The sequence below is a fragment of the Bhargavaea beijingensis genome (genome assembly GCF_900101985.1).
Lineage (GTDB): Bacteria > Bacillota > Bacilli > Bacillales_A > Planococcaceae > Bhargavaea > Bhargavaea beijingensis.
In genome coordinates, this window is sequence record NZ_FNAR01000002.1 from 228,930 (window position 1) to 286,600 (window position 57,671).

Genomic DNA, 57,671 nt, shown 5'->3' on the forward strand with positions numbered 1-57,671 from the left:
CGAAACCGGCCGCCGTTGTCTCCATTGGGAGAACAGCGGCGTTTTTTAGTTCAAAGAATTTCGTCGCTTCAATTAAAAAGGGACCCCGGCCACAGTACCGGAGTCACATGATTGCTGTCTTTTTTCACACTGAAGCTTCGCACTGATACTGGACCAGGCCCACTTCATTTGCATAGAGCGCAGCTTGTGTACGATCGCTGAGGTCCAACTTCGCGAGAATTTGGCTCATATGCTTTTTTACAGTGTTTTCGGTTATGAATAGTTTTTTGGCTATTTGCTTATTGGAATAACCTTTCCCCAAAATCCGCAATACTTCTTTTTCTTTCGAAGTTAATAGCTTCAACCGCTTACTGTGCGGGTGAGGCTTATGTTGACTATGCAGAATCATATCCATAATAGCGGGGTCGTAATACTTTCCGCCCCGATAAATGGTTTGTAAGGCATAAACGAATTCTTCAGGATACGCACCAAGGGAAATATATCCTTCTACTTTTGTATCCATGGTTAAGGGTGACAGGAACGGGACTGTCTCATTTAGAGGAATAAGAACGGCGAATTTGCAAGTCACCCCCAATTCTCTCACCTCAGCAATCAAATCAAATCCATTTTCTTTTCCCAACTGAATATGGACAATCACCAAGTCCGGTTTTTTCTTTTGAATGAGGTCCAATGCTTCTTGTTTGTTTTTCGCTTCTCCTTTTATATCCATCCGTTCTTGCAGGGATAGGATGGAACGAAGACCTTTCCTGACAAGAGTCTGATCATCCACTAATATAATTTTCATCAATTTCGTCCCCTTTACTCAGATAGATGAACGCCGGATGCAAGCGACAGGTAACGCATTTAAGGAAGAAAAAAATTAACTCTAAGATGAGTGAAGCACTCTATTTGATCTGGAGACTGTAAACGCTGCGGCAAGAAGTGCAGGGGCAAATAGACTATGTATGAATATATTAGCAAAAAGTGGTATAGATGGAATGGTCCAAATGTACCATAACCATTCGCCGTCAGAGGGGGTCAAAACTACCCGATAGAGGGGCGAGCAATCAGAATCCACTCTATATACTAGCAATAGTTCCATTCGTTGAATTTTGGAAACTCTGAGGGAGGAGGTTGGCGCGCTTCAAAAGTCATTTGAAAATGGAAGTTCGATGCGAATTACACAGTCATGGTGCGCCTCCGAGGGGAGAACAGCGGCGGCTTTTTTGGTAATGCCTCAAACTGTTACATAAGTCCTCGTTGAAGGAAAACGGTTAATCAAAATTTATTTCCGGTTTGGGTCATAATCCCTCTTAAGCTTTCATAAATATAGGTATGTAGGGCTTGTTTTGCTCTATCATCAAGTATTTTGCGAGTTGAACAACTACAGATAGCGAAAGGAGGAGGGGTCATGTCGAGACTCAAGGGGCTATCGGCTGTGCTGGCTGTGCTTTTAGTCCTGCAGCTGATGGTTCCGGTTTTCGGAAACGCACAGTCGGATGATGCCGGCCGGATCAAGATCGAGAAAACCTCCCAAACCGCGGAGTCGGTCCAATGGCAAGTGACCGTGAATGCGTCCGGCGCCGAACATGACGGCATCCGGGCGAAGATCACCTTCGGCGCAGGCCTGACACCGGCAGCAGTCGCCGGGATCCCGGCCGATCAGGTGTCCGACACGGGCGACGGCTACTCGGTCCAGCTGCCCGCGGGCAGCGGCGCCTCAGCCATCAAGGTAACGGCGAGCGTCACCGACTCCATCCCTGACTTCCATGAGATCAAAGCCGTCGCCGACTACCCGGATGGGACATTCCAGGCAGCCGACCGAGCCGCAACGATCAAACCTGAGGTCAAGGAAGAGGACAAGCCGGCTGAAAAGCAGGACACCAAAGCCGAGGAGACGGTAACAAAGGAAAACACCGAGCCGGCTGCGCAGTCCGAAAAAGAAGCGGAGCAACCGGCCGAAGAAACGAAGTCCCCTGCAAAGGAAGCCGCTCCGGCTGAGCAACCTGAGGAACAACCGGCCGGAAACGAAACCGCTCCTGAGCCATCTGCAGATCTTGAAGAGGCGGACCAAGCAGAAACACCGCCTAAAGAAGCAGAACCGAAAAAAGACGACTCCGCCCCTGAAAAAGCACCGGCAGGCAAGACAGAGTCGGACGTTATAGAAAAAGAAACCGTCTTTGGCACTGCGGCGCCGGTTGCCGTGGAGGCGGAAGTGATGGCGTCGTTGAATGTGCCTTCTCCGTATTACGCCCTTGATCCGAATGCCATAGTCGTCCCGACCACTCTGGAAGGGGTTTCGACCAACTCACATACGATGCCGCTTCTGATGTGGGTAAACGGCAACACGGTTTACGTGGCGGTCAGATCCACGCATGAACTTAACTATATGGAATTGGCAGGGGTCAAAACGACCGATTCCAACAAGCATGCGTCCATGCAATCAATTTTTATCGGTGGTGCAGAGAAAAAACCTGATGCAGGTATCCAAGGAAATACCAAAGATGCGCGGTGGACCGTATACAAGTTTAATAAGGATGCTCTTAATCTACTCGACAACGCCACCCATAAATTCTTCGTCGATGGAATCGGTAACGGCCATGACGTAGGCGGGCAACTGGTCGTCACCATCCCCAACACCACGGTAACCGGCAACAAAGTCTGGGTCGGCGGAACCGAGCGGCCTGCCATCACGCTGCAGCTGATCGCCCAAGCGCTAGGTGAGACAAAGCGGACCCTCGGAACAAAGGTCGTCAACGGGACGGAAACTCCGGCCTGGACGCATACATGGACATATGTCCCTAAGTACAATCCGGTCGGCAGTCCCTACACCTACACCCTAGACGAAGCATCCGTCCCGCCCAACTACACGAAAACGCTCGACGGCCTGACCGTGACGAACACGTACAATCCCGAGCAGCTGAAGATCAACGTCAACAAAGTCTGGATCGGGCCGGAGGACGGACCGGTCACCGTTCGGCTGATCGCCGACGGCAGGGACACCGGAAAAACCGTGACGCTTGATCGGGAGAAAAGCTGGGCGGGTTCGTTCACGGTGAACCGGTTGGATGACAAAACCGGCAAGCCGATCAGCTACACCGTAAAGGAAGTGCCGGTGCCCGGGTATTCCACTCAACTGACCGGATCCGTCAAAGACGGGTTCACGTTTACGAACACGCACGACGGGACGGTCGACATCAAGGTAAATAAAGTATGGATCGGCCCGGCGGCGGAGTCGGTGACGGTCAGCCTTCTGGCGGACGGCACGCCGACCGGGAAGACGCTCATTCTTAATGAAGGAAATGACTGGCGCGGCGCGTTCTCCGGCCTCCGGAAGTATGATGCGAAAACCGGAGCGGAGATCGCCTATAGCGTGGAAGAAGTCCGGGTACCGGACTATTCCCCGAAAGTGACCGGCTCACCGGAAACCGGCTTCACCCTCACCAATACGAATGACGCCACGACAAGCGTCGATGTCCGCAAAGAATGGGTCGGGCCTGAAGCCGGACCGGTCACGATCGAGCTTCTGGCGGACGGCGAGGCAACCGGGGAAACAGTCGTCCTGAGCGGGGAAAACAATTGGTCCGGCGCGTTCCGTGACCTCCGGATGTACGATGCCGAGACCGGTGAGGCGATCCGCTATACCGTGACGGAGTCCGAAGTGCCGGAGCGGTACGAAGTGTCCTACAGCACCGGTGAAAATGGCGAGTTCATCGTCACGAACACCGCGATCAGCGGCTCGCTCACCGTCACCAAGGTCGATGAGGCCGGTGACCCGCTCGCCGGAGCCGAATTCGAGCTCCGGAACCAGGACGGAACCGTCATCGGCACCGGAACGAGCGGGGCGGACGGCAAGATCATCTTTGAAAACCTCGACTGGGGCAACTATTTGCTTGTCGAAACGAAAGCGCCGGAAGGCTACCGGCTCCTGACGAAACCGATTGAGATCAAAATCGGCGCAGACCGATTGGATATCAAAGAGACGGTCGAAAACACCCCGACGGACTGGGAGCTTCCTGCCACCGGCGGCTTCGGCACCATTCCGTTCTACATGGCGGGCGTCATGATGATGGCAGCGGCGGTGTTCACGCTGCGGAAGAAAAAAGAGAATGTACGAGTGAGAGGAGAATGGAAATGAAACAACGAAAAAAATCGCTCCGACTCTGGTCGGCGCTGCTGCTGTTCATGGCGCTGCTGATTCCCCAGATGGCGTTTGCCTACACGACAACGGGGTCTGCGGACAACCCGAGCCTCACCATCCACAAATTCGAGCAAGAGCCGGGAACGGGTGCCGGTGATGAAGGGGACGGGAATCCCGGGCAAAATGCTGAGGGCACGCCTGTCGAAGGTGTCGAATTCACCCTGACCCAGACGCACAGTTATAATCCTGAAACCGATACATGGACAGAAAAGAGCGGCGCTGAAATCAAAGGCACGACAGGCGCTGACGGAACCGTCACCTTCACGAAGGCGAACGGCCTCGAGCTCGGCCGCTATGGAGTGAAGGAAACAAACGGCCCTGATCATATCGTCCTGAACACAGAAATCTTCTACGTCGACATCCCGATGACGAACAAGGAAGGGAATGCGCTCAACTACAACGTCCACATCTACCCGAAAAACGAAACGATCCGTTCCGGTGTAGAACTGAAGAAGGTGGATGAGAACGGGAAACCGCTGGCAGGCGTCACATTCAAGCTCTTTAATGAAGACGGTTCTCCGGCCGTGGACAACGAAAACAATGAAGTTCCCGCACTTACCACCGATAACAACGGCCTGATCAGCGTCTCGGGCCTGGCAGCAGGCAAGTACTATTTCCAGGAAACCGCCGTTCCGGATGGCTACGCGCTGAACACCACAAAAGTCGCGTTTGCCGTGAAGAAAGTCGGCGAAAAACAAGAAATCAAAGTGGTCTGGGACAACGTCGCCCGGTTTGCGGAAAATGGCACCGTCACCAACTACGTGATCCCGACGGTCGACAAGGACGCCAACGGCGAGAAGGAGCTCGACTTCGACCGCGACAAGGTGTACAGCTACAACATCACCATCAATACCCCTAAAGATATCGATCTGTACAAAGCGCTCGTCGTCACGGATGAACTCGACAGACGCCTGACGTATGCCGGTAACTGGAAAGTGACCGGAGCGCCTGAGGGTAGCTTCACGTTCACCCAGGACGGCCAGACACTCAAGTGGACTGCAGATCCGAAACAGCTGACCGGAGGCGGCAAAATCACCATCACCTTCGACGCAAAGATCAAGCCGGACGCCATCGCAGAAGACGGCATCCCGAACACCGTCAAGCTCGACTTCGACAACAGCTTTGGCTGGTCCACCATCGACGGGCCGGCAAAACCAGAAGAACCGGAAACACCGCCGGTCGTCACACCGACACAGGGTAACCTGAACGTGATCAAGATTGATGCGGCAGACGGCAAGAAACTGAAGGGAGCGGAATTCAAACTCACTTCCGATAAAGAAGGCAAAAACATCATCGATACTTCTGCGATGGGCGATGTCGTCAAGTGGAACGGAAACACTTACAACGGGCCGCTTGAGACCTTAAAGACACGTGCAGACGGAACGTTCGACATCACGGGACTCACGCCGGGCACTTACTATCTCCACGAGACAAAGGCACCGACGTACACGGATGGCGAAGGCAACCTGAAGTCCTATCGCCTCCTGACAACAGCGATCGAAATTAAGATAGTGGACGATGAGACAGCAAAAGCTGAGGTCAAAAACTCCAAGTCCGCCTGGGTCCTCCCGACAACCGGCGGTCTCGGAACCACACTCTTCACAGGGGTCGGCCTCATGCTCATGATGAGCGCATCCGTGCTCTTCATGCGCCGGCGCCAAACAGATACGACGAAAGACTAATAAAGAAGGGGAGAATTCACTTCTCCCCTGTTTGTTTTTATTGAAGGCCGGTCCACGGGTGGACGGGTGTTCAATGGAAATGAGCGTACGGGGATGGGGGAGCCGCATGAAGAGAAAGATGGTGCTGATCGTGATATTCCTGATCGGGCTGGGGGTGTTTGCCTATCCGATCGTCTCCAACCTGTTTTCCACGCAAGTCCACCAGTCCGTCATCCGCGAGTACGACAAGACGGTCAAAGGCATGACTGCGGAGAAGATCCGGCTGGAAAAGGAAAAGGCGGACCGGCACAACGAGGAACTGGCCGGAATGGATCACGAGTTCATCGATCCGTTTGCCGAAGGGGCAGGGTCCGGGGAAGAAGAAGAAAGCCGCAGCTACTACGATGCGCTGAACATCGGGCCGGCGATCGGATCGGTGGAGATTCCGAAAATCGATGCCGATCTGCCCATCTACCATGGCACGAGCGAGGAAGTGCTGTCACAGGGGGCCGGCCATCTCGAGCAATCGTCGCTTCCGACCGGCAAGCCCGGCACCCACAGTGTCCTCACGGCACACCGCGGGCTGCCGACCGCCAAGATGTTCCGCCATCTGGACAAGATGGAAGTCGGCGATACGTTTTACGTGAAGGTGCTCGATGACACGATGGCCTATGAAGTGCAGCATATCGAGGCGGTCCTTCCCGATGAAACCGGCTGGCTGCAGATGAAGGAAGGGGAAGAACTGGTCACGCTCCTGACGTGCGACCCGTATATGATCAACACCCACCGGCTGCTCGTCACCGGCAAGCGCGTTCCGTTTGAACCGGAAGACGAGGCAACGATCGCGGCGGAGGAAGAAAAGCGGCAGTGGGTTCCGTACGCACTTGCCGCGCTCGTTCTCGGCTTCATCATCTATCTGGTCAGAAAGAAGGTGGCGAAACGTGAAGAAGTATAAGGGGATCATCTTGCTGTTCGCTGCAGGGCTTGTGATCATGGCCTACCCGCACATCGCCCAGCTCGTCAACCGCGAACTGCAGCACCGCCAGGCGGAGGATTTCAGGACCGTCCTGGACGGCATGTCGGATTCGGACATCACCGAACTGATGAAGCGCGCACGGCGTTATAATGAAGACATCCATGAAGACCTCGACGGACTGCGCGACCCGTGGGGGGACCAGCAGGCCCTGATGGTTTCCTATAACGAAACGATGGGATTCGGAGACGAAGATGCATTCGGAGCACTTGAAATCCCGAAGCTCAATCTCCATACCCCGATTTACCTGGGCTCATCGGAAGCCGTGCTCAGCAAAGGGATCGGCCAGGTCGAAGGCTCCTCGCTGCCGCTCGGCGGCACGAGCACCCACACGGTCCTCGCCGGCCACCGCGGCATGTGGACCAAAACGATGTTCCGCCACCTCGACCAGCTCCGGCCCGGCGACCTCTTCTACGTCCATACGATCGACGGCAAACTCACCTACCGGGTCACTTCCCAGCAAGTGATCTACCCAGACGAAACCGACTCCCTCGAAATCCAGGAAGGCAAAGACCTCGCCACTCTCCTTACCTGCCACCCGTACCCGCAAAACTACCAGCGGCTGCTGGTGCATGCGGAGCGGGAGCGGTAAGGGAGGCGGGGGCGGGGGCGGAGGCGGAGGTAACCACTCATGGCGGCGGGGTAACCACTGGAGAGTGAATGGACATACCTAATTAGGATAAAGCCTAGGGAATTACAGGAAGATCTGCCTGAGCTGAGCGTGGGGTAATTGATTGCAAATAATTTAGCATCGGAACATCAAAAAAGCAGCTCTCTGTCAGAACAGAAAAGCTGCAGTTATTTGCCGTAGTATGAAGAGGATTCTGCCGTATGCGCATTCGGGTGACTTGGAAGCGCTCGTATTGCGTGGTAACCACTCACCCGTCGCAGGTAACCACTCACTGGAAAATCCGAGATTCATAGGTTTGCGGCGGTTTGACATCGGCCCGGAACCTCTTTATCATGACATTGCCACGAAGTCACGGTCACAGTGCCAGCCCGGATCCTCAAATAAGGTTCGGGGGCGCTCGAGAAGATAATTTGGAAGTTCGACTGAAGGAGTGAGTCTGATGGCTCAGAGCCAGCATGTGATTCCAATGGATGGAAAATGGGCGATCCAAGGTGAAGGCGAGCCGGAGCCGTTCTGTTTTGTGCAGACACAGGAAGAGGCGGTCAAAATCGCGGAGGACATCGCCATGCGTGAGGAATCGGAGATGCTGATCCATGATGAGGACGGCCAGGTTCTGGAGCGGAATAGATATGAGAAGGATACATTTGAGGAGGAATAGGGCTGTCAGGCGACAGCCCTTTTTTACTTTCTTGCGGTTTTCCGCGGCTTGGAGAACTTTTTCACTGCAAGCATCAGGAGGAACAGGAAGATGAAAATGACAATGTAGGAGGCGATCAGTGCCATGGCTGCGCTCACGGCGCCGTCCGCGAACATCTCCGAGAAATAAGAGGGGTTGTTCAGCACTTTGGTGATGCTTTTCAAGACAAAAATGGCTGCCGCCGCAATGAGTGCTTCCCTGAGTGTTTCTTTGATCATCTGCTTGCACCTGCTTTCGTATGGATAAAACTATTAAACACCATTTTTCCGAGGGATGGAAGACAGTCAGGTCATCACTCGCGTGCCGGGGGCAACCACTCACGCCCGAACTGCCAAATTTCAATTTTGGATAAATGCTCATCCTTTTGCCTGCAAGGGTTTCCTGTTTTTTTAGCCTCTGAATATTGGATTTTAAGGCGGAATTCGCTTTCAAAATTGAAAAATGCCGGTTCGTCAACCTGGCGCTTTGCCTGTTATGGTGATTCCGAAAGGGGGAATCACCATAAAAGTCATCCGCCGTTATCCGATTTACTTGTATGCGCTGGAGCGCGCTGTTGAGCGGGTCAAGATGCCGGAGCTGAATGAGGTGAGGGAGGAGCTGTACCGCCAGCAGGCGGGCTATTTCGGGGAGATTGCGTCGGACAAGTACGTGCGCCGGACGCGGATTCCGGGAGTGGTGTTCACCGATGTCCAGATTGAAGCGGCACCGGGCGAGTTCGTCCAGATCGACACGTTTATCCTGACACAGCGGGCGATCTGGCTGATCGAGGCAAAGAAATACAAGGGCGTGCTCCGGTATCTGCAAGCGCCTAAACGGATCGAGCGGACGGAGCGGGACGGGTCCGTAACCGCTTTTCCGTGCCCGGCCGTGCAGCTTGAAAGCCAGATCCATGCGCTGAAGGGGTGGCTTGGTGCGCGGGGAATCGACCTGCGGGTCTTTGGCACGGTCGCATTCGCTTCGACGAACCGGTGGGAAGGGCTGCCGGCGGAATCTCCGATCATCCTAGTCAGGGAGATTCCGGCTTACCTGGAAAGGGCGTACAGGGAACTCGACGACTGTCTGACTGCCGAGGCATTCGTGCAACTCGCCGCAAAACTCGGTCTCCAGGAGAACCTGCTCGCCTGGGAACCCGTCTGCAAGCGGCTCGGCATCAACCCGAACCGCTTGAAACGAGGGTTTCTCTGCCCGGTCTGCCACGACCCGCTCACCCGCGCCACCGAGCGCACCGGCCACTGCAAAAACTGCAACCGCGACCATAAGAAGGACTACGGCCAACTGATCCTCCACTGGCTCCTGCTGATCCACCCGACGCTCAACAACGCCCAATTTCGGGCATTCGCCAAATTAAAGACAAAACAAGCCGCCAGCCGAATCCTCAACCGGCATGAACTGCGCATTATCGGCGCTTCCACCGGGACCGCCTACACACTGAACCCCTATACCGATCTGGATGGACTGGAAATCAGGAAGGGAAAGCCGCGTAGGGAGACCGTGGAAGAGGTAACCACTCACTCCCGGTAGGTAACTACTCGCCCCGCCGCCGCCATGATTCGCCGGCTGCCATCCCTTTGGAAGCACTCGCGTCCCCGTTCGAAGCACTCCCCGCCGTTTTGGAAGCACTCGGGCACCCGGTTTCAAGAACAGGATGCCACACCCGCTAGCTGAGCCCCCGCACTGTGGAGGTAATCACTTGCTATCGGTAGGTAACCACTCACCCCGCCGCCGTCATCACTCACTGACTATCTGTCTTCAGGTATAACAGGTCACTCTATTGGCCAAGCTCTCTATATACAAGTATAGGGGAGGGGTCATGGTGGGACAGAACTTGTTGGAGATCACGGAGGCGCAGTTTTATTTTTTGGCGGTGGAGTGGATGGAGACGTACCGTTCCAAGCCGGTTGACAGGGAAGGGGCTCTCCGGGAGCGGTTCCAGAGCATGACGACTTCCGAACTGATCAAGCTGTATGGAAGTGCGGGGCCAGAATTGGTGAAGAATGCGGTCCGGGAAGAGCTTGGCCAACGAAACATCCATCTTTCAGAGTAGGCTTCCGGCCGCACCGGGGGTCTTTTTCTTTGCGGGGGAACCTCCCGCTCACCGGTCCCGTCCAATCAGTGACAACCTGTGCACTGCCAATTTTTTCACATTACATAGAGCCTTTTTCCTTCACATCGATTATAATGTTAACAATGTTTACACTTTACTATCAGAAAGACAGGGGAATGAGATATGGAAGAAAAGAAAAGACGGCGCCGGAAAAAACAGAAGCGCCGGATCTGGCCTTGGATTGTCGGGCCGATTGTTCTGATTCTGGCTGTGGTCGGTGTGTATGCGGCGGTGGTATATAAAGACTTCAAGGATACGCTGGATACGGTGCATGAGCCGATTGACCGTGAGGCGTCGGATAAGCGTGAGAAGCCGGTAAGCCTGAGTGATCAGGAGCCGTTTTCTGTACTCGTTCTTGGTGTCGATGAGCGGGAAGGGGACCGCGGCCGCTCCGATACGATGATCGTCCTCACTGTGAATCCGCAGGATAAGACGACGAAGATGGTCAGCATCCCGCGGGATACATACACGGAGATCGTCGGCAAGGGCACGAAGGACAAGCTGAACCATGCCTACGCATTCGGCGGCATCGAGATGGCGATGGACAGCATGGAGAACCTGCTCGATATCCCGATCGACTATGTGGTCCAAGTGAATATGGAAAGCTTCAAGGACATTGTTGACGCGGTCGGCGGCGTCACCGTGCAAAACAACCTCGCATTCTCATCCGGCCAGTACACCTTCCCGGAAGGCCAGGTTGAACTGAACGGGGAAGAGGCGCTTGCCTACGTTCGTATGCGGAAGCAGGATCCGAACGGCGACTTCGGCCGTCAGGACCGCCAGAAAGATGTCATCATGGGCGTCATCAAGAAAGGCGCTTCCGCCAACAGCCTCCTGAACTATCAGAGCATCTTCGGAGCGGTCGGCAAGAACATCCGCACGAACATGACGATGGATGAAATGCTCGGCCTGCAGGATTACCGCGGCGCCATCGGCCAGGTGGATCAGCTGTATGTGGAAAAAGGCCAGGGGCAGACGATCAATGGCGTCTGGTACTACATGATGAATGACGAAGAACTCAATGCGATTTCGTCTGAATTGAAACAGCATCTGGAAATCAAATAAACCAATGGACCGGCCCCACTATAGGGGGCCGGTCCGGTTTTTGGAAGGAGGGAGCGAATATGTCCAATACCCCGATTCCGGGAGACAGCCCCGAGCCAAAAACTCCCGATCGTCGCAAACGGAAACTGGCCATCGATCCATTCATCATCTTGCTGTTCGCCCTGATCATGCTCCAGACGTTCGGCATGTTCAGTTCGTCTTTCCTGATCAGTACAGTAATGCTCGGCGGGCTATTGTTTTTTGCTGAAGCCGATGGCGGAGGAAGCACCGGACCGGCCATTTGTTGCCCGGGCGGAAGTGCCGCTGATCCTGCTGTTTGCCTGGGGATATATCAGCACACTGATCGTGGCTGATCCGGAGTTTTCGCTGCAATATTATCTGAAGATCCTCTTCCCGACAGCGGCGATTTTGTTGGGTGTGCTTTACGCCCGCCGTCCGAAGCTGTTGCTGACCGCCGTTATGGCAATCCTCGCCGCAGCGGGCACAGCACATGCGCTGTACACGCTCGTCGGTTGGGCATTCGGTGACCGGACGGTAGAGGCTGGGCGCTGGCTGGCTGTGGAAGTCGGATCAATTGTGATGGATCAACGATATCTGGGACCGCGCCTAACCGGCCTGACGCACAATCCAAATACGCTCGGCATCTGGGTGTTCTTCGCCCTGCTGGCGCTGCTTTATCTGAAGCGGGAGCGGATCATCAGAACCTGGCTGTTTGTTCCTGTATTAATCCTGAATGCCGGAGTGTTACTCCTCACGGAGTCCAGAGGGTCGATGGTCGCGCTTGCCGCATCCGTCGTGTTTTATGTGGCAGTCACGAAAGGTGTTCCGCAAAAGCTAAAGCTTTCAAAAAAAGGATTGCTGATTTCCATCATCCCGCTAGGAGCTTTGTTGCTTGTCGGATGGTCGGCTGCGGAGCGGGTGTCAACCAGGATAGGCAGCGGACTGAACGGGCGGGAGATGGCATGGTCATACATTTTCCAGGTTGCACAGGAACACCCTGTGATTGGAACAGGTTTTGGAATGTCGGGCACAGTCCTGAAAGAGGCGGGCATCGGAATCGGACCGCATAGTTTCTATCTGAAGTTGCTTGCGGAAACCGGCTTTGTCGGACTCCATCTGTTTTTCTTGTTCCTCGGCATGATAGCTGTGCTTATCGTGTGGCGACTGAGGAGCAGGGTAGAGCCTGCGGCTGTGCTGTTCATAGCCGCATTCCTTGTTGCCCTGCTGACGCACCAAATGGTCGAGGATCAGTTGTTCCGGGTTCATCCGATCCACTATCTGTTCGTCTTCTTGACCGCCCTCCTCATCAGGGGGTTCGACACCAGAAAAACAGCAGAATGATTTTCTAAAAAAGAAGCTGCCGCCCGACAAAAGGGTGACAGCTTCTTTTGCATATCAAGATGCAATAAAGTACTCTTTCAGACTCTTAGCCCAAGCCTCTACACCTTTATCGGTCGGCTCATACTCATCATCCACATAGTCGAGAATCTCTTCAGAGTCCACGCCCGGCCACTGATTCCAGTGATCGATGAATGGGATGTCCTTTGCCTCTACAAACTCCCGAAGAGCATTGATTTGGGTCATGTAGTAATTGGGCTGATGAATCGGCTGGGGCGGTGTGATAAAGAAGGTGGCGTCTTTGACTTCCTCAACAACTCGGCCTCGCAATTCAAGGGCATCTTCCTGTTCGTCTTCAATGGTGACAAGTCCATTGTTATAAAGCGTAAACGGCTCGTAGATGACGAGGTCATAGCCTTTGCCCCAGTCAATTTCTCCGACCTCTTTGCTCAGGAAGGTGTCAGACGTTCCTCCGAATGTTTGGACATCGGTTTCAATCCAATCTCCGTACGCATCATCCAATGCATCCGCCAATTGGTTGGCGGGTGCTTCGAAGGAGCTGCTTCCGACGGCGAGCAACTGGACCGGCTCGCCGGCATCGAGACGGCTCATCAGCATCTCAACCGTGCTTTCCGGCAGGTTGGCTGTCAGACTTGAGAGTTCCTCCCCTGACGGAGCCGCCACTTTCTCTGCGGGTTTTTCGTTTTCAGGATCCGCAGCCTGGTCACCAGTTTTCTTTGCCGGCTGCTCTTGCTTGATCGGCCGGTTTGCCGGTTCGGCGGCCGCTTCTTCAACTTTTGCATTCCAGGACAGGTAGCTGACTGCGAGAACTAAGACACAGGCAACCAGCACCAGCACGGTGGCAGGTCCTTTCTTCATAAAAGCTGGATCCTCCTTTCGCCAATTTGTTAACAGAATGTAAAAATGCATGATTTCTCTCTCATTTTAGCAGATAGATGAAATTATTGTCACAATTTGTGGGGAGAGCGTGATATACTGAGGAAGTTATAGACAATTATTGAAAGAAAGATAAAGGGGCACAAGTGAGAATGGAAGAAACCATCAGTCTTCAGGACTTGTTTAAGACGCTGCGCAAGCGGCTCTGGCTGATTGTCATGAGCACGGTCATTGCAGCCACCATTGCCGGAGTCATCAGTTTCCTTGTGATGACGCCGATCTATCAGGCATCCACGCAGATTTTGGTCAATCAGACGGAGCGTCAATCCGAAGCGTTCACTGCGCAGGATATCCAGACCAACCTCCAATTAATTAATACATACAACGTCGTCATCAAAAGTCCGGCGATCCTGAACAAAGTGATCGAGGAACTCGGGCTGGATGAGACTGCCGGCTCACTGAACGAGAAAGTTACTGTCAACAGCGAACAGAACTCTCAAGTGGTGACGGTGACCATACAGGATCCGAACCAGAAACAGGCGGTCGAGATTGCGAACACAATTGCCACTGTTTTCGAACAGGAGATCCCACAGCTGATGAACGTGGATAACGTCAACATCTTGTCACCTGCCGTCATGCCGGCCAATCCGTCTCCGGTGAAACCGGATCCGATGCTTAACATGGCAATCGGAGCGGTTATCGGCCTTATGATTGGCATCGGCATTGCATTCCTATTGGAATATCTGGATACGACAGTGAAGACGGAAGATGACATCGAGGAACTGACAGGGCTGCCGGTGATCGGCATGATCAGTCCGATTCCGGATTCCGATGTAAACGTGGCAAATGTTGTCCGGACGAGGAGAAGGAGGGGTTAATCGATGGCAAGAAGAAAACAATCATCCAAAAAGCAATTGGAGCAGCGCGCGCGTAAACTCGTTGTCTCGGCGAACCCCCGGTCGGTCGTTTCCGAACAGTTCCGCACGCTCCGTTCAAACATCACGTTTTCTGCAGTCGACAAGGAACTAAAAACTATTTTGGTGACGTCTGCACTCCCGGGCGATGGGAAGTCGACGGTATCCGCGAACCTCGCCACTCTTTTTGCGCAGGACGGCAAGCGGGTGCTGTTCATTGACGCGGACATGCGAAAGCCGACCGTCCAATACACGTTTAGCCTGACCAATGCGGCCGGCCTGTCCAGTGTCCTTACCCAGCAGAGACTGGCGGGCGAGGTTATCAGGGAATCGGAGATCTCCCCGAACCTTCACATCCTCACAAGCGGGCCCATCCCTCCGAACCCGGCGGAACTGCTTGGCTCGCGGTCGATGACCGTTCTCATGAACGAGATGGCCCAGCAATACGATCTGATCGTTTTTGATGCGCCGCCGGTCCTCTCAGTGACGGATGCACAAATCCTGGCGAACAAAGTGGACGGAACACTTCTCGTCGTGAACACAGGCATTACAGAGAAAGAAAACGTAAAGAAAGCAAAGGAACTGCTGGGGAATGCTCAGGCCCGCATCCTCGGCGCAGTAATGAATAACTTCGAGATGGATAAAGATCAAAACTATTACCAGTATTACGGAACAGAAGAGTAAGAGGCCTGCCTCTTACTCTTTTGAACGTTCAGGAAAGGAAGTAAGCCCTATGATCGATATGCATACACATATTCTGTTCGGTGTTGACGATGGACCTGAAGAACTATCCGGATCTATGAAGATGCTACGCCAGGCGGCCGAAGAAGGCATTACCGAAATCATCGCAACTTCCCATGCGTGTCATCCGCAATTTCATGTTGACGCCAATCGTGTCTATAATGGCGTCGATCAGCTGCGTGAAGCGGCTGGAAAGGAAGGCCTGGGTATCCGGCTGCATGCGGGCCACGAGATCCGGCTGAACGCCAACCTTCCTGAACGCCTCGATGCCGGTGAGATTTTGACGCTTGCCGGCTCCAAGTTCGTCATGCTGGAGCTCCCGAGCCAGGGCGTTCCGGACTATACAGTCGGCATTATCCAAGATTTGATGAACCGCGGCCTCATCCCGGTTATCGCCCACCCGGAACGCAACAAAGCGATTGTCGAAAAACCGCAGCGCCTGTACCGACTTGTCAACCATGGTGCTCTCGCACAGGTAACGGCGGGTGCAGTGTGCGGCACATTCGGCTCGCGAATTAAAGATGCCGCACTCACGCTGATTGATTCCCACCTTGTCCATTTCTATGGATCGGACGCTCATAACACTGACAAACGAGGATTCCATTTTGATGAGGGACTCTCCTATCTGGAAAAAAAGGGCCGTGCTGACATGGTCGACATCATGCTGGAGAACAACGCGCGGATTTTGGAGAAGCGCGACCCGGTATTATTGGAACCGGAAGACCCGAAAGGCAAAAAAAAGTGGTTTATCTTCGGATAACGTGTAAATATATGGTTGTTTTATGTTCCAATTATATGCAAGTGGTAGTATAATAGTCACCGCTGGAATATTCTTGTGGATGTCAGAAAGGAGTTAGGTGTGTGACTCATCCAAAACGTCTAATGCTGTTAGGGTTCATCGACTCCTGCATTGTCTTTTTTTCAATTTATATCAGCTTCCTCATCCTGAATCCGAATATGAATGTGGTTCAGTCCAAGACGCTGCTGATCAGCGCACTAACCATCTTTATTGCCCATCATCTGACCGCCGCTTTCTATGGTCTTTACAAAAAAGCTTGGGCGTACGCTTCGGTCGGAGAATTGAAAGCAATTTTTAAGGCGGTAACCATTTCGATTGCGGCCATTGCGGTTGTTCAGTTTATTGGACTCGGCCAGGTTTATGTACGGGCACTTGCAATCACTTGGATGCTACATATGCTTCTGATCGGCGGTTCCCGTTTTATGTGGAGAGTATACCGCGATTCCATTACGAAACGCTTGAAGCTCGGCGGAAGACGCACGATGGTCGTCGGCGCCGGACAGGCCGGTACAATGGTCGTTCGTCAGATGAAGCAGAATCCTCAGAACGGCTTGATGCCAGTCCTGTTTGTTGATGATGACAAGACGAAGCAACACCTAGACATTTACGGGGTAAACGTTGCCGGCGGGGCAAAAGACATCCCCCGTCTCGTCAAAGCGCACAACATAGAGAACATCATCATCGCGATTCCATCCATGTCCAAGGCGGAGATGGCGGAGCTCACCAAAGTCTGTGTCGAGACAGGCGCCAGAACTCAAACGATTCCACGGATTGAAGACGTTATGACCGGCAAGGTTTCTGTCAATGACATCCGTGATGTAAAAATTGAAGATCTACTCGGGCGTGAAGAAGTGGCACTGGATATGAAAGCCATCGCGGACAAGCTCGAGAACAAAACGATTCTTGTCACGGGGGCAGGCGGATCCATCGGCTCTGAAATCTGTAGGCAGGTTATGAAGTTCAAGCCGGAAAAATTGCTGCTTCTTGGCCATGGCGAGAACTCAATCTATCTGATTGACCGCGAACTTCGTGGACTTAAGCAGTCCACAACTGAAATTGTTCCGATTATCGCAGATGTACAAGACCGGGAACGTATCTTTGATACAGTCGCCGAACACGCACCAGACGTGATCTATCACGCCGCGGCGCACAAACACGTTCCACTTATGGAAGCAAACCCATTTGAAGCTGTTAAAAACAACATCTTTGGTACGAAAAATGTGGCAGAAGCTGCAGATACATTCGGAGTGGGCCACTTCGTCCTTGTCTCAACAGACAAAGCAGTCAACCCACCGAATGTCATGGGCGCAACTAAGCGCTTTGCCGAGATGGTCGTCCAAAACTTAGCCAAGAACAGCAAAACGAAATTTGCAGCTGTCCGGTTCGGTAACGTTTTGGGTTCCCGGGGCTCTGTGGTCCCGCTCTTCAAAAAGCAGATTGCTGCAGGAGGACCAGTCACGGTTACAGACGAGCGTATGACCCGATACTTTATGACAATCCCGGAAGCATCCCGGCTTGTTATTCAGGCCGGCTCACTCGCCAATGGGGGAGAGGTATTCGTTCTGGATATGGGAGATCCCGTTAAGATTGTCGACCTTGCCAAGAACCTCATCAACCTTTCAGGCTATGAGGTCGAAGATATCGGTATCACCTACTCAGGCATGCGACCGGGAGAGAAACTCTACGAGGAACTACTGGATCCATCTGAAATCCAGAGAGAACAGATCTTCCCGAAAATTCATATCGGACGCGCTACGCCAATTGGCAGTTCGGAACAACAATACATTCTGGACAAACTGCTTGACATGAAAGAGGACGAACTGAAGAACACCTTGGTTTCCTTGGCTAATCGAAAAATTCCTGAATCACCTATTAAGGAATTTACTACAGCTTAATAATAACTTGTTACATTTTATATACAGAGCGGTGTGATTAGCAAAAACATCGCACCGCACTGTTCATTATTAAGTGAACAGAAATGGGAGAGAGGGAACTGATATGAGCAGAACGGATAATAAAGTAATTCCATTCTCACCTCCTGATATTACTCAAGAGGAAATTGCTGAAGTTATAAAGGCACTAGAATCAGGATGGATTACAACGGGTCCGAGAACAAAAGAATTTGAACGCAAAATCGCTGAGTATGTAGGCGTTAATCGCGCAGTTTGCCTTAATTCAGCAACTGCAGCTATGGAAATGACATTACGTATCTTGGGGGTTGGGCCCGGGGATGAAGTCATTACAACGGCTTATACTTATACTGCTTCTGCATCAGTAGTTTCGCATGTAGGTGCAAAGTTAATACTGGTAGATACAGCAAAAGACTCTTATGAGATGGATTACAACAAACTCAGAGAAGCTATTACGGAGAAAACAAAGGTTATTATTCCTGTGGATATCGCAGGGAGAATGTGTGACTACGCAGCGATTTACCGTGCGGTTGAAGACAAAAAAGAAATATATCAAGCGAAAAACGATATACAAAAACAATTTGATCGCGTCATTGTAATGGCTGATGCAGCTCATGCACTAGGAGCTGAAAGAAGTGGAAAAAAGTGCGGACAAGTTGCAGACTTCACTTGCTACTCGTTTCACGCGGTGAAAAACTTGACGACCGCAGAAGGTGGAGCTGTTGTTTGGCGAAATGATCGGGGACTCGATGACGATTGGATTTATCAACAATATATGTTGTATAGCTTACATGGTCAATCAAAGGACGCCTTGGCAAAAACGCAAAAGGGAGCATGGGAATACGACATTATCTTCCCGGCTTATAAGTGTAATATGACCGATATCACAGCAGCGATTGGACTAGTTCAACTTCGAAGGTATGATGACTTGCTCAAGAAGAGAGAAGAATTGATTGAGCGGTACAATGAGGGGCTTTTAGAAATCAAAATCGATTCCCTGCTCCATTACAGTGACAACTATACATCTTCAGGCCACCTTTACTTTGTAAGGGTGCCAGGGATTAAAGAGAAACAGCGAAATGAAATCATTGTTCAAATGGCTGAAGCTGGAATCTCGTGCAATGTTCACTATAAGCCACTTCCGATGTTAACTGCATATCAAAGATTAGGCTTTGACATTGATGAATACCCAAACGCATTCCGACAATATGAAAATGAGATAACATTACCGTTAAACACTTTAATGACTACTAGTGACGTTGACTATGTTACCCAGAAATTTAAAGCAATAATTAATGCTTTGTGAGGTGCATAGTTAATGTATAAGTCTGTTATAAAACGAATTCTAGACATAGTAGTTGCAATTGTAGCGTTACCATTTTTCTTGATTGTATTAGCTGTGATTGGTGCACTGATATACCTCCAAGATAAGGGGCCGATATTTTATAATGCTCAGAGATTGGGGCGCAACGGTAAAGTTTTTAAAATGTACAAGTTTCGTTCTATGAAGGTAAACGCTCCTGATTTGAGGAATGAAGATGGATCCACTTTCAATGCAGAAGATGATCCAAGACTAACTAAGATTGGTAAGTTCATAAGGAAGACTAGTTTGGATGAAACTCCCCAACTTTTAAATGTTTTGAAGGGGGATATGAGCATTATAGGACCTAGACCAGACTTGCCGGAACACCTTAAGTTGTACGAAGGGGACGAGTCGAGAAAGTTAGAGGTTCGACCAGGACTTACAGGATATAATCAAGCTTATTTCCGCAATACAATTCCTTGGAAGCAACGTATTAAAAACGATATTTATTATATAGATCATCTGAGTTTTCTATTCGATGTCCGTATTTTTATTAGAACTGTCTTCTCTATTCTTAAAAGAGAATCTGTTTTTATTGAAACCTCCGAAGAGGAGAAAAAATAACTGGGAAGAGGTTTATCTTTTGGAGTCGCCTTATAAAATTCAGAAGCTTGACTGGGATACATCCTTTTTTGGAATTAGTTGTGCAAAAGTAATTCTAAGCGAGCCAGTTCAAAAAAGTGACTGGAAACAAATAAAGCATGAAATCAACAACTATGATTTTGTTTCTATTGTCAATGAAAATTCCGAGCCATTAAATGCTCAGTACATAGGACAAGAAACAAATGCGTTTCTATCGGATGTTAATATTCAATTTGAGAAAAAAACAGCATTTGAGCAGCCGTCAAAGGAATCTAATAGTATAGTGATTTCTTCCATGATGGAAGAAAATGATGAAATACTTAAACTTTCGGATTTCGGATTTTCGAAGTTCGTAGAAGATCCAGGCCTTAGGAGCAGGGGGGGAGATCAAGTCTATTATGAATGGCTTCGTAATGCCTTTAATCGTCAAGATAAGTTTTTTGCAGTAGATTATGATGAGAAAAAGTCAGTAAACGGTTATTTGCTCTACTCAATTAATAATAGGAAATGTGTCATTGAGTTAATTGCAGTTTCACGAGATAAAGGAGCAAAGGGCGTTGGGACAAGGCTTTTTAAAGCTTTGGAAAATTGGTTGTTAAACAAAGGGATTGAGGTAATAAAAGTTGGAACACAACTAAGGAATATTGGCGCTATAAACTTCTATCAAAAGATGGGATGTAAACAGGTGGCTAGCCATCAAATTTATCATAATTGGAATATCAATCCTTGAATATAAAAGGAGTTATTAAATCGTGAAAGTGCTCTATATCGCCACATCATTTCCAGAGCCGCAAAAAGGAGCTACAATCTATACGGATTTGGCAGAGGCACTTCATGGAGCTGGGCATGAGATAACGGTTGTTGTTTCGGAACAGAAAAGGAACAAAGAAAAAACAGAACTCGGTAATGAACGAGGGTTTGAAGTTTTAAGAGTTGTAACAGGAAACTATTATGATGTCAGCCTTATTGAAAAAGGAATCACTTCCTTAAGGATGCCTTTAGTTATGAAGAAAGAAATGAAGCGGCATCTCCAGAATAGAAAATTTGACTTCATCCTATTTGAATCTCCTCCAGTTACAAATGCTAGTTTAGTTGCCTGGGCTAAGCGACATTTCAACTGCCCTGCGTATTTAATGTTAAAGGATATTTTCCCCCAAAATGCGGCGGATTTAGGGATTATGAAAAAAAGCAGTCCTATATATACTTTTTTCTCGAAAAAGGAGAAAGCATTATACCGTACGGCGGATTGGATAGGGGTTATGTCGGAAGCCAATCGGAACTTCATACTTGCGAATAATGAATCAATAGATCCAAAAAAAGTTGAAATCTTTCCCAATACGAAAAAAGTACAAGATATCATGGTTGCTGAAACAAATCTTGTAATGAGAGAAAAGTTGGGAATACCTAAACAAGCAACTGTATTTCTTTTCGGAGGAAATATGGGAAGACCTCAATACATTGAACTATTATGTGAAGCGGTTAAAGAATGTAAGGAAGAACAAGATATATTTTTCTTATTCATAGGCCGGGGGACGGATCGATATAGGTTAGATAATGTGATTAAGGAACATGAAATAAAAAATGCCTTATTACTTGAAAATTTACCAAGGGATAAGTTCGAGCAAATCACAAGAGAAATTGATGTTGGCCTTATTATATTAGATTCTCGGTTCACCATACCAAATTACCCATCGAGAATTCTATCCTATATGGAATATGGCAAGCCCGTCTTGGCTGCAACTGATCGTGTTACTGATATTAAAGAGTTAATTGAGGACGCCAATTGCGGTGAATGGGTATGGTCAGGTGACAGTAAGGCTTTTATAGAAAGTATTAGAAAAATGTCAGCAAATGAAAGTTTAAGTTCCCAAGGTCAAAACGGACGTAAATACCTGGAACAAAGTTTTACTGTTGAGCGATCAGTTAAAATTCTTGAAAAGCACTTTAATTAAGAATAGAGGTTAATTATGTTTAGAGATAAGACATTATTGATAACAGGTGGGACTGGTTCATTTGGTCATGCTGTAATGAAGAGATTCTTACATACTGATATAAAAGAAATCCGTATCTTCTCGCGGGATGAGAAGAAGCAGGATGACATGCGCAAGCAATATAAAAACGAAAAGCTCAAATTCTATATTGGGGACGTCCGGGACCTTGCTAGTGTGAAAAATGCAATGCATGGGGTAGATTATGTTTTTCATGCTGCTGCATTAAAGCAAGTTCCTTCGTGTGAATTCTTTCCGATGGAAGCTGTTAAAACGAATGTGATTGGAACAGATAATGTATTAACAGGTTCAATCGAGAGTGGTGTCAAAAAGGTTATTTGTCTTTCTACTGATAAAGCAGCCTATCCTATAAATGCAATGGGAATATCCAAAGCGATGATGGAGAAGGTTTTTGTCGCGAAGGCAAATACTATCAGTCCAGAAAGGACACTTATCTGCGGGACACGGTATGGAAATGTTATGGCATCAAGGGGATCAGTTATTCCGCTGTTTATCGAACAGATAAAGAATGGCCAACCTATTACTGTAACCGATCCTCATATGACCCGTTTTCTGATGAGTTTGGAAGAGGCGGTAGAACTAGTGGTGTTTGCATTTCAAAATGCAGAGGCCGGGGACATCATGGTTCAGAAATCACCGGCATCTACTATTGGAGACCTGGCACAAGCAATTAAGGAACTATTCAACGCTGAGAATGAAATAAAAATTATTGGAACCCGACATGGTGAAAAGCTTTACGAGACTCTTCTGACAAGGGAAGAGCATGTAGTAGCAGAAGATCTAGGGGGCTTCTTCCGCGTACCTGCTGATAAACGTGACTTGAACTACGATAAGTACTTTGTCGAAGGGGATAGGGAATTATCTACAGAAGAAGAATACAACTCGCATAATACGAAACGCTTATTGATTGAAGAAGTCAAAGAGCGGTTACTTACACTTGATTATGTACAAAAAGAACTGGAGGAGTGGGGACACTGATGAGAGTTCTAATTACAGGAGCTAATGGATTTATCGGTCGAAACTTAATTGCAGAACTTGAACATAGAGGTGATTATACACTTCTTCCATTTACACGAGATAACAATCTAGAGGATCTTGAAAAATTTTCTAAAGAAGCTGATTTTGTCTTTCATTTGGCGGGGGTGAATCGCCCAAAGCACGAAGATGAATTTATGGAAGGTAATTATCAATTTACTTCAACATTATTAGATCTTTTAGCAAGGAATAAAAATGCTTGTCCCGTCATGATTACTTCATCCATTCAAGCAGATAAACAAAATGCCTATGGGAAAAGTAAAAAGGCAGGAGAGGATTTAGTTTTTGCGCATGAGGCAAAAACAGGGGCAAAGGCACTGGTTTATAGACTCCCAAATGTATTCGGAAAGTGGTGCAAGCCTAACTATAATAGCGCAGTAGCCACGTTTTGCCACAATATTTCTAGAGATATACCTATTAGAGTTAATGATCCTTCGACTATGCTGAACCTTGTTTATATTGACGACTTGGTTACAGAAATGATTAATGCACTTGAAGGGGAGGAAAACAGGGTCGGGGATTATTGTGAAGTACCTATATCACATGAAGCCCAACTAGGTGAGATTGTAGAATTATTGCAGTCATTTAAGCATAGCAGGGAAGAACTTACTATCCCTAACATGTCGGATGGATTTATTAAAAAGCTATACAGTACATATTTGAGTTATCTGCCAGAAGACCAATTTAGTTATCCGTTAAAGATGAATATCGACCATCGTGGATCCTTTACTGAATTTATTAAAACAGCGGATCGTGGGCAGGTTTCAATCAATATCGCGAAGCCTGGTATTACAAAAGGAAACCATTGGCATCATACAAAAAACGAAAAGTTTTTAGTTGTTAGCGGTACCGGAGTAATCCGACTCAGGAAGGTAGGTTCATCTGAAATAATCGAGTGCAACGTTAGTGGAGATAAGCTAGAGGTTTTAGATATTCCGGTAGGTTATACTCACAATATCGAAAATACAGGAAATACCGATATGGTAACAGTAATGTGGGTTAATGAAATTTTCAATCCTGAGCAACCTGATACAATGGTTTTGGAGGTTTAATTATGAAAAAATTGAAAGTAATGACAGTGGTCGGAACTCGACCTGAAATTATCCGGCTTTCGGCTGTGATAAATCGACTTGAAAGCTCTGAAGCTATTGAACATATATTAGTACATACGGGCCAAAATTATGATTATGAATTAAATGAAGTGTTCTTTAATGATTTTAATTTAAGGAAACCAGATTATTTTTTAGAAGCTGCAACAGGAACAGCTGTTGAAACAATAGGGAATGTATTAAAAAAGATTGATCATGTTTTGGAGGAAAATAAGCCAGATGCATTCCTTATATTAGGGGATACAAATAGTTGTCTTTCGGCAATTGCTGCCAAAAGAAAGCATGTTCCTATCTTCCATATGGAAGCTGGCAATAGGTGTTTTGACCAACGAGTACCTGAAGAGACAAATAGAAAAATTGTAGATCATATTGCAGATATTAACTTAACTTATAGTGATATTGCACGTGAATACCTTCTTAATGAAGGAATTCCTGCTGACCGCATCATTAAAACTGGTAGCCCTATGTTTGAAGTACTAAAATCGCGAGAAGAGCAAATTGAAAAATCCGGTATTCTTAAACAACTCAACTTAGAAAAGGAAAAATATTATGTAGTCTCTGCACACCGCGAAGAGAACATTAACTCTGAAAAAAACTTTTATAACCTAATAGGAAGTTTGAACAAACTTTCAGAAAATCATGGACTACCAATTATTGTGAGTTCTCATCCTAGAACATTAAAAATGATTAATGATAAAGGTATTGAATTTAATCCACTAGTGAAACTAATGAAACCATTAGGGTTTAATGACTACATAAAACTTCAAAGAAATTCGAAAGCAGTCCTAAGTGATAGTGGTACTATAAGTGAGGAAGCATCAATTCTTGGCTTTAGGGCGTTAAATATTAGAGAAGCTCACGAGAGGCCAGAAGCAATGGAAGAAGCCTCAGTTATGATGGTAGGATTAAATTATGAAAGAATAGTGCAAGGATTAAAAGTGCTTGAATCACAAAAAGAAGAAACGCTTTATAAAGTAAACGATTATAGTATGCCTAATGTATCAGAAAAAGTCCTAAGAATAATTTTGTCATACACTGACTATGTAAACCGGGTGGTATGGAGCAAATAAAATGAATATCAAATATGTAATTTCGAAGATTCTCAAAAAGTTACAAATTCCTAGTGTTCATAAATCTATTCTACATACCACAACAAGATTAGGTTCTCGCACAGAGATTTCTCAAAGTCGTTTAGGTAAATACACATACATAGGTAGTGATTGTCAAATAATACACGCGGAACTAGGTAATTTTTGTTCTATAGCTGATAATTGTATTATTGGTGGAGCAAGCCACCCGTTAAATTGGGTGTCTACATCACCGGTATTTCATAAAGGAAAAAATATATTACGAAAAAATTTTTCAGAACATGATTTTAATGTTTATAAAAAAACTGTAATTGGCCATGACGTATGGATAGGAAGTAATAGTTTAATTAAAAGTGGTGTATCTATTGGATCTGGCTCAGTTATAGGAATGGGTTCCGTAGTTACAAAAGACATAGGAGAATATGAAATATGGGCAGGAAATCCTGCAAAGCTAATTAGAAAAAGATTCGATGAGGAGACCATATCCATTCTACTAAAGTCCGAGTGGTGGAAAGAAGATGAAAAAACGCTGTCAACAAAGGCAGTTTATTTTAATGAAACCCAAAAGTTTGTAGAGGAGACTACAAAAAGTTATGAAGATCGTACATCTTTGTTTAAGTAGTTTTTATATTGATGAATTTGGATACCAAGAGAATCTTATTCCAAAATACAACAAAAAAGACGGTCATGAAGTAACAATCATCGCTTCCACTTTTACATATAACAAAACAAATGGTGAGCCAAGTACAGTTGATGTTGGAGAATATATAAATAATGATGGTGTTAAAGTAATTAGAGTTGATTACAAATATAACTTTTGGGGTTTTTTTAACGATAAAATAAAAATATTTGATGGAACATATCAATTATTAGAAAGAGAAAATCCGGATATTATTTTTTGTCATGGAATTCAATTTTTAGATCTCTATAATGTAACTAAATATGTGGAAAAACATCCGAATTGTAAATTAATAGCTGATACTCATGCTACAGAGGCAAACAGCGGAAAAAATTTTATATCGAGAGAGCTTTTACATAAAATAATTTATAAGAGAGCCATTCAAAAATCGTTAAAAAACATTGAAAAAATTTATGCCATTGCTCCTGGTTGTAAATATTTCGCTGAAGAGATGTACAGCATTCCCAGTTCAAAAATCGAATATCTCTTTCTAGGAGCAGATACTGATGAAATAAATTTCGAAAATCAGAACAAAATTAGAAATAAAATCAGGAATGACTTAAATATTGCAGCGGAAGATTTTGTGGTTATAACTGGAGGTAAAATAACTAAGAGAAAAAATATCGATGCTTTATTATCAGCGATTAAAAAAATAGATAAGGATAATATAAAGGTTATTATTTTTGGGGCAATCAACACTAACATTAAAGAAAAACTCTTACAAAAAATTCACCAAGATAAAAGAGTAAGCTTTATAGGATGGATAGATAGTAAAGATGTTTATAACTATTATTTAGCTTCTGATTTAGCTGTTTTTCCAGGATCAAAATCTGCTCTATGGGAACAAGCTATATGCTGTGGTTTACCTTTAATATGCAAAGAATGGAGTGGCATGAAATATGTCGATGTAGGTGGTAATTGTATTTTTTGGGATAATGATATCGAAGAATTAAGAATGAACATCGAAAGTTTAATGGAAGATACGAAGAAATATGAAAGTATGAGATCTATCGCTTTAACTAAAGGTTATGAGACATTTTCATATGAAATAATATCCAGAAAAGCATTAAGCTAAATTAAGGGGCTTTGCAATGATTTCATATGAGAAAATGGATAAAAAAATAAGTTTTGTTTTGGTTTTTTTATTGTGCATATTGTTGGTAAACTATACCTTTAAGGATTTATTTAATATAGTTAATCCAATGATTAGAGGTTTAATTAGTTTATTTTTCATGAGTATAGTGGGTATTCTATATTTAGCAAATCTTAGTCTAGTACTTAAAAGAATAGGGAACTATTTCTTGTTAACATACATTTTCTTTATTACTATCTTTTTAATGAATCTGTTGATTTTTCCTGAAATAAAACAATATTTGCCCGAAACCCTATTTTGGTTTTTTATAATTTGCCTCCCAACCGCTTTGTACTATCTAGCAATTCAAGATAAAAAGATTTTCTTAGAAATGCTTTTAAAATCAGCTTATTTACAATTGTTAATTGGTCTGTTTTTTATAGTGAGTTTCTTTATTAGAGGCACAGGTAATGTTTATGACATGGTATTTTCATACCATATATCTATACCAGTAATTTTACTTTTATATAAGTTTTTTAGAGAACGTTCAGTACTAGACTTGATCTTAGTGGTTCTTGGTGTGCTTTCTATATTAATGATAGGTTCTAGAGGCCCCTTGCTGTCTATAATTGTGTTTATTCTTTTATCTATTTTATTTCAGACTTATGGGAGAAGAAAAGAAGGAAAATCAATTTTGTTCTCTTTATTAATTGGTGTCCTAATTTCGTTTGGTTTATTATATTTGGACAAAATAATAATAATGCTAGAGAGAATTTTTACTTCGCTTGGTGTGGATAGTAGGACTTTGAGAATTTTTACAAATGATAATATTGATTTTTCAACTGGTAGGGGGCCTATTTATGACGCTACGAAGGAAAAAATACTCGAAAATCCTCTATGGGGACATGGAATTTTGGGTGATCGAGAATTCTTAAATGGTACGTATCCTCATAATCTTTTTTTAGAGTTATTGGCTCAATTTGGTATAATTTTGGGATCTATATTAATTATTATATTTTTTGTATACACTTTCTTGAGCTTCATTAATAAATATAAAGCAGAAAGAGATCTAGCCTTGTTATTCTTCAGCATTGGAGTAGTTCAATTATTTGTTTCAAATACTTTCTGGATGTCATATAACTTTTGGTTATTTCTAGCAGTCTGTATTTCGAGTGTACATTTACCTAAAAGGTATAAAGAAAGGGAGAGTTATTAATGAATATTGTTAAAAAGCTAGAAAATAAAGAAGCGACACTTGGAGTTATCGGATTAGGGTATGTAGGTTTACCGCTAGCAGTTGAAAAAGCTAGGGCAGGCTATAAAACATTGGGTTTTGACATTCAAGAGTCCAAAGTAAAAATGGTTAATAATGGTGAAAACTATATTGGTGATGTAGTAAATGAAGATCTTAAATCACTCGTAGAATCTGGACTTTTACTTGCAACGTCTGATTTTGCAAAAGTGGCTCAAGCTGATTGTGTGTGTATTTGTGTTCCTACTCCACTAGATGAATACCAACAACCTGATATTAGCTATGTTGAAGCATCAGCAAAAAGTATTGTCCCTTATATGCATAAAGATATGTTAATAGTTCTTGAGTCTACAACTTATCCTGGTACAACTGAAGAATTATTAAAGCCCATATTGGAAAGCAGTGGGATGAAATGTGGTGAAGATTTTTATCTGGCTTTTTCACCAGAAAGGGTTGATCCAGGAAATTTAGTATACAACACCAAGAATACCCCGAAAGTAGTTGGAGGAATCACAGAGGCATGTACAGAGGTTGCAGCTGCATTATATGAAAGTATACTAGCTGCACCGGTACATCGAGTATCATCGCCCGCAGTAGCAGAAATGGAGAAGATTCTGGAGAACACATACAGAAATGTGAATATAGGTTTAGTAAACGAACTTTCGCTTCTAAGTCATAAGATGGGAATAAATTTTTGGGAAGTTGTTGATGCAGCAAAAACAAAGCCATATGGATTCCAAGCATTTTATCCAGGCCCGGGGTTAGGTGGTCATTGTATACCTCTTGATCCTTACTACCTGTCCTGGAAAGCGCGTGAATATGGTTTTCATACTTCGATGATTGAAGCATCGATGATGATCAATGATAAGATGCCAGAGTATTGCGCTGAGCGTGTAGCAAAGATTTTAAACAGATATAAACAATCATTAAATGGTTCAAAGATATTGGTGTTGGGTGTGGCCTATAAACAAGATATTGATGATTACAGGGAAAGTCCCGCCATCGATGTTATAGATGAGCTAGAACAACAAGGGGCCGAAGTAAGGTTCTTCGACCCTTATGTGTCGAACTATAATTATAAAGGGAAGTCCAAAAATGGTGAAAATGAATTAACAACTGAATTGCTGAGAAATGTTGATCTTGTGGTGATAACAACAGCACATTCGAATGTCGATTATAACTTTGTTCAGAAAAACTCTAAATATATTTTCGATACAAAAAACGCTTTAAAACATATCAATAATAGAGAAAATATTGAATTATTATAAAGAGGTGAGAAAAGTGGAATTTACTTATAGTTCGTACGAGCATTTAATAGAATTATTAAAGTCAAAAGGATACTTCTTTTCCGACTACTTCAATTATAAAGAAATAGAAAGACCTGTGATATTTCGTCATGATGTAGATTTTAATCTATATAAAGCTTTGAAAATTGCTGAGTTAGAAAAAAAACATGAGATTAAGTCCACTTACTTTATTTTGATTTCCTCTTCATTTTATAATGTTTATACCAAAGAGTCATTTGACATTATTAAACAAATAAAAATGCTAGGACATGATATTGGTCTTCATTTCGATGAAAAAAAATACGATGTGCATAATTATGAAGAGTTGAACAGATACGTACAAAAAGAAAAATATCTCTTAGAAAATTTAATAGATGAAGAGGTAAGCGTGGTTTCAATGCATAGACCTTCACGATTTATTTTAGAAAATGATATAAATTTTCCAAATATATTAAATACATATTCTAATACTTTCTTCAACGAATTTAAATATACATCTGATTCAAGGATGTCTTGGAGAGAAGATATTCTAAGTATAGTCGAAGAAAATCATGAAGATAGGTTACACGTCTTAACTCATCCTTTTTGGTATTCCAACAAGAAAGAGAATATAAAGGAAAAATTAATGGATTTTATAAATAATGCAAATAAAGAACGATATCTTCAATTAAGTGACAATTTCAAGGATATACAAGAATTTATTAAAGATAGGGATTTAAACTAATGTTCAATGCTAGGGAAGTTATAATCTTTCTGGAAAGGAAGAATATCTCCTATATATTCCAGGGCAATATAGACTTTATTGTAAAAGGATTTTCATCAATAAATAAGCCTGCTATAAATACAATCAGTTGGATTAAGGATGTAAATAAATTTAACAATCCTAGCCCGGTATTTGAAGAGATTTTATTGGTAACTAATTTTGGTGATAATCAAATAATAAAAGATTATAATGTTATTTTTTGTGAAAATCCTAAAGCTACCTTTTTTGAAATTTTAGATAACTTTTTTCTTAAATCAACAAGAAGAAACGGTTATATAAGCCCCCATGCCGTTGTTAGTTCTCAAAGTATTGGCGAAGGCACGGTTATTGGACATAATGTCTATATAGATAAGGATGTCAATATAGGAAAAGGGGTTTCTATTGGAAATAATGTTTCCATAGAAGGAAAGGTAATAATCGGAGACTATTCAATCATAAATTCAGGATCAGTAATAGGGAAAGAAGGTTTTGGTTTCTATAAAGATAGTAACGATAATAATAAAAGGGTTCCGCATTTCGGTGGTGTGCAAATAGGAAAAAATGTTGAAATAGGAGCAAATACGTGCATTGATAGAGGGACTATAGATAATACAATCATTGAAGATAACGTTAAGGTGGGGAATTTGTGTCAAATTTCTCATAATGTAATTGTGAAATCAAATTCTTTGGTTGCTTCAGGAACTATAATCACGGGTAGTACAAAAATCGGTAAAGAAGTTTATATTGGGCCCGGTACTGTGGTAAGAAACCAAATCGAAGTTGGAAATAAAAGTTTTGTTGGAATGGGAGCGGTCGTGGTCAAAGATGTGAATCCTAACACCACAGTTTTTGGTGTTCCGGCGCGAGAGAAATGAATTAAATAAGGATGGTAAAATGAATTATTTTGTGCATGAAAGTTCTTATATTGACGAGAATGTAAGCATCGGTAAACAGACCAAAGTCTGGCATTTTAGCCATGTGCAAACTGGCGTAACAATTGGGGACGAATGTTCGCTAGGCCAAAATGTATATATTGGCAGTAACGTAAGGATTGGAAACGGAGTGAAAATTCAAAATAATGTTTCTGTATATGAGGGTGTTGAATTAGAGGATTATGTTTTTTGTGGTCCCTCGATGGTTTTTACAAATGATCTTACGCCACGTAGTAAGTACCCCAAAGGAACATCTGCATATAAAAGAACTTTGGTAAAATATGGTGCTTCTATTGGGGCAAATGCAACCATTGTTTGTGGAAATACTGTCGGTAGGTGGGCAATGATTGCTTCCGGTGCAGTCGTTACCAAAGATGTACCTGATTACGCGATAATGGCTGGCATCCCTGCAAGACAAATAGGTTGGGTATGTGAGTGTGGTATGCCGTTAAAAGAAAGTTATACCTGCTCATATTGTGATCGTTCTTATAAGAAAATTAGTAATGAGTTACATGAAAAGTGAGCATTAGGGGGATAAAGAATGGAATTTCGAGATTTGAAATTGCAGTATCAAAAAAACAAAGAAGCTCTTGATGAAGCAATACTAGATGTCCTTACAAGCGGACAATATATTGGTGGTAAATATGTTAAGGACTTAGAAGTGCAGTTAGCTGAATATATTGGGGTAAAACACTGTATAACTTGTGCTAATGGAACTGATGCGCTATCTCTAGTCCTAATGGCATGGGATATCAAAGAGGGCGATGCTGTATTTGTTCCGGATTTCACTTTTTTTGCGACTGGTGAAGTAGTATCTTATAACGGTGCTACTCCGGTTTTTGTTGACGTTGATGAACGGACTTTCAATCTTGACCCTAACAAACTGTTAATTGCGGTTGAACGAGTAAAGAGAGAAGGAAAATTAACCCCAAAAGTAGTTATTCCAGTTGATTTATTTGGCCTTCCAGCTGATTATGAAGCAATTGGAAAAGTCGCTAAAGAACATAACTTGCTCGTATTAGAAGACGGAGCTCAAGGTTTCGGTGGTCATATTAATGGACAAATGGCTTGTAGCTTTGGAAACGCTGCTACAACATCATTTTTCCCTGCAAAGCCTTTAGGTTGCTATGGAGACGGCGGAGCAATTTTTACGAATAACGACCAGACTGCTGATATTCTGCGGTCTCTAAAAACACATGGTAAAGGAGAAAGTAAATATGATAATGTACGAATAGGCGTTAACTCTCGATTAGATGCTATTCAAGCAGCAATCCTACAAGTTAAATTAAAGACATTTAAAGAACAAGAATTAGAATCAGTTAATCGAGCTTTTAAGTTATATAATGAACGTCTAATTAACGTTGTTGAAACGCCATATATTCCAAAAGGTTTTTACTCAAGTTTCGCCCAATATACAATTAAATTAAAATCGATTGACCAACGAAATGCATTACAAAAGCATCTTCGCTTAAATGATATTCCTAGTATGGTTTACTACAACAAGCCGATGCACTTACAGGATGCATTCAAAAACCTTAAGTATGACGATGACGACTTTGTAGTTACCAACAATCTTTGCGATACTGTTCTCTCTCTCCCGATGCACCCTTATTTAACTGAAAATGATATTGAAACAGTCAGTAATATCATTGTTAATTACTTGAATTAAGGAGCCTATATTTCATGAATTTTGCTATTGTTGGTTGTGGATTCATTGCAAGAAAACATGCATTAGCAATCTCTAATATTCCTGATGCAAAATTGGTAGCTGTTTGTGACAAATTAGTTGATGCTATGACTTTTTATCAGGAAGAATACGGAGCGATGGGCTATAGTAATCTTAATACAATGCTCGAAAGAGAAGAAATAGATGTTGTGTGCGTTTGCACTCCAAGCGGTTTGCATGCCCCAATCGCGGTTCAAGTAGCGTCAGCGAAAAAACATCTAATTATAGAAAAGCCCATAGCAATGACAATAGAGGATTCTCAACAGATAATAAATACATGTAATTTTAATAACGTAAAGCTTGCAGTTGTACATCCGAATAGGTTTAGAACTGTAGTGCGTGAATTAAAAAAGATTCTAGATCTAGGTTTATTAGGAAAAATTAGCCATGCAAGCTGTGTGGTCAATTGGAATCGGAATCAAGAATATTACGACCAGTCACCTTGGCGCGGCACTAAAAATTATGATGGCGGTGTCTTAATGAACCAAGCTATACATAATTTAGATTTATTGCTATGGTACATGGGTAAGCCAAAAAGAGTATTCAGTATGAATGCAACTCGTCTTCGTAATATTGAAGCAGAGGATGTATCAATGGGAATAATCGAATTTCACTCCGGAGTTCTCGCTTCTGTTGAAGCGTCAACTACTGTCTATCCTAGTAACTATGAAGAATCAATCACCATATTTGGTGAAAAGGGCACTGTTAAAATTGGCGGAACCAATGCTCTTTATTTTGAGCATATTGTCTTAGAGAACTACGATGTTGAGGAAGTAAATAAACTTAGGACCAAAGTGGAAAATGACCCTTGGGGTAAGCCAGGGCATCAGTGGATCATTGAAGATATGATTAAATCAATTCTGGAAAATCGGGAGCCTGCTATTACAGGTGAAGAGGGTAAAAATGCTTTGGAATTAGTACTATCACTATACAGGTCAGCAAACGAAAACAGACCAATATCATATTAATTGAATATGATATTGGCCTGTTTTATTTTAGATAAAAAGCGTGAGGCCAAATGAAGAAAAAATTTATTATAGATGTGGGTTTAAATATTGTATCAGCTGCATTTCCCTTATTTGTTCTTCAATTAATCGCGTTACCTCTTGTAGCAAGCAAGTTTGGATCGGAGCAATATGGTATTGTAATTGCATTAATAAGTGCTCTTACTCTTATTTCTTTTCCAATGGGAAATGTTTTAAACAATACTCGATTACTGAAGAATGAAAAATATAAAGATAATGAAATAAATGGTGATTTTAATATTCTACTTTTGGTTGGTGGAGGATTATCCTTTATAGCAATAGTAATTGTTACGCACTTTATTGATCCTTCTCCAAGTTTTGTTACATATTTGCTATTAAGTGTTATGGCAATACTAACCTTATTAAAGGATTATTTAGTAGTAGGTTTTCGATTAGAACTAAAATATAAAAGTATTTTAATTAGCAATATATATCTTGGTCTAGGATATTTTATAGGAACAGTTTTATTTGCACTCACAAATATATGGCAACTTATATATTTAAGTGGGTTAGTACTAAATACAATTTTTTTGCTAAAAAATCTCTCCTTACACAAGGAACCAATATTAAAAACTAAATTTATGAAAGATACTTTTAGCACTGCCGCTATGTTGTATGTTTCATCTTTGATGAAGAATATTACTATTCATGCTGATAAATTATTACTATTACCATTTTTAGGTCCTACCTCTGTTGCTGTTTACTATTCGTCTACAATTTTAGGGAAAACTATCTCAATGGTTGTTAGTCCATTAAACTCTGTAATATTAAGTTACTTAGTAAAAAAAAATACTATAAAGATAACTGATATACTCAAAATAATAATAGGAATTACTATAACTGGTTCGGTTGGTTATTTTATTACAATTGGTGTTAGTCCGTACTTTTTCAGCATTTTTTACTCTAATTGGGCTGAGGAATCGCTTCGAATAGTGTTTATTACTACGGGAGCAATAGTAATACAAATGATGTCTTCAGTAATACAACCATTCAATCTAAGATTTAATGAACCAAAATGGCAAGTATATATAAATGGTCTATATTTGTTGATTTACCTTCCTACTACAATTTCATTAGTTAAAGGTTATGGATTATTAGGTTTTAGTTGGGGAGTCTTAGCAGTAGCCATATTTGGTTTGATACTGCAAGTCAGTGTTTTGATGATTAATATTAAGAGCGCTCATGCTTCTAAGAATGTTAATTGAATTGAGAGTGCGGTTGCCGATCCATATCTATATTGGAGATAATTAGCTCTTTTCAATACTCAATACTGAAAGAGGTTAGGAGGAAACGTCCGCTTCCCTTACCCCTTTAGTTTATTTGATATCATTCTATTGTTTGCAAACTTGATGTTTGTTAACTTCAACTTGTATTGGAGAGGATAAAAAGTCAGGCAGCGGTTTTAATTCCTTAAACTTTAGTAATTCATTCTTATTCAAACCTCAACGCCCGACTCGGCTGCAACCTAGCCGCTTTAATTGCGGGATAAACCCCACATACAATGCCAATCAGGATAGAAGATACAAGTGCAAGCTGTACAATCCACACCGGCAGAACAAGTGGGAAGAGTGTTATGGCAATATTCCACCAAGTGACAAATCCATATCCAAGCAACAGACCGATAATACCTCCAACCAAGCAGAGCAGGATCGTCTCAAAGAGGAACTGGAACAAGACCTCTATGGTGGATGCACCCAGTGCTTTACGGATTCCAATCTCTCGAGTTCGTTCCCGGACTGACAAGACCATAACGTTCATGATCCCAGCGCCGCTGATAACAAGCGCAGTGGCTGTAATTCCAATCAGCATAACCTGCAGGATTCTGGTGACTGTGTCAATGGCCTCCAGCATCTCGGTTTGCTTAACGGTGCTGAAGTCGGTTTCCGGATGATTAATTTTCACAGCTCCGTGCACGTCTTTTTCCGCCTGGTCCAAATTGTCGATGGAGTCCGCTTTGACATAGATGCTCGTCAGGTTCTTGATACTGGTTACCTCGAGTGCGGTCTGGACCGGCATGATGATGCTGTTATCGGAGGTCATGCCGAGTGTGGCTTCGGATTCCAGCACACCGACTACGGTGAAGGTTTCTCCCTGGATGGTGACTTCCTTTCCGACCAAGCTTTCTTCATCAGCCGGCGCTTCTGCTGCACTCACAGAGGAGCCGGTCAGCCTGTTCAACAGTTTCTGCCACCAGGCTTTCTTCGGTTTTGCCTGCTGTGCTGAGTTTGTTTCGGGCAGCTCCCGTTTTTGATTCAACAGGGATGCGTGGATTCCGCTCCCCAGCACGACCACTCTGTTTTTTTTTGCTTCTTCTTCCTCTGTAAAGAACCGACCTTCTTTTAGGGTCGTATGGAACATTTCCTGATATGAACTGCTCGTGCCCACCAGCATGCCTTCCACGCTGGTGGGTTCTTCATTATCCTTGGTGTATTGAATGCGGCCGACCGTTTCCAGCATGGGGGTGACGGATTCGACGGATTCCAGCTTGCGGATCTCTTCGGCATCGGTGTTTGTCAGTGTGCTGGGCAGGCTGGAGACGCCGTTCAGGAAGTTATGGGCCCCGTGTAAACGATAAACTGAAAGTGACCAATTTCGCAAAATAGAATAGAGCCACTTTCCAACCAGATCAACCCCTTCTGTATACTGAAAACAGCAGACAGAAGGCGGGGATGGGAAGTGAAGAAAATGGAACTGTATTACAAGATGAAAGACCTAGAGGGAAAGGGGTTTTCACAGAGACAGATTTCTAAAAAGCTGGGAGTCGGAAGGAATACCGTTAGGCTATACCTGGGCATGTCTTCAAAGCAGTTCATCGAGTATATCCATTCGCTCGAGACGCGGCCAAAGAAGCTGGATCCCTACCGGGAGCTCATTCTCGGATGGCTCCGGGAACACCCAGACCTTACCGGCGCCCAAGTCCACGATTGGCTGATTGAGCAGATGGAGCTGAAAGATTTAACCCAGGCAACGGTCCGAAGCTATGTGAAGGATATACGGGAGCGTTATGGGATTCCAAAGGTGAAGAACCAGCGGGTCTACGCAGCGGTGCCCGAGTTTCGGCCGGGCCATCAGGCACAAGTGGATTTTCGGACAGTTGAAGGTACATACGGTGGACGGGAAGGAAAGAAAGCTGTTTTGCATCGTCTTCATCCTCTCCCACTCCCGTTTTAAATACGCGGAGTGGCTGGACCGACCATTCAAGACAGTCGATATGATCAGGGCCCACGAGAATGCCTTCCATTATTTTGGTGGAATGCCGGAAGAGATGGTCTACGACCAGGATGCCATCCTTGCGGTCAGTGAGAATGCGGGCGACCTCATCCTGACATCAGAATTCGCCAGATACCGGGAACACTGTAGTTTTATTGTGCATCTGTGCCGGCGGAGTGATCCGGAGTCAAAAGGCAGGGTCGAGCAGGCCGTGAAGTACGTGAAGAACAACTTTGCCAAGAACCGACTGTTCGAGGATTTGACAGCCTGGAATGAATCGACACTCCGGTGGCTTGCACGTACGGGAAACCATAATGTCCACCACAATACGAAAAAGAGACCCGCCGAAGTGCACGCCCTCGAAAAGCCGCACTTACGGAAGATCCCTTCTGAGTTTCCAATCGGAAACCTAACTGACACCAGTATAACAAGGACCATCCATAAGGACAATGTCATCCGCTTCTCCGGCAACCGGTATTCGGTGCCTGCCGGCACATATCGGAGCGATGGAAAAAATGTCGCCTACGTCGAGGAGAGGGCAGGGACACTCCTGATCCGATTAAAGCCGGAGGCGCCACCAATCGCTACACACCGGATCCCTGAAGAAAAAGGGCTCGTTGTCAGCGACGAAAACCATCGGAAACGAGATGTATCCAAGAGCACAATCCTCGCCGCCAGAATAACGGAAGCCTTTACGGACAAGGAACTGATCGACTGGTATCTCGATGAGTTAAGGAAGAAGTATCCGCGTTATCTTTCAGCGCAGTTCGAACGGATGGAAGACGCCATCCGCGCACACTTGCCTTATGTGGACGAGGCACTTGAGAAGGCAAGACTATTGAACTTGGTAAGCGCAAATGATTTCCGTGATATCGCTTCTTCCTTGGCAAGGGACTCAGAGGAGAAAAAGAACAGGAAGAGCGAAGGATCGGTCTCCGCCTACGAGCATCTTCGGGTTGCCGAACGCACCGAAGATTACTATGCAAGCGTATTGGGAGGGAATGGCCATGACCAGTCCAGCTACTGATTTACAGGAAAAATGCAAGTCGCTCCGTCTTGCAGAAACGGCAAAGGAGCTGCCAGAGCTCCTACGGAGCGCAGAATCAGAAAACTGGACCTATCATGAATTCATTCACCAAGTCCTTTCTCATGAGCTGGGCGCCCGTGAGAAGAAGAATATCGAGCGATTCATGAAGTGGGCCAATTTCCCGTACCATCGGACGCTTGCGGAGTATGATCTCGGCGAACAGAGTGCAATCGGGGAACGGCAGTTCAAGCTCCTGAAGGAGCTTGCATGGATCGACCACCACTTCACGCTCATCCTCATGGGACCACCTGGAGCCGGCAAGACCCATCTTGCGGTCGGTCTGGGCATCCATGCGATTGAAGACGGCCACCAGGTGGCCTTCGTCTCGATGGCAGAGTTGGTACATATCCTCAAGACCCGTGAATATGCGAGCAAGTCCCGAACGAGATACAAGCGGATCATCGACTCAGAGCTCGTCATCATCGACGACGTCATGTATATGTCCATCGATCCCAAGGAAGCCAACCTGTTCTTCCAGTTCATTTATGAACGGTATGACCATACGACTTTTATCCTTACGTCGAACAAAGGGCCGAATGAATGGGGCCGCTTCCTGGGCGATCAGACGCTCACCGCCGCCATTCTTGACCGCCTGCTTCACCGCAGCGAGGTCATCTCGTTTAGCGAGCACGATGACAGCCTCCGGATGAAGCATCGAAAAACCTTATTCTCCGGTCCGATGGCTCCGTCCTAATCTTCGAAAGTGGTAATATCCTAATTTGCGAAAATGGCACTTTTCTACTTGACGGTTACACCCCGCCGCCGTCCTTCAGCACGCGCCCGGGCATGACCATGATCTGTTCCGCCCCGAGACCGCCCATCTGTTTCATTACCGTATCCTTGACGCCCAGAGAAATAGCGGAAAGGGCGATGACGGCAAACACCCCGATGACCACGCCAAAAATCGACAGCAACACCCGGAACTTATTGCTCCAGATCCCGAGGAGCGCCATCTTAAAGGCTTTGAACAGTCGCATAAGCCTGCTCCTCCTTTATCCGTCCGCCTTTTAAATGCAGGATCCGCTCCGCCCGTTTCGCCACTTCAGGATCGTGGGTAATCAGGATGATCGTCACCCCGCGCTGATGCAGTTCATCGAAGATTTCCAGGATCGACTCTGTCGTCTTCTCATCCAGGCTCCCCGTCGGCTCATCTGCCAGAAGCAGGGAAGGTTCGTTCACAATTGCACGCGCAATCGCCACGCGCTGCTTCTGGCCGCCGGAAAGCTGATGCGGCTTCGCTTTCAGCTTTACTTCCAGCCCCACCATGGCGAGCGCTCTTTTGACCCGCGCCCGCTTTTTGGACTGCCACTTTCGCTTATACGAGAGGGGGAGGAGTACATTCTGATACACCGACAAATTCGGGATCAGCTGATAATTCTGGAACACAAACCCGATTTCCTCATTCCGCAGCAACATTAGCTTGCCGCTCCTCATCCGATGGACCTTCTTATCCCGAAATATGTATTCACCATCATCTGGCCGTTCCAGTGTCCCGAGGATATTCATCAGCGTACTCTTCCCCGTCCCCGAAGCCCCCATAACCGCCACATACTCACCTTCATCTAGCTGAAAATCCAGCCCCTCCAAAACCGACTCCTTACCCGCAGCCGACCGGTAGGACTTCCTGATGTTCGATAACCGGATCATCCGATATCCTCCCATTCTAAACCGTGCTGACTCATTACATGTACCTTCTATCTTTAACACGAAACCTACAATGAAGAGTATGAATGAAAAGGAATGAGTAGAGTTGGAGGGAATTGGCGGCAGTGATGATGCGAAAGGCATATTTGGCCGGGTGGGAAGTGAGCGAATCAGAGCAACACTGATGGTTACAGGGCAGAAGTGAGTGATGACCCAGCACGGGTGAATGGTTACCTTGATACCTTGAATGAACGGCCTTTTGTTTCGACTCATTTCGACATCCGGGCTCTCGATATGTCGGATAGTATCTTGAGTTAAGGGTTGTTAATAATGGGATGGATTGGTAATATAATCACACGCAAGATAACCGGTTCATAGAACATAATGCCTGATCGATTGGTTTTCATTTCGTTTAGGTACATAGTCGTGTGGGGGTCCGGTTGGGCCGGGTCTATTGGGGGAGGGGCTGTCCGGATGCATAAGCCGGTGTAGCCGGAAGGTAGCCATGCCATTTCCCGCCGGGTCTTCTGCTTTATCCGTTCCAAGGAGTCTAAGCATAGGGGAAAATCGGCTCTGATTAATGATCCAGGGGGCTTAGAAATGAAGAGGTCGTTGAGTTTTCTGCTGGGCCTGTTCGGACAGCGACGCTCCAGGTGGGACAGGGAAATGATGAGACTCCGACGGCTTGCTTATGAGGATGAGCTCACCGAAGTCGGGAATCTGCGGGCTTTCCGGGAATAAATAGCCCGCCGGATTGGCTTGGGCAAGCCATTTGGAATCCTTTATTTAGATCTCGACCAGTTCAAAATGGTAAATGATCAATACGGCTATCAGGCGGGTAACCGGGTACTTCGGGAAGTGGCGGTTGTACTTAGGGGCGCGGCATCTTCCTCTTCGCATGTTTTCCGCCTGAGCGGGGATGAGTTTGCATTGATTGTTTCTGCAACGAGTGAGACAAGCATGGCCTTGTTGAAGCATCGTAGGGAGAATGACAACGCCAAACGGGTCCGGATCGGATCGATTGCTGTAAGCGCATCGATGAGCACCGCCCGATTCCCTGTAGGTGGCCGGAAAACTACCGAGTTGATTGACGCGGCAGACCGCCGGATGTATGCCGACAATGCCCAGAGGAAATAGGGGCAGACCTATTCAATGGCGGGCGATAGCTGTTAAGGTGTCGTTAGACCATAAAAGGGGAGTGATACCTCACGGAAGTGAGTGATTACCAAGCCGGACGGATGGGGAATGTGTTAACGTTATCACTGAAAAGAATTTAAGCGGATTGGAATTTGTTTATGAATGACGAAAGATCAAACGTCTTAACTGTTTCAACTATTTTTACCTTGCTGTGGGCCGCTCTCATTGTCATCGCCACATGCACGAGCGACCCGCGAGCCTTTTTATATGAACGCGAAGTAAGCTTTCATCTTGAATCCGAGCCCAACTTGTATGATCTTCTTATCCTAAGTGATATCCATTTTGAAAGTGACTTCTATTTGCTTCAAAAGATCGGGCACTTTTTATCATTTGGGGTCTTGTATGGTTTGCTTGTAACTTGGATCAAACGACCGGGTCTGGTTTTTGTTCTGTGTGGAATATTTGCTTTGTTTACAGAGGTCCTTCAACTGTTCTTCGGACGCAGCGGCCGGCTTTTTGACGTTGGCATCGATCTCATGGGGGTCATCTTAGCTTATCAACTCTGTAAGTATGTAAATCGACAAAGGACATGAACGTTTGTTTTGATGGTCGGTTGCCCTGTATGAGTGGTTACCTAATACAGATGAGTGATTTCCAAACGACCCGGCCGGGGAGCTGCATATCCCCGGCCGGCTTATTTATATTCCCCTTCCGCTTTCCCTTCAATGAACCATTTCTCTTTGCCTTCAGCACTCCAGAGAGCCCAGCCCGATACGAATAGGCCCATTAAAAGAATTCGGACGACGTCAAATAATCTGACGAAAGACTTTCGACCCTATAAACTGGATGCATTCGACAAGACTCGACAGCATAATCACTATGTAGTCAGTATTTGTCTCGAATCCGAACTTGTTTGCTGAAGCGGAAGATGGTAAAATATCCTTACAAAACGTTCGTTTGTAGTCTTTTATAACTAGTTTAGTTTTTGATTTTTCAGGACAGGTTTCTCGAATTGACGATGTTTGGCCTGATTGATGTTCTGTCTTTTGGAGGGGGAATGACCGTGATGAAACCCATTCAAGTTCAAAGCGAAAATGGAAAGTCGGTGGAGCATTACGAAATTGTGGACACAGGTTGGCGTGAGGACGGCCTGCTTGCAGTAATCTTGGGCGCTGAAGAACCGGCCCTGCTGGAAAGCGACCATGCCTTGGAGTTCGCCCGAATAGTCGCAAGGCGCAGACGCCACAGCATTCTGGCAACTGCCGAACCAGTGGAAGCAGGAACCGGACAATACCCGTACCAGCGGACTTACTGCTTTAGCTGACCATAAAAAGTAGCTGATTATAAATCTCACAAAGCCTGTCACAGCGCAAACTGTGACAGGCTTATTTTCGTTGAGCTCAGTGAGTGTTTACCTGGCGGAGGGGGCGTCCGGAGTTTTCAGGTAATAAGGGTCTTTCGGGTGCACAATCCGACGTCATCACTCACCCGGTGTACCGGGATTTCAGCAAACGCCAGTCGCAACCATCCGCCTACGTTATGAATAATTACCTACACAGGATGAGTGGTTACCTGTTGTAGGCGAGTAAATACCAAACGAGCCGGCCGGGGACTGTAAGTCCCGGCCGGCTTATTTCTTTGCCTCCTTAAGTGCTTTCCCCTCAATGAACCATTCCTCGATAAACAACAGTTCCTCCTCTTTGCTCAGGAGGCCCCGGGCTTTGCCCAGATTGCCTTTCTGGAGTTTCCAGATGTAATTGTGGTCCCGATCGGCTTCGCTGAAGTCGCCTTTCTCCCATTTCGCGATAATCTGGAGCAGCTGGTTTTTCACTTCGGGTGAGCGAATCTTTTTTGAGCCGGAAACGATCGAGTCGATTTCGCTGATGTTGCCCGTTGTCATCGGGATGGCTCCCCATTTGTCGGTGGCCATGATTTTCTGGTGGGTCATCTGGTGCATGGTGTCCAGGATCTTCTCTTCGGGGGAATGGCCGTTGATGCCCGTCCGGTCCAGCCCGTCAATCTCCTTCAACACTTCGGTTTCCTCGAAGCTCTCCACAAATTCATCTTGCGTCAGCACTTCCTCCGGCTTGTAGTGGGCAAAACGGGTCTGGTAAATGACCAGACCGGCGACAGCCAGGAGTGCCAGCGCGACAATCAGGATGCCTTTCTTCCTCATCCAATCCCTCCGATCGGTTGTGAATCTGCCAGCTGATTACTGGAAGTATACGACTGTGAATTTGTAAAGTCTGTCGAAGCTTCGCCTGTGACAGGCTTTTTTTATTGGCCGGAGGAATGGGTGACTATCCGGCGTGGTCCGGTTTGCAGTGGGGGGAGACGTTAAAGGCGATCCGCCGCCCAAACTGGAGAGCTCCAGGGGTTTTACTTTTCCGCACCATCGAACGCTCCAGTGCTTTTATTCAAACCAAATAAATGCCCTTAACGATGCCAACAATCGTTAAGGGCATTCCTATTGTTCCTGCGCCACACAAGCATCTTGTTTTAATTCAAGTATCTTTCGCGTGAGGATCGCATCCTGCTTGTTCTGTCTTTTTTCATCGATGATCTCTGAAAGGACCTGGAGCTCTTTTTCGGTAACCAAAGGGTTGATGACAATAGTCTCAATGTCATCATCCAGGCCGCTCAGGTTGAGGGTGTCCGTAATGATGAGGTCAGGCTTAGGGGAGTTCGCTCCGAAGAGCTGGTCCACTTGGTAAACCTGACGGATATTGGCTTTTCCGAGAAAGCAGATGGCCAGGTGGTTGTAGGTGTAGTTGCTTAATGTGAAACGGGACGTGAAAAAAAGGATATCCAATTCGTGGTTTTGCTGCAATAAGTGTCTTTTCAGAAGAGCGCTTAGCGAAATGATTCCTGAATAATGGATTTTCAGGCCGGATTGTTGCATCCAGTCTTCGCACAATTGACAGGTGAAGTGAAAGAGCGCCTCGGATTGGATGACGGATGGGGTCATAAGCGTCTTAGTCGGCAGGTAGTCAACTTCAGGAACCAAGCTCCGCAGGTCGGCAATCCGGTAAATGTTGAAAATCTCTATCAGGAACGTATGCTCAACGTCCAAATCCAACCGTGTATTAAGGAAGTCGATAAACAATCTGAGACCGGTCTGGTCCGCTGGAGGGTTCAGCCACTTCTCCCGGATTTCATCGGGCTGTTCTGTGCATCGGAATTCATTGAAAATAATGCCCAGGTACAAGTAGATGCGGTCCAGGGGGGAGATGTCCAATTGGAACAGATATTCCAGCTCATCGAAAAACGGGGCCAACCCTTTGTAATGGGGGCTGTCTTGAATCTGGGTCCATTTGGAAAAAGGCAACTCATCCGGGAGATACCCCTGTCCGGATCGCTGCCTGCAAATATCGAAAATTTCATAGAATACATTGAAACCATAATTGGAAAGTAACAGTTTCCCGTGTTTTTTCAGTGATGCTTGAATCTCTCTGCTCTTCTTTTCCGGAGGGGGAATCGCATAGTAACCATTGGCCTCTGTTTCCGTATAACGCATTTCCAATAACAGAAGGCGCTTAAATCCTTCATTCCCGATGATGCGATAAGGTCCCTGATGAAGCATCAGCCCAAAAGGACGGATGAATTCTTCTGTTTTTGTAAGCAGTTCCGCAGCAGACTTTGGGCTCATATACAACTTGCTGCAAACTTCTTCCAAAGTGTAACTGCGGGATGAGAGAAGGAGATGAATCATCTCGAATAACTGATCGTTTTCATCATGCTCAAAGGTGTTGGCAAGCGTCTCTCCTACAGGCCGGTGCATTTTGAGGCCCGATCCCCTTCGGGTGATCACCGACCAGCCATCAGGCAGCATTTTCTTAAGGACAGCCAGCTCAGAATGGATCGTCCTGTAGGAACAATGACACTGATTTCCCAGTTCCTTTAACGTGATCCAATCCGTAGCATCCTCCAGTGCGCGCAAAATCTCATACTGTCTTTTGGTGATAGAGAGTTTATTCACTGCGCATGCCCTCCCCAGCCTCTTTTCCCCATATTACTCCAAGATTATCCCGCGCTTGCTTGAAAGTAAAGACCAATACTAAGGTTTCAATTGCAATGGAAAAAAAGATTAGCTTAGAGCCAAGAGAGATTGGTATATTTATGATGCGTAAGGTACTATTGATCTAGTTTGTTTTTTGTATTAAAAGGATTTTTAAGTTCGATTGAGTCTATGGAACCATTTTGGGTGTCTGACTCACTTTATTAGGGATTACGACAAAAAAGATATTAGGGGGATAAGGCGTGAGAAAGAGGTTATCCATGATTGCGCTGATCATCTTATTGGTCGGCCAAACATTATTGGGTTCGGCGGCGTACGCAACTGTAGAAATTCAACCGGATGCTGCCCACGAAGTCTTGGGGGAGGAACCGGCAACCGCTGAAGAGGGTGGAACTGGAACAGAGGCGGACAGTCCGCAGGAGAATGTGGAAGCTCCTCCCGCCGGCGGTGAGCAAGAGGACCCGCCAAGCCAGGAGGCACCTGGAGAAACAAGCACCAAGCCTGCTGAGCCTGAGCAGGAAAACACCGGCAGTGAGGATACAGGCACCGGTAAAGTAGATGAAGAGTCTTCTCAACCAAAGAAAGATTCTACTCCGAAAGCTTCAGAAACTCCGGAAACTCCAGAAACTGAGGATGATGCAACCGGGGAAGAAGCCGAACAGGATGTCATGGAAATCAATTCGGATCTGGACATGGTCGTGGATCCGAGTGTCATCAGCCAGATTCTCTTCACCCTGAACGGCAAACCCGTGAGCGGCTCTGCAGACGTCAAAGATGGCGATACGGCAACCCTCCGCTTCGAGATCAAACTGGACAGCGACCACAACTACGGAAAAGGCTCAACGCTGACCTATGAACTCCCTTCCGTTTTTTCCGGGATGAACCTCTCCGGAAAGCTTGGCGACATCGGGACGTTCAGTGCTGATGGCAACCAAGTGACGATCACGTTCAATGAAGAAATCCGTGACGGTCTGGGCAATGCCCTGCCTGTCGAAGATGCCTTTTTTGAAGTAGGGGCTACGTTGTCTGCCGTCGACAATCAGTGGACGGAAGAAATCCAACTCCCTGGCAATGACACCATTACGCTGAACTTCCTGCCAAAGGGCGGCTCGTTTATCGAGAAAAAGGGAACAGCGGACAATGGCGGCAAGAACAGTGATTCGATCGATTGGGAAGTCAAAGTGAATACGAACCTCGGCGACTCATCCGACCAAATCAGCTTCAAAGACACGTTGACAGACGGTCATCAGGTTGTCCCTGAGTCGGTGAAGGTCTTTAAACTGAATGTGCATCCGGATGGAAGCCAAACTGTCGGTGAAGCCGTAAGTGTGCAGCCGGACTTCACGGAGACCGGCATGACGTTCAACTTGCCGAATACACCGAAACAGGCGTACCAGATCATGTACAAAACAGAAATCACCGATCCGGGAGATGAGGCAAGAAAAGCATTTGCCAACACGGCGGATGCCAATGGCAAGACAGTGACGGAATCGGTCAATGTCCAGTACGGCACGCCACTCGCCAAGTCCGGCAGTGTCAACAAGGCGGATCAATCTGCCACGTGGAAGATTCAATACAACATGAACAATCGCCCAATCACCAATCCGGAGCTGACCGACAGCTGGACGACTACCGGCGGAGGGGGCGAAGGTGCCCATGAATTTGTCGACGGCAGCCTGGTTGTCTACGAAGCCGACGGCAAAACAATTGTGGATGCCTCCCGCTACACCGTCACGCTCAACGACGATCGCCGCGGGTTCTCATTGAAGTTCAAAAAACCAATCCGTGAAGGGTATATCATCGAGTACAAGACAAAGCCAGAAAACCACTTTATTACGGATACGGTGACGGTTAAAAACACGGTCACACGTGTGGACAACGACAAGAAAGCAGACGCTTCCGTCAGCTTCGGAAAAAAGGATTACATCCTGAATAAAGGGAACAAAGGACCCAACTACGCCGATAAGACGATCGAGTGGTGGATCCAGGCCAACCAGTCAGGGTACACCCTGAAGGAAGGCACTGTATTCGAAGACCGTTTTGCGGGTGAAAACCTGACACTGATTGAAGAGTCATTGGTGGTCAAAGTCGGCGGTAAAATGCTCGAAAAGGGCACCGACTACACGCTCAATAACCTCGGCAAGAAAGGGTTTGACATCAAACTCCTGAAAGAGGTCAACGGCGTGGTGGATATCGCCTACACGACCGAGTATGACATCAAAGACATCGGTGCCAACAACCGCACCTACAAAAACGTCATCACAATCACCGATAGTGGCCTGCCGGGCGACCCGACGGCAGACAGTACGGTAAACATCAGGCAGGAACAAAAGGACAGCGGGTATAAAACCGGGTTGTATGATTATGAAACGAAGACTTTCCACTGGGAAGTCGTCATGAACTATAACCTCAACGACCTGAAAAATGCAGTGTTTGAAGATACGCTTCCGGAATCGCAGGAAGTGGGAGAGATTTATGTTCAGCCAGTAAATGTACTGCCTAATGGTCAATTGGAGCTGGCAGGGGGCGCTGTTCTGATGGAGAATAAATCAGATGCTCCTCACAAAATTAAGCTGTCTCTTGGCGACATTGACCAGGCTTACCATGTTTCCTACACAAGTAAAGACAAAGACGGCGTCTATCCGGAAACAGCCGGGGATGTGAAAATTACGAACAAGGCATCCCTTTCAAGTGATGCAGGTCCTCATGGTGAATGGAGCAAGACCGTCACCGTGAAGCATACGGAGAAAGTCATCGAGAAAACCGGAAAGGGTCTCTCCAATACAGAGCGGATTGCCTGGAATTTCAAGTTGAACTACAGCCAGTCGAAGCTCAGTGATGTTGTCATCACGGACACCGTCGGCAAAGATGCAGACGGTCAGCCGGATCAGCTGTATCTGGAAGACACGTTCAAAGTTTCCGAAATGAAGATGACCGGCCGGCATGCGAATGGCGAGCCGAAAATGGAAAAAGTGGAAGTTGATCCGAGCCGATATACGCTGTCGGTGAACATCAAAGCCGGAACCTTCACGCTGAAATTCAACGAAACGATTGAAGAAGCCTACCTGATCGAGTATGAAACGATCTTCCTGGGCAAGCCGGGTTCTGACGTGAAAAATGAAGTCAACGTCTCTTACTTCGGTACGGAAGCAACCAGCGGAAGCGACAAGAGCACCATCAAAGATTATTGGTACAACAGTGGCGGAAGCACGGTGAAAGTTCCGTTCAAAGTGATCAAGACGGACAAAGAGACGAAAGAACCGATCGAAGGCGTCACGTTCACGCTTTATAACCAGAACCATCCATCCCGCCCGCTCATCTCGGGCAGCACGGATGAAAATGGAATCTGGGACATCGGAATCAAGCTTGCCGGCGGCAAGTATGTGTTAAAAGAGACCAAGCCTGCGCCAGGCTATGCCAACCCGGCGGATCTTGAATTCACCCTTCATGTCGATTCAGTTGAGTCCAAGGGAGAACACAAAGGATACCAGCTTGTCTCCGTAGTAAACGAAAAGCTGAACCACTCGTTCAAGGTCCGTAAAGTGGACCAGAACCAGCAGCCGCTCGAAGGTGCAGTGTTCGAGCTGCAGACAGCGGACGGCACCACGGTGGAAGGCTACGAGCGCCTGATTTCGGACAAAGACGGATGGGTCGCGGTTCATGAAAGCATCGAGCCGGGCGACTACCAGCTCGTCGAAATCGAAGCACCGAAAGGCTATGTACTCCTGGAAAAGCCGGTCAAATTTACGATCGATGATCAGCAGACCGCACAAAAAGTGCTTGAGCCGATCAAAAACGAAGTCGCCCCGGGCGCAACATTGAAGAAATATCATCAGAACCCTGAGGGCAAGCTTGACCAAAAACGCCCATTACAAGGAGCGGAATTCCATCTATTTAAGAAAGATGGAGAAAGCCTTCAGCGGGTGAATGATGATGAAGGCAACGCAGTCGTTTATGTGACGGATGAAACCGGTGAGTTCTATGCCGACAACCTGCAGAAAGGCGAATATGCCTTCATTGAAGTGAAGGCGCCTGAAGGCTACGCACTGGACGAAACACCGATTCCATTCAAGTTGCCTGCCGAAAACGGCCAGCCGATCATCCTTGAAGTCGGCAACCAGCTGCTTGTCCCGCTTAAAGTGGAAAAGACAGACGCTGAAACCGGCAACCCGATTCCGGGCGTCGAATTCGGAATCTATGATCGCCAAGACCTTGAGAAACCGCTTCTCACCGGTACAACAGATGAGTCCGGTCTCTGGATCATTGAAACTTTGCCGGAAGGCGACTACACGCTGAAAGAACTCAAGCCTGCAGATGGCTATGCGGATCATGAGGATATCGAATTCACGCTTGCCGAAGGCGATGTCGAGGCCGGATTCAAGTTCATCAGCGTGACGAACAAGAAACTGGTCCATACGTTCAAAGTACAGAAAGTGGATCAGCTGGGTAATCCGCTTGCCGGGGTCGCTTTTGAACTCCAGACTGAGAACGGCGAGACAGTGGAAGGCTACGAGCGTCTGGTGTCGGATGAAGACGGCTGGATCATCCTGGATGAGAACATCAAGCCAGGCAATTATCAGCTTGTCGAAACCGAAGCCCTGAAAGGCTACCAGTCACTTGCAGAACCAATCACTTTCACGATTGACGACCAGCAGACTGCGCAAAAAGTGCTCGATCCAATCGTGAACGAAGTGATTCCAGGCGCGTTCCTTGAAAAATACCACGCGAACGCAAATGGTGAATTAGACCGTGACCGCCCGCTGGAGGGTGCACAGTTTAACCTGTACAAGCAGGACAGCGAAGGTAACTTCCAGCTGATGAAAGATGCAGAAGGTCAGGCGGTTGTTTACGAAACGGATGAAAAGGGAGAGCTCTTCACGGGAAGCCTGGAAAAAGGCATCTATCAGTTCGTTGAAGCCGAGGCGCCTGAGGGCTATCTCCTGGACAAGACACCAATCGGATTCAGCATTCCATCAAAAGACGGAAAACCATTCACACTTGAATTCGGCAACCAGCTGCTCGTCCCGCTGAAAGTGGAAAAGACAGACGCTGAAACCGGCAACCCGATTCCGGGTGTTGAATTCGGAATCTATGATCGCGAAGACTTGGACAAGCCGCTTCTCACCGGCAAGACCGACGAGTCCGGTCTCTGGATCATTGAGACTCTTCCGGAAGGCGACTACACGCTGAGAGAACTCAAGCCGGCGGATGGTTATGCGGATCATGAGGATATCGAATTCACCCTTGCCGAAGGCGCTGTCGAGGCAGAAGGGGATCACGCCGGATTCAAGTTCATCAGCGTGACGAATAAGAAATTGGTCCATACGTTCAAAGTGCAAAAAGTGGATCAGTTGGGCAAGCCGCTTCCAGGAGTCGCTTTCGAACTCCAGACTGAAAATGGCGAGACTGTAGAAGGCTACGAACGTCTTGTGTCGGATGAAGACGGCTGGATCATCGTGGATGAGAACATCAAGCCAGGCAACTACCAGCTTGTCGAGATTGAGACACTGAAAGGCTACCAGCCACTTGAACAACCGATTCCATTCACGATCGACGACCAGCAAACCGAACAGAAAGTGCTCGATCCTATCGTGAACGAAGTCATTCCGGGCGCGTACCTTAAGAAATTCCATAAGGATAGCGAAGGCAAACTGGACCGTGATCGCCCGCTGGAGGGTGCACACTTCAACCTGTACAAGCAGGACGGTGAAGGTAACTTCCAGTTGGTGAAAGACGACAAGGGCGAAGCGGTTGTCTACGTAACGGATGAAACGGGAGAGCTCTTCACTGGCGGCCTGGAGAAGGGCACCTACCAGTTCGTCGAAGCTGAAGCGCCAGAGGGTTACCACCTGGACAAGACACCGATCGGATTCAGCATTCCATCGAAAGACGGTAAACCGTTCACTCTGGAATTCGGCAATCAGCTGCTCGTCCCGCTTAAAGTGGAAAAGACAGATGCTGAAACCGGCAACCCGATTCCGGGCGTTGAATTCGGGATCTTTGATCGCCAAGACCTTGAGAAGCCGCTTCTCACAGGTACAACCGATAAATCCGGTCTCTGGATCATTGAGACTCTTCCGGAAGGCGACTACACGCTGAAAGAACTCAAGCCTGCGGATGGCTATGCGGATCATGAAGATATCGAATTCACGCTTGCCGAAGGCGATGTCGAGGCAGAAGGGGATCACGCCGGATTCAAGTTCATCAGCGTGACGAACGAAAAGCTCATCCGCACATTTAAAGTGCAAAAAGTAGATCAATCCGGAAATCCGCTTGCCGGTGCAGTCTTCGAACTTCAGACAACAGACGGCAAAGCAGTGGAAGGCTACGAACAGCTTGTGTCGGGCGAAGATGGTTGGATCGATGTGAAGGACAATCTCACACCAGGGGATTACCGACTCGTGGAAGTCGAAGCGCCGAAAGGGTATGAACGGCTTGCAGAGCCGGTCACCTTCACCATCGACGACCAGCAGATCGCACAAAAAGTGCTCGACCCAATCGTGAATGAGCTCATTCCAGGCGCATTCCTAGAGAAGTACCATGCGGACAATGAAGGCAACCTGGACCGTGACCGCCCGCTGGAGGGTGCCCACTTCAACCTGTACAAGCAGGACGATGAAGGCAACTTCCAGCTGGTGAAAGACGACAAAGGCGAAGCGGTTGTCTACGTAACGGATGAAAAGGGAGAACTCTTCTCAGGAAACCTGGAAGCCGGCACCTATCAGTTCGTAGAAGCCAAAGCACCTGAAGGATACCGGTTGGATGAGACACCGATCGTATTCACCATTCCTTCAGAAGATGGCAAACCTGTGATCCTGGAATTCGGCAATCAGCTGTTGCCAGTTCTTCCGCCGGTTAATCCTGAAGAACCGGAAGAGCCGGGCAAACCAGGTGATTCGAGCAAACCGGGTGAACCGAATGAATCGGGAACCTCCGGGACAGACCATAATGAAGACAACAATAAGCCGAATACTGGCGATAAGCTGCCACAGACCGGAGAAGAACAGTTCCTGTATCTGTTCCTCATCGGGGCGCTTCTCGCAGCTGCCGGGGGATGGACACTGTTCAGCTCCCGCCGGAAAAAAGCTTGATTGTACTTGAACCATTTTTCTCACCGCGTTCCCTCTGGGAACCGGTGTTTTTTGACAAAGAGGGTGTAAATCATGAAGAAGGCACTCGGAGCCATACTGCTCTTGGCGGGAATCGGCTTGATGCTGTACCCGTTCCTCATCGAACGTCAGCAGGCCAAAGGAACCGAATCGCTGGAACAGGCGCTCGCACTGATCGACACCGGCGAGCCTGCCAACTTGGATGAGCTCCCTGTCAGCCAAAAGGATTTGGAAGGTACCTTCAGCCTGGAAATCCCTTCAATCGGACTGGAGCAGTATATCCTTCCCGAGACAACAGAAGAAAACCTGAACCTGGCCCTGACCCAGATCAAGCCTGGTCAAGTGCCCGGACAGGGTAACTTCACCATCGCCGGACACAGAGGCTGGCGGGACGGCAGGCACTTCAGCAACCTGTCGGAGGTCGCGATCGGGGAGCAAGTCATGCTCCATGCGGATGGCCAAACATTCGTTTATGAAATCACCGAATCCGCAGTGATCCCTCCTACAGCAGTGGAAGTGCTGGATGATCAACCGGATGTGGATGAACTGACCCTCATTACCTGCACGGTTTCCGGCAAGGACCGGCTTGCGGTGAAGGGGAAGTTAGTCGACTCTCCGTAAAGCGGGTGTGCCTCCCGGCGAGGTCTGTTTGTGTCACAACGCAAGGGCATCTAGTGGGGGCGGAGAGCGCGGGTTCCCATAGGTGATTTGACCTCCGGAGCGGATTGCTCCGGAGGTTATTTGAGTTCTGAATCGTGCAGTTGGGAAGGCGGCCATTGGGCGCTCAGCGGGGTAACCATTCGCCTGGGATTGGTCATCACTCAGTGGGCGATTGGCGGTGGCTAGAAATCATGTTGAATATTCTATAAAATAGGAGGGTTAATCAGAAGAACAGAAACCTTTCCAGGAGAGAGACCCAATGAAAATGAAATCGAACGAACTCGATTTGGCGTATGTTTTGAACAATGGAGAGAATCTCGAAAATCTTGAAGAGAATTGGCAGGATGATTTGGTACTGAAACCGATGGAAGGTTCCGGGGGTCCGACGCCCTTCACCGGGCTTGCCTACGAATTGGGAGAGGACGGTCAAACCGTTCTGTATTATGGAACGTATGAAGACGGACTGCCACACGGCATCTCCGTTTTCATTCACCCCAACGGGCAAATCAAAAATAAGGCTACGATCTTCCACGGCACGGGCCACGGCTGGTCCCGGCAATGGAATCAGCAGGGCCGCCTCGTCTTTCTCGGAGAGTACATCCATGGTGTCTCCGTCCGGTTCCGCGAATGGGATGAGGCGGGCAATTTGAAGGATGAGAAAACCGGACCTAGTGAAACTGAACGAGCCATCATTGAGCAAAGGATGCTCGCGGCCAAGAAGAACTGGCCGGATGAGGCGGATGGGTTGAGCTATGATTTTCTTGAAAGCAAAGGCTGGCCGGCTAAATAGGGACCACACTCAAGAGAGGCATTCGCGGAGTCCTCACAGCCTGGACGAAGGAGGATGGAATAAGAACGTGAGTGGTTACCAACAGCAGGCGGGTGGTTCCTAACCCCGCCCATCGACTTTGTCCGTCCGTTTTTGGATGTGCGAGATTTCATCTGGGTAATAGAAGAAGCGAAGCACCCCACTGCTGCCCACTGGCGGAAGTGGGGTGAGTTGTTTTGGTAAAGGGTTGTTCTACTCCAAATGGATCAATTGCATTCAGTGAGGATCCGCATTCTTCTCTCAGTCTATGGAATCGAGTGCATGATTGGAATCCTGATAATGCCTTTCAACATTTCTGGTCGGCTTCATTATTCGTGAGTTTCCCAAGTGATTACCTGGATAGGGAGGCCGTTTGTTTGGCTACCAGTAAGTAAAATGTCATTGTAACAATATTCATTTTTATGTATAATTATATTTACAAACGAATAATCACTCATTGCTGTATAAGGAGTTCTGAACACTGAAGCAAACTCAATGCTTCTGCATCAGTCATTCTGTGTAATTAAAACTATCAAAATATTCATTGCATTTAACTGATCAATTCTGTATAGTCTTATTCAATTACGAATACTTATCTGTTAATCCATCGCAGGAGGTGCCGCATGTCCATCTTTTCCATCAATCCGGATAGGCAATTTGAAATCATCGATTCGAGTGAAGAGGATTTGATTGTGACGAACCGGGACGGGGTGATTGTCCAGGCGTCACGGATCAGCGGGCGGCATTACGGGGTGACGCCGGAGTCGCTGCTGGGGCAGTCGGTGTATGACCTGGAGCGGCAGAAGGTATTTGTACCGGCGATCACGCCGCTCGTCTTGAAAGAAAAGAAAAAAGTGGTGCTTGTGCAGGAAACGCCGAACGGGACCCGCGAGCTGATCCTCGGTTTTCCGCTGTTTGACGAGGCGGGTGAGGTCGAGTATGTCATTAGTTATTCGTGCGAGTGGTCAGAGCTGGTCGTCATCCAGGGCTACCTGAGCGAGCTGGAGGCGGAGATGGCCCGGATGAAGGAGGAGCTGACCCTGCTTCGGCGGGAGGCTGCGGTTCCGGAAGGGCTGGTGCTCGCATCGAGGCCGACTGCGGAAGCGTTCGCGAGAGGGCTGGAAGCGGCGGAGCTGGATGTGCCGATTCTCCTGTACGGCGAGCACGGGACCGGCAAGGCGACGCTTGCGCGTGAGATTCACGGGAATAGCGGCCGCAGTGAAGGGGCGTTTTTGACGCTTGATTGCCGGACGGTCCCCGAAGCGCTGTTTGAGCGGGAGCTGGCAGGTGAGGCGGACGAAAAGATCGGGATGCTGCAGGTTGCGGAAGGCGGCACCTTGTATCTTGAAGGCATCGACCGGCTGTCGCCGCATCTCCAGAACCGGCTGGCCGGCTGGCTGAAAGAAAAGCGGTATCCGTCGCCGGAAGGGGTGGACGTTCCGTTCGACGTGCGGATCATCGCCTCCGCGGAAGGCGAGTTGTCCGATGCGGTACAGGACGGGACGTTTAGCCGGGAGCTGTTTTATCTGATTCACCTTGTGCCGATCGAGCTCCGGCCGCTCATGGAACGGAAAGAAGATCTGGCGGCGCTGATTCCCCGGTTGCTGGATGAATTCTGCGAGCGCCACGGGAAGCCGCGGGAGCTGTCCCAGCCGCTGTTCGATTACTTGATGGAATGTCCGTGGCCGGGGAATATCGATGAACTGCGCAATGTGATGGAGCGGCTGGTCATCGGGAGCAGGGAGCCGGTGCTCGGCGTGGACGATTTGCCGATGGAGTACCGGGTGGCCGCCGGAAGCTCACTTTCCGATATCGGGGTGGACGGACGGCCGTTGCCGCTGATATTGGAAAGCGTTGAAAAGCGCGTGCTGAAGCTGGCGAAGCAGCGCTACAAGACGACGACCGAGATGGCCAAGCAACTCGGCATCAGCCAGCCGTCGGTTGTCCGGAAACTGAAGAAGTATGAAGAAGATTGAGCGGGCGACGGCTTCTGGTGCGGAGGCAAGGTAACCACTCGCCGGCGGATAAAGTGAGTGCTTCGGGATCGTGGGCGAGTGCTTCGAAACTCCTCGCGAGTGCTTCGAAGTTTGGGACGAGTGCATCCAAACTCTTCCCGAGTGCATGCTTATTTGGAAGCTGAAGAAGTGCGAAGAGGATTAAGCGGGTGCCGGCTTCTGGTGCGGAGGCAAGGTAACCACTCGGGACGCCGGGGTAACCACTCGCCGGCGGATGAAGTGAGTGCTTCGAAATCGTGGTCGAGTGCTTCGAAACTCCTCGCGAGTGCTTCGAAGTTTGGGACGAGTGCATCCAAACTCATCCGAGTGCATCGCTTATTTGGAAGTTGAAGAAGTACAAAGAAGATTAAGCGGGCGACGGCTTCTGGTGTGGAGGCTAGGTAACCACTCGGGACGCCGGGGTAACCACTCGCCGGGTTGGCGGGGAAAGACAGATGAAGGGATGAATGCATCATGACGAAGCAACTGGAAACGACAACACAACAGACACAGCCGGAGTGGACCGAAATGGTCGCGAACATCGGCAATTTCCTTGCCCCGAGCATGGCGAAGGACCATCCGAACTTGCCGGTGGTGAAGGCGGAAGGATGCTATTACTATGGCACCGACGGCAAGAAGTACTTGGACTTTACGTCCGGGATCGCGGTGGAGAATGTGGGGCACCGGCATCCGAAGGTCGTGCAGGCGATCAAGGACAGCGCGGACCATCTTGTCCACGGGCCGTCCGGTGTGATCATCTATGAGTCCATCCTGAAGCTGGCGCATGAACTCCAGCAAGTGCTTCCTCCGAAGCTCGATAACTTCTTTTTCGCGAACAGCGGGACGGAGGCGATCGAGGGGGCATTGAAGCTTGCGAAGCATGTGACGAAGCGCCCGTATGCGGTGTCGTTCACCGGCTGTTTCCATGGCCGGTCGATCGGCGCGCTCAGTGTAACGACATCGAAAAGCAAATACCGCAAACACCAGCAGCCGTCCTGGCTGACGTATCAGCTGCCGTATGCCCTGCCGGAAGATCTGCCGGAAGGGGCGGACCCGGACGTGTTCTTCCCGGAAAAGCTCGAAAAGGATGCCCGCCGGCTGTTCAGCCATCAGGTGGACCCGTCGGAGGTGGCGTGCATGATCATCGAGCCGGTCATGGGCGAGGGCGGCTATATCATCCCTCCGAAGGCGTGGCTGCGGAAGATCCGCGAGATCTGTGACCGGCACGGGATTTTGCTGATCTTCGACGAGGTCCAGACCGGATTCGGCCGGACGGGTGAGTGGTTCGCGGCGCAGACGTTCGGCGTGACGCCGGACATCATGGCGATCGCGAAGGGAATCGCGGCGGGGCTGCCATTGAGCGCGACCGTCGCATCCAAAGAACTGATGGACCAGTGGCCGCTCGGCTCGCACGGCACGACGTTCGGCGGAAACCCGATCGCCTGCTCCGCGGCGCTCGCATCGCTCGAAGTAATGAAAGAAGAGCGGTTGCTTGAGAACACCCGGGAGGTCGGGGTGTATGCGATGGAGCGTCTTCGGGAGATGCAGGAACGTTATCCGGTGATCCGCGATGTCCGCGGGCTCGGGCTCATGATCGGGATCGAACTCTGTGATCCCAAGACGGACGAGCCGGACGGAGCGGCCGTCATGGACGTGCTGGACCGCTGCCTGGAAAAGGGCGTCCTGTTTTATCTGTGCGGCAACTCCGGCGAAGTCATCCGGATGATCCCGCCGCTTACGGTGACAAAAGAACAAATCGATGACGGGCTCAGGGTGCTTGAAGAAGCGCTCCGGGAACGCGGAAACTGACACGGGAAAAGGGGGAGAAATGATGACTGTCATCAAGGGGGAGCAAGTGGTTTCAAAAGGGGCCGCCTGGAAGTTTCTGATTCCGTCATTGATCGGGGTGCTATTGTTCCTCGTGCCGATCAAGTGGAACGGGGAAATCACGATCGGAATCGGGGTCATGGCATCCGGCCTATTGGGCTGGGGGAACGAGTGGATTCCGGCGTTTCTTCTCGGGATGCTCGGATTCACCGCGGCGATGACGCTCGTTGCGGTACTGGCCAAGCCGGCGTTCGTGATGGACCGGCCGTTTCTGCGAAACCTGTTCGTCGTCGGGCCGTTCGGGGTC

The 57,671-nt window shown here is 47.2% G+C and carries 51 protein-coding genes (1 of these 51 only partly in view); 43 read left to right on the forward strand and 8 right to left on the reverse strand.

Features of this window, described 5'->3' with window-relative positions; all coding sequences use genetic code 11:
- Nucleotides 1-124: 124 nt before the first annotated feature.
- Entirely contained in the window at nucleotides 125-784 is a 660-nt protein-coding gene (locus BLT01_RS02900; protein WP_092094392.1) for a response regulator transcription factor, read from the reverse strand.
- A gap of 606 nt (nucleotides 785-1,390) precedes the next feature.
- On the opposite strand from BLT01_RS02900, the gene BLT01_RS02905 reads away from it, so the two are divergent.
- From BLT01_RS02905 to BLT01_RS02925, 5 genes are all read left to right on the forward strand, one after another.
- Nucleotides 1,391-4,117: a Cna B-type domain-containing protein gene (locus BLT01_RS02905; RefSeq protein ID WP_092094394.1), complete on the forward strand. Its 2,727-nt coding sequence runs from the start codon at nucleotides 1,391-1,393 to the stop codon at nucleotides 4,115-4,117.
- On the forward strand, nucleotides 4,114-5,862 hold the full coding sequence (locus tag BLT01_RS02910; protein ID WP_176765010.1) for a SpaA isopeptide-forming pilin-related protein: 1,749 nt from the start codon (nucleotides 4,114-4,116) through the stop codon (nucleotides 5,860-5,862). The genes BLT01_RS02905 and BLT01_RS02910 overlap by 4 nt, the downstream gene beginning before the upstream one ends.
- Before the next feature lie 106 nt (nucleotides 5,863-5,968).
- Nucleotides 5,969-6,796 (forward strand): class C sortase, encoded by an 828-nt coding sequence (locus BLT01_RS02915; protein WP_092094398.1) that lies wholly within the window; start codon nucleotides 5,969-5,971, stop codon nucleotides 6,794-6,796.
- On the forward strand, nucleotides 6,783-7,466 hold the full coding sequence (locus tag BLT01_RS02920; protein ID WP_092094400.1) for a class C sortase: 684 nt from the start codon (nucleotides 6,783-6,785) through the stop codon (nucleotides 7,464-7,466). Before BLT01_RS02915 ends, BLT01_RS02920 begins: the two co-directional genes overlap by 14 nt.
- Nucleotides 7,467-7,944: 478 nt before the next feature.
- Nucleotides 7,945-8,163 (forward strand): DUF2188 domain-containing protein, encoded by a 219-nt coding sequence (locus tag BLT01_RS02925; RefSeq protein WP_092094402.1) that lies wholly within the window; start codon nucleotides 7,945-7,947, stop codon nucleotides 8,161-8,163.
- Nucleotides 8,164-8,186: 23 nt separating this feature from the next.
- Here the strand turns inward: BLT01_RS02925 and BLT01_RS02930 are convergent, their stop codons facing one another.
- Nucleotides 8,187-8,420, reverse strand: coding sequence for a hypothetical protein (locus BLT01_RS02930; protein WP_092094404.1), 234 nt, complete (start codon nucleotides 8,418-8,420; stop codon nucleotides 8,187-8,189).
- 256 nt (nucleotides 8,421-8,676) lie between these two features.
- Here BLT01_RS02930 and BLT01_RS02935 point away from each other — a divergent pair, with 256 nt between their 5' ends.
- From BLT01_RS02935 to BLT01_RS02950, 4 genes are all read left to right on the forward strand, one after another.
- Nucleotides 8,677-9,723 (forward strand): nuclease-related domain-containing protein, encoded by a 1,047-nt coding sequence (locus BLT01_RS02935; protein ID WP_176765011.1) that lies wholly within the window; start codon nucleotides 8,677-8,679, stop codon nucleotides 9,721-9,723.
- Nucleotides 9,724-10,015: 292 nt separating this feature from the next.
- A complete protein-coding gene (locus BLT01_RS02940) occupies nucleotides 10,016-10,246 on the forward strand; it encodes a hypothetical protein (protein ID WP_143020576.1) in 231 nt (76 codons plus the stop codon).
- A gap of 183 nt (nucleotides 10,247-10,429) precedes the next feature.
- Nucleotides 10,430-11,371 carry an LCP family glycopolymer transferase gene (locus tag BLT01_RS02945; RefSeq protein ID WP_092094410.1) on the forward strand — a complete coding sequence of 314 codons (942 nt, stop codon included), beginning with the start codon at nucleotides 10,430-10,432 and terminating at the stop codon, nucleotides 11,369-11,371.
- A gap of 240 nt (nucleotides 11,372-11,611) precedes the next feature.
- Nucleotides 11,612-12,712: an O-antigen ligase family protein gene (locus BLT01_RS02950; RefSeq protein WP_092094412.1), complete on the forward strand. Its 1,101-nt coding sequence runs from the start codon at nucleotides 11,612-11,614 to the stop codon at nucleotides 12,710-12,712.
- Nucleotides 12,713-12,766: 54 nt separating this feature from the next.
- Here BLT01_RS02950 and BLT01_RS02955 read toward each other — a convergent pair whose 3' ends face one another.
- On the reverse strand, nucleotides 12,767-13,588 hold the full coding sequence (locus BLT01_RS02955; RefSeq protein WP_092094414.1) for an SGNH/GDSL hydrolase family protein: 822 nt from the start codon (nucleotides 13,586-13,588) through the stop codon (nucleotides 12,767-12,769).
- 170 nt (nucleotides 13,589-13,758) lie between these two features.
- On the opposite strand from BLT01_RS02955, the gene BLT01_RS02960 reads away from it, so the two are divergent.
- The 21 genes from BLT01_RS02960 (at nucleotide 13,759) to BLT01_RS03060 (ending at nucleotide 35,075) form a co-directional block, all read left to right on the forward strand.
- Nucleotides 13,759-14,484, forward strand: a complete 726-nt coding sequence (locus BLT01_RS02960) for a YveK family protein (protein WP_092094416.1) — start codon at nucleotides 13,759-13,761, stop codon at nucleotides 14,482-14,484.
- Between the two features lie 3 nt (nucleotides 14,485-14,487).
- Nucleotides 14,488-15,204 (forward strand): CpsD/CapB family tyrosine-protein kinase, encoded by a 717-nt coding sequence (locus BLT01_RS02965; protein WP_092094418.1) that lies wholly within the window; start codon nucleotides 14,488-14,490, stop codon nucleotides 15,202-15,204.
- Between the two features lie 49 nt (nucleotides 15,205-15,253).
- On the forward strand, nucleotides 15,254-16,021 hold the full coding sequence (locus BLT01_RS02970) for a tyrosine-protein phosphatase (RefSeq protein ID WP_092094420.1): 768 nt from the start codon (nucleotides 15,254-15,256) through the stop codon (nucleotides 16,019-16,021).
- Nucleotides 16,022-16,122: 101 nt separating this feature from the next.
- On the forward strand, nucleotides 16,123-17,955 hold the full coding sequence (locus tag BLT01_RS02975; RefSeq protein ID WP_092094422.1) for a polysaccharide biosynthesis protein: 1,833 nt from the start codon (nucleotides 16,123-16,125) through the stop codon (nucleotides 17,953-17,955).
- Nucleotides 17,956-18,058: 103 nt separating this feature from the next.
- A complete protein-coding gene (locus BLT01_RS02980) occupies nucleotides 18,059-19,276 on the forward strand; it encodes a DegT/DnrJ/EryC1/StrS family aminotransferase (protein ID WP_092094424.1) in 1,218 nt (405 codons plus the stop codon).
- A gap of 12 nt (nucleotides 19,277-19,288) precedes the next feature.
- Entirely contained in the window at nucleotides 19,289-19,897 is a 609-nt protein-coding gene (locus BLT01_RS02985) for a sugar transferase (RefSeq protein ID WP_092094426.1), read from the forward strand.
- A gap of 19 nt (nucleotides 19,898-19,916) precedes the next feature.
- A complete protein-coding gene (locus BLT01_RS02990; RefSeq protein WP_245696851.1) occupies nucleotides 19,917-20,645 on the forward strand; it encodes a GNAT family N-acetyltransferase in 729 nt (242 codons plus the stop codon).
- A 22-nt stretch (nucleotides 20,646-20,667) separates the two neighbouring features.
- Entirely contained in the window at nucleotides 20,668-21,867 is a 1,200-nt protein-coding gene (locus tag BLT01_RS02995; protein WP_092094430.1) for a glycosyltransferase family 4 protein, read from the forward strand.
- A gap of 15 nt (nucleotides 21,868-21,882) precedes the next feature.
- Nucleotides 21,883-22,902, forward strand: a complete 1,020-nt coding sequence (locus BLT01_RS03000) for a nucleoside-diphosphate sugar epimerase/dehydratase (protein WP_092094432.1) — start codon at nucleotides 21,883-21,885, stop codon at nucleotides 22,900-22,902.
- Complete coding sequence (locus BLT01_RS03005; protein WP_092094434.1) at nucleotides 22,902-24,011, forward strand: capsular polysaccharide biosynthesis protein CapF; 1,110 nt, start codon at nucleotides 22,902-22,904, stop codon at nucleotides 24,009-24,011. Before BLT01_RS03000 ends, BLT01_RS03005 begins: the two co-directional genes overlap by 1 nt.
- A 2-nt stretch (nucleotides 24,012-24,013) precedes the next feature.
- Nucleotides 24,014-25,138, forward strand: a complete 1,125-nt coding sequence (wecB, locus tag BLT01_RS03010; RefSeq protein WP_092094436.1) for a non-hydrolyzing UDP-N-acetylglucosamine 2-epimerase — start codon at nucleotides 24,014-24,016, stop codon at nucleotides 25,136-25,138.
- A gap of 1 nt (nucleotide 25,139) precedes the next feature.
- The gene (locus tag BLT01_RS03015) at nucleotides 25,140-25,778 is read left to right on the forward strand and encodes a CatB-related O-acetyltransferase (RefSeq protein ID WP_092094438.1); all 639 of its coding nucleotides are present in this window, start codon (nucleotides 25,140-25,142) and stop codon (nucleotides 25,776-25,778) included.
- Nucleotides 25,750-26,910 carry a glycosyltransferase family 4 protein gene (locus tag BLT01_RS03020; protein WP_092094440.1) on the forward strand — a complete coding sequence of 387 codons (1,161 nt, stop codon included), beginning with the start codon at nucleotides 25,750-25,752 and terminating at the stop codon, nucleotides 26,908-26,910. The genes BLT01_RS03015 and BLT01_RS03020 overlap by 29 nt, the downstream gene beginning before the upstream one ends.
- A 16-nt stretch (nucleotides 26,911-26,926) precedes the next feature.
- A complete protein-coding gene (locus BLT01_RS03025) occupies nucleotides 26,927-28,123 on the forward strand; it encodes an O-antigen ligase family protein (RefSeq protein WP_092094442.1) in 1,197 nt (398 codons plus the stop codon).
- A complete protein-coding gene (locus BLT01_RS03030) occupies nucleotides 28,123-29,427 on the forward strand; it encodes a nucleotide sugar dehydrogenase (RefSeq protein ID WP_092094444.1) in 1,305 nt (434 codons plus the stop codon). The genes BLT01_RS03025 and BLT01_RS03030 overlap by 1 nt, the downstream gene beginning before the upstream one ends.
- A gap of 13 nt (nucleotides 29,428-29,440) precedes the next feature.
- Nucleotides 29,441-30,169: a polysaccharide deacetylase family protein gene (locus BLT01_RS03035; RefSeq protein ID WP_092094446.1), complete on the forward strand. Its 729-nt coding sequence runs from the start codon at nucleotides 29,441-29,443 to the stop codon at nucleotides 30,167-30,169.
- Complete coding sequence (locus BLT01_RS03040; RefSeq protein WP_092094448.1) at nucleotides 30,169-31,062, forward strand: UDP-3-O-(3-hydroxymyristoyl)glucosamine N-acyltransferase; 894 nt, start codon at nucleotides 30,169-30,171, stop codon at nucleotides 31,060-31,062. Before BLT01_RS03035 ends, BLT01_RS03040 begins: the two co-directional genes overlap by 1 nt.
- A gap of 19 nt (nucleotides 31,063-31,081) precedes the next feature.
- Nucleotides 31,082-31,642: an acyltransferase gene (locus tag BLT01_RS03045; protein ID WP_092094450.1), complete on the forward strand. Its 561-nt coding sequence runs from the start codon at nucleotides 31,082-31,084 to the stop codon at nucleotides 31,640-31,642.
- A gap of 18 nt (nucleotides 31,643-31,660) precedes the next feature.
- Entirely contained in the window at nucleotides 31,661-32,788 is a 1,128-nt protein-coding gene (locus tag BLT01_RS03050) for a DegT/DnrJ/EryC1/StrS family aminotransferase (protein ID WP_092094452.1), read from the forward strand.
- 14 nt (nucleotides 32,789-32,802) lie between these two features.
- On the forward strand, nucleotides 32,803-33,813 hold the full coding sequence (locus BLT01_RS03055; RefSeq protein WP_092094454.1) for a Gfo/Idh/MocA family protein: 1,011 nt from the start codon (nucleotides 32,803-32,805) through the stop codon (nucleotides 33,811-33,813).
- Nucleotides 33,814-33,863: 50 nt separating this feature from the next.
- Nucleotides 33,864-35,075, forward strand: coding sequence for a lipopolysaccharide biosynthesis protein (locus BLT01_RS03060; RefSeq protein WP_092094456.1), 1,212 nt, complete (start codon nucleotides 33,864-33,866; stop codon nucleotides 35,073-35,075).
- A 226-nt stretch (nucleotides 35,076-35,301) separates the two neighbouring features.
- Here BLT01_RS03060 and BLT01_RS03065 read toward each other — a convergent pair whose 3' ends face one another.
- A complete protein-coding gene (locus tag BLT01_RS03065) occupies nucleotides 35,302-36,468 on the reverse strand; it encodes an ABC transporter permease (protein WP_245696852.1) in 1,167 nt (388 codons plus the stop codon).
- A 78-nt stretch (nucleotides 36,469-36,546) separates the two neighbouring features.
- Between BLT01_RS03065 and BLT01_RS15380 the strand changes: the two genes are divergently transcribed.
- Genes BLT01_RS15380 through istB form a run of 3 tightly spaced genes read left to right on the forward strand, consistent with a single transcriptional unit; the run spans nucleotide 36,547 to nucleotide 38,861 of the window.
- A complete protein-coding gene (locus BLT01_RS15380) occupies nucleotides 36,547-37,041 on the forward strand; it encodes a hypothetical protein (RefSeq protein ID WP_245696853.1) in 495 nt (164 codons plus the stop codon).
- A complete protein-coding gene (locus tag BLT01_RS03070) occupies nucleotides 36,980-38,107 on the forward strand; it encodes an IS21 family transposase (protein WP_245696854.1) in 1,128 nt (375 codons plus the stop codon). Before BLT01_RS15380 ends, BLT01_RS03070 begins: the two co-directional genes overlap by 62 nt.
- Complete coding sequence (gene istB / locus BLT01_RS03075) at nucleotides 38,088-38,861, forward strand: IS21-like element helper ATPase IstB (RefSeq protein ID WP_092094458.1); 774 nt, start codon at nucleotides 38,088-38,090, stop codon at nucleotides 38,859-38,861. The genes BLT01_RS03070 and istB overlap by 20 nt, the downstream gene beginning before the upstream one ends.
- Nucleotides 38,862-38,916: 55 nt before the next feature.
- Here the strand turns inward: istB and BLT01_RS03080 are convergent, their stop codons facing one another.
- Together BLT01_RS03080 and BLT01_RS03085 are read right to left on the reverse strand one after the other, a co-directional pair.
- Complete coding sequence (locus tag BLT01_RS03080; RefSeq protein WP_092094460.1) at nucleotides 38,917-39,144, reverse strand: ABC transporter permease; 228 nt, start codon at nucleotides 39,142-39,144, stop codon at nucleotides 38,917-38,919.
- Entirely contained in the window at nucleotides 39,122-39,814 is a 693-nt protein-coding gene (locus BLT01_RS03085; RefSeq protein ID WP_092094462.1) for an ABC transporter ATP-binding protein, read from the reverse strand. Before BLT01_RS03085 ends, BLT01_RS03080 begins: the two co-directional genes overlap by 23 nt.
- 597 nt (nucleotides 39,815-40,411) lie before the next feature.
- Here BLT01_RS03085 and BLT01_RS15170 point away from each other — a divergent pair.
- From BLT01_RS15170 to BLT01_RS03100, 4 genes are all read left to right on the forward strand, one after another.
- Nucleotides 40,412-40,552: a hypothetical protein gene (locus BLT01_RS15170; RefSeq protein ID WP_176765012.1), complete on the forward strand. Its 141-nt coding sequence runs from the start codon at nucleotides 40,412-40,414 to the stop codon at nucleotides 40,550-40,552.
- An 18-nt stretch (nucleotides 40,553-40,570) separates the two neighbouring features.
- Entirely contained in the window at nucleotides 40,571-40,948 is a 378-nt protein-coding gene (locus tag BLT01_RS03090; RefSeq protein ID WP_092094464.1) for a GGDEF domain-containing protein, read from the forward strand.
- 158 nt (nucleotides 40,949-41,106) lie between these two features.
- The gene (locus BLT01_RS03095; RefSeq protein WP_092094547.1) at nucleotides 41,107-41,541 is read left to right on the forward strand and encodes a VanZ family protein; all 435 of its coding nucleotides are present in this window, start codon (nucleotides 41,107-41,109) and stop codon (nucleotides 41,539-41,541) included.
- Nucleotides 41,542-42,014: 473 nt separating this feature from the next.
- Nucleotides 42,015-42,272 (forward strand): hypothetical protein, encoded by a 258-nt coding sequence (locus BLT01_RS03100; protein WP_092094466.1) that lies wholly within the window; start codon nucleotides 42,015-42,017, stop codon nucleotides 42,270-42,272.
- Between the two features lie 306 nt (nucleotides 42,273-42,578).
- On the opposite strand, the gene BLT01_RS03105 is transcribed toward BLT01_RS03100, so the two are convergent.
- The gene (locus tag BLT01_RS03105; protein ID WP_092094468.1) at nucleotides 42,579-43,124 is read right to left on the reverse strand and encodes a DUF6241 domain-containing protein; all 546 of its coding nucleotides are present in this window, start codon (nucleotides 43,122-43,124) and stop codon (nucleotides 42,579-42,581) included.
- Nucleotides 43,125-43,415: 291 nt separating this feature from the next.
- On the reverse strand, nucleotides 43,416-44,927 hold the full coding sequence (locus BLT01_RS03110; protein WP_092094470.1) for a helix-turn-helix domain-containing protein: 1,512 nt from the start codon (nucleotides 44,925-44,927) through the stop codon (nucleotides 43,416-43,418).
- A 281-nt stretch (nucleotides 44,928-45,208) separates the two neighbouring features.
- Between BLT01_RS03110 and BLT01_RS03115 the strand changes: the two genes are divergently transcribed.
- The 6 genes from BLT01_RS03115 to BLT01_RS03140 form a co-directional block, all read left to right on the forward strand.
- A complete protein-coding gene (locus tag BLT01_RS03115) occupies nucleotides 45,209-52,057 on the forward strand; it encodes a SpaA isopeptide-forming pilin-related protein (RefSeq protein ID WP_143020577.1) in 6,849 nt (2,282 codons plus the stop codon).
- Nucleotides 52,058-52,129: 72 nt separating this feature from the next.
- Nucleotides 52,130-52,696: a class D sortase gene (locus BLT01_RS03120; RefSeq protein WP_092094474.1), complete on the forward strand. Its 567-nt coding sequence runs from the start codon at nucleotides 52,130-52,132 to the stop codon at nucleotides 52,694-52,696.
- A 298-nt stretch (nucleotides 52,697-52,994) separates the two neighbouring features.
- The gene (locus BLT01_RS03125; protein ID WP_092094476.1) at nucleotides 52,995-53,525 is read left to right on the forward strand and encodes a toxin-antitoxin system YwqK family antitoxin; all 531 of its coding nucleotides are present in this window, start codon (nucleotides 52,995-52,997) and stop codon (nucleotides 53,523-53,525) included.
- A 641-nt stretch (nucleotides 53,526-54,166) separates the two neighbouring features.
- Complete coding sequence (locus tag BLT01_RS03130) at nucleotides 54,167-55,519, forward strand: sigma 54-interacting transcriptional regulator (protein ID WP_092094478.1); 1,353 nt, start codon at nucleotides 54,167-54,169, stop codon at nucleotides 55,517-55,519.
- A 546-nt stretch (nucleotides 55,520-56,065) separates the two neighbouring features.
- Nucleotides 56,066-57,346, forward strand: coding sequence for an aspartate aminotransferase family protein (locus BLT01_RS03135; protein ID WP_092094549.1), 1,281 nt, complete (start codon nucleotides 56,066-56,068; stop codon nucleotides 57,344-57,346).
- Nucleotides 57,347-57,368: 22 nt separating this feature from the next.
- Nucleotides 57,369-57,671, forward strand: partial view of a YjiH family protein gene (locus tag BLT01_RS03140; RefSeq protein ID WP_092094480.1) — the start only. The gene runs 1,065 nt beyond the window's last position; the window shows 303 of its 1,368 coding nt (coding positions 1-303); the start codon lies at nucleotides 57,369-57,371; the stop codon falls past the right edge of the window.

What these genes read in the sequence shown, in the direction of transcription:
- BLT01_RS02900 (WP_092094392.1), bottom strand. Translation starts at nt 784, where the DNA reads ATGAAAATTATATTAGTGGATGATCAGACTCTTGTCAGGAAAGGTCTT.
- BLT01_RS02905 (WP_092094394.1), top strand. Translation starts at nt 1,391, where the DNA reads ATGTCGAGACTCAAGGGGCTATCGGCTGTGCTGGCTGTGCTTTTAGTC.
- BLT01_RS02910 (WP_176765010.1), top strand. Translation starts at nt 4,114, where the DNA reads ATGAAACAACGAAAAAAATCGCTCCGACTCTGGTCGGCGCTGCTGCTG.
- BLT01_RS02915 (WP_092094398.1), top strand. Translation starts at nt 5,969, where the DNA reads ATGAAGAGAAAGATGGTGCTGATCGTGATATTCCTGATCGGGCTGGGG.
- BLT01_RS02925 (WP_092094402.1), top strand. Translation starts at nt 7,945, where the DNA reads ATGGCTCAGAGCCAGCATGTGATTCCAATGGATGGAAAATGGGCGATC.
- BLT01_RS02930 (WP_092094404.1), bottom strand. Translation starts at nt 8,420, where the DNA reads ATGATCAAAGAAACACTCAGGGAAGCACTCATTGCGGCGGCAGCCATT.
- BLT01_RS02935 (WP_176765011.1), top strand. Translation starts at nt 8,677, where the DNA reads ATGGTGATTCCGAAAGGGGGAATCACCATAAAAGTCATCCGCCGTTAT.
- BLT01_RS02945 (WP_092094410.1), top strand. Translation starts at nt 10,430, where the DNA reads ATGGAAGAAAAGAAAAGACGGCGCCGGAAAAAACAGAAGCGCCGGATC.
- BLT01_RS02955 (WP_092094414.1), bottom strand. Translation starts at nt 13,588, where the DNA reads ATGAAGAAAGGACCTGCCACCGTGCTGGTGCTGGTTGCCTGTGTCTTA.
- BLT01_RS02960 (WP_092094416.1), top strand. Translation starts at nt 13,759, where the DNA reads ATGGAAGAAACCATCAGTCTTCAGGACTTGTTTAAGACGCTGCGCAAG.
- BLT01_RS02965 (WP_092094418.1), top strand. Translation starts at nt 14,488, where the DNA reads ATGGCAAGAAGAAAACAATCATCCAAAAAGCAATTGGAGCAGCGCGCG.
- BLT01_RS02970 (WP_092094420.1), top strand. Translation starts at nt 15,254, where the DNA reads ATGATCGATATGCATACACATATTCTGTTCGGTGTTGACGATGGACCT.
- BLT01_RS02980 (WP_092094424.1), top strand. Translation starts at nt 18,059, where the DNA reads ATGAGCAGAACGGATAATAAAGTAATTCCATTCTCACCTCCTGATATT.
- BLT01_RS02985 (WP_092094426.1), top strand. Translation starts at nt 19,289, where the DNA reads ATGTATAAGTCTGTTATAAAACGAATTCTAGACATAGTAGTTGCAATT.
- BLT01_RS03000 (WP_092094432.1), top strand. Translation starts at nt 21,883, where the DNA reads ATGTTTAGAGATAAGACATTATTGATAACAGGTGGGACTGGTTCATTT.
- BLT01_RS03005 (WP_092094434.1), top strand. Translation starts at nt 22,902, where the DNA reads ATGAGAGTTCTAATTACAGGAGCTAATGGATTTATCGGTCGAAACTTA.
- wecB (WP_092094436.1), top strand. Translation starts at nt 24,014, where the DNA reads ATGAAAAAATTGAAAGTAATGACAGTGGTCGGAACTCGACCTGAAATT.
- BLT01_RS03015 (WP_092094438.1), top strand. Translation starts at nt 25,140, where the DNA reads ATGAATATCAAATATGTAATTTCGAAGATTCTCAAAAAGTTACAAATT.
- BLT01_RS03020 (WP_092094440.1), top strand. Translation starts at nt 25,750, where the DNA reads ATGAAGATCGTACATCTTTGTTTAAGTAGTTTTTATATTGATGAATTT.
- BLT01_RS03025 (WP_092094442.1), top strand. Translation starts at nt 26,927, where the DNA reads ATGATTTCATATGAGAAAATGGATAAAAAAATAAGTTTTGTTTTGGTT.
- BLT01_RS03030 (WP_092094444.1), top strand. Translation starts at nt 28,123, where the DNA reads ATGAATATTGTTAAAAAGCTAGAAAATAAAGAAGCGACACTTGGAGTT.
- BLT01_RS03040 (WP_092094448.1), top strand. Translation starts at nt 30,169, where the DNA reads ATGTTCAATGCTAGGGAAGTTATAATCTTTCTGGAAAGGAAGAATATC.
- BLT01_RS03045 (WP_092094450.1), top strand. Translation starts at nt 31,082, where the DNA reads ATGAATTATTTTGTGCATGAAAGTTCTTATATTGACGAGAATGTAAGC.
- BLT01_RS03050 (WP_092094452.1), top strand. Translation starts at nt 31,661, where the DNA reads ATGGAATTTCGAGATTTGAAATTGCAGTATCAAAAAAACAAAGAAGCT.
- BLT01_RS03055 (WP_092094454.1), top strand. Translation starts at nt 32,803, where the DNA reads ATGAATTTTGCTATTGTTGGTTGTGGATTCATTGCAAGAAAACATGCA.
- BLT01_RS03060 (WP_092094456.1), top strand. Translation starts at nt 33,864, where the DNA reads ATGAAGAAAAAATTTATTATAGATGTGGGTTTAAATATTGTATCAGCT.
- istB (WP_092094458.1), top strand. Translation starts at nt 38,088, where the DNA reads ATGACCAGTCCAGCTACTGATTTACAGGAAAAATGCAAGTCGCTCCGT.
- BLT01_RS03080 (WP_092094460.1), bottom strand. Translation starts at nt 39,144, where the DNA reads ATGCGACTGTTCAAAGCCTTTAAGATGGCGCTCCTCGGGATCTGGAGC.
- BLT01_RS03085 (WP_092094462.1), bottom strand. Translation starts at nt 39,814, where the DNA reads ATGATCCGGTTATCGAACATCAGGAAGTCCTACCGGTCGGCTGCGGGT.
- BLT01_RS15170 (WP_176765012.1), top strand. Translation starts at nt 40,412, where the DNA reads ATGAAGAGGTCGTTGAGTTTTCTGCTGGGCCTGTTCGGACAGCGACGC.
- BLT01_RS03095 (WP_092094547.1), top strand. Translation starts at nt 41,107, where the DNA reads ATGAATGACGAAAGATCAAACGTCTTAACTGTTTCAACTATTTTTACC.
- BLT01_RS03100 (WP_092094466.1), top strand. Translation starts at nt 42,015, where the DNA reads ATGAAACCCATTCAAGTTCAAAGCGAAAATGGAAAGTCGGTGGAGCAT.
- BLT01_RS03105 (WP_092094468.1), bottom strand. Translation starts at nt 43,124, where the DNA reads ATGAGGAAGAAAGGCATCCTGATTGTCGCGCTGGCACTCCTGGCTGTC.
- BLT01_RS03120 (WP_092094474.1), top strand. Translation starts at nt 52,130, where the DNA reads ATGAAGAAGGCACTCGGAGCCATACTGCTCTTGGCGGGAATCGGCTTG.
- BLT01_RS03125 (WP_092094476.1), top strand. Translation starts at nt 52,995, where the DNA reads ATGAAAATGAAATCGAACGAACTCGATTTGGCGTATGTTTTGAACAAT.
- BLT01_RS03130 (WP_092094478.1), top strand. Translation starts at nt 54,167, where the DNA reads ATGTCCATCTTTTCCATCAATCCGGATAGGCAATTTGAAATCATCGAT.
- BLT01_RS03135 (WP_092094549.1), top strand. Translation starts at nt 56,066, where the DNA reads ATGGTCGCGAACATCGGCAATTTCCTTGCCCCGAGCATGGCGAAGGAC.